The organism is Sinorhizobium sp. 22678 (genome assembly GCF_052044265.1).
Lineage (GTDB): Bacteria > Pseudomonadota > Alphaproteobacteria > Rhizobiales > Rhizobiaceae > Sinorhizobium > Sinorhizobium meliloti_A.
Map to the genome: position 1 here is coordinate 170,317 of NZ_JBQEMS010000010.1, position 55,257 is coordinate 225,573.

Sequence of the window (55,257 nt, forward strand, 5' to 3'; positions counted from 1 at the left end):
TTTGAGCACACCATCTTGAGCGGAACCGAGCCAAGAGTCTGAAAGCCAAGTTCAGGGGGCGGTGCCTCCTGGCGCCAGGTCACGCCGATGTCGGCCTTTCCATCCAATACGAGGCGGCTCACGTCCTCCATCATCGGAAACAGGAGCTCGAGTTCAACATGCGGGAAACAGGCCGCGAACTCCGAGAAAAGCGCACCCAATTCCCGGTCAGGGTAGAGCTCATCGATGGCGGCGACTAGGCGCGTCTCGACATGAGCCTCGAAGCTGCTAGCGACGCCGATCAGGTGTTCTCGACGATCCAGGATCACCTTGGCTTCAAGAAGGAGCCGTTCCCCCGCCGATGTAAGTGAAGGATTCCGTCCCGACCGGTCGAACAGTTCAAGACCAAGATCCTCCTCAAGGTTTGCGACTTGGGTGCTAACGGCTGACTGCGCTTTTCGTAAAGCCCGGCCCGCGGCAGAGAACGAACCGTGTTCAGCGGCTGCAACGAAGGCTTCCAATTGATCCATGGAAACAGACATCTATCTATAATCCAGATACTATCTAACTTGATTCGCCACATCTTGCAGATAGAAGAGGCACGGTCAACGCTTCTCGAAGATGGAACTTTGACGTGCGGATTATGCGTACTTCACGCCGGCCGGGCCTTCATGCTGTGGGCGCGGAATGCGCGCACGGGGCACCGATAAGCGAAGATCCAGGTCCCTGCCGTGCCGGGGCCTGTCACCCGCCGGATCAGACGAATTGCATGGATCGTTTGTTCGGGTCTTGATCCTGCCAATCAGTGGGAGATGGAACATGGACGCGAAGTCCGTAATCGCGAGAGCGTATATCAGACAACAGGTTTTGACCGGCGGACTTGCTCCCGGCTCCCCTAGCCGCCATCGGGATCTTTGGCGGCATCTCGCATTCCTCAACGGATCAGGAGACAGCGCAGCCCTTTGAGGTACTGAAAGGAGGAATGGTGGGATTTCTCATCAACCACTTAGTCTACGAGCAGGTGTGCGAGCAAATCTTTGCTCGCCCTCACTTCATTGTCGGCGGCGTTTCTGCCAAACCGTTAGCCCACGATATCGGAACAAGCATCGTGCCGGTTCGCGAGGCCCTTATCCGCCTCGCCCAGCAAGACGCGCTCGACAGCATCCCTTCGAAGGGATTCTTTATTCCTCCTCTCAAGGCGCGCTACATAGAGGAGGCGTTCAATTTTGCGCGCCAACTCGTTGCCAAGCAGGACAGGCCGACCTCGGACGATGGTAAGGCCGAACTGAAGGATGCCATCGTGCAGAACGTGCTGCTGTCCTGGCATTGGGAGGTTTTTGATTGGGTTGCCGCACCTTCAAGCTATAGTTCACTTGGGAGGGGGCAATACACTGATTTCGATAGAAAGTTCCTTTCGGTAGCGTCGAAGAGCATGGCGGAGGTCGATTGGACGATCGTACGCTACATATGGGGCAGAACCATCCACTATCGATATTACATTTACAGCAACTTTGACCTCTACGCCGCCCCAGAGCCAAGTGTAAGCAGACGGCCCAGCCACCGGGATGAGGTCGCGAGCTTTGTCGATGAGGTCTTCAGACGATATGCAAGCCTCGCCGGAATTATCACGGCATTGGCAGACGCCAACCAGCGGCCTTCGCCTTACATGTGATCGCAAATCGTCGCTGCTCTATACGCATTCAGTCAGGCGTGCCCGATCGCGCAGATCGACGACGTTGTCTTCCTGATGGATTGTGCTCTTCCGGTGGGTAATCGCCAAAACGGTGACTTCGCCTGCGATCCTTCGAATATGGTTCATTATGGCCGCTTCCGTCGCCTCATCGAGAGCGGAACTCGCTTCGTCCAGGAACAAAAATCTCGGTTCGCCGTAGAGCGCCCTGGCGATTGCAATTCGCTGACGTTCGCCACCAGACAGCTTCAGGCCACGCTCTCCGATGACCGTAGAGAACCCGTCGGGAAATTCGTCGATCCGATCGATGATCGCCGCCTTTGCAGCGGCCTCGCGCAGTCGCTGCACGTCGATCGGCCGGCTCAGGGCGATATTGGCCGCTAGCGTATCGTTGAGCAGCATCACCTCCTGCGGAACAACGCCGACCGCCCCATACCAATCCTGGCGGTTGACCTCGCGCAGGTCCACGCCGTCTACACGGATTTCCCCCTTGGAGGGTTCGATTGTTTTCAGCGCCAGCCTGAGGACCGTCGATTTTCCCGAGCCGGTTTCGCCGGTGATGAATGTGATGGCCCCCCGTCTTTCGTTTTGCCAACCTGCTGCAAGCCTCATCGATCGACGGGAAGCGGGGCCGCGGGGACGACGTAGTCAAACGGCTGAGTTACGACCTCACCGGGGCGGTCTCGTTCGGGAAGGTGCCATCGTCCCGACCTAATCCTCCCAAGCGGCGCACTACTTGAAATTTGAACTCGAAAGATGGGCAGGAGGGATAAGCGCCTGCGTCAAATCGACTCACCATGCGCAAGCGTGAGGAAGCGTGATGCTGATGCAGGAGCATTTTCAACCGCCCCCAACTGCCTTCCCCACCGCAGTTGATACAATGGTGATTAGCTATTTTCTTTCAATGTGTTACTTTCCTGCAATAGCGTCATGCACAACCATCCCTCCGGCGACCCGACGCCGTCACGCGCCGACATTGACATGACCAAGCTCATCGCCGAGGCCGCCAAGCCGCTCGGCATTGCGCTTCACGATCACGTCATCATCGGCAAAGACGGCCACGTCAGCCTCAAAGGGCTTCGATTGTTCTGATGGAAAATATGCAGCAGACGCATCCAGAACAGGGCGCTGCGGCATTGCACGTCATCAAACGGTGCGATTGACGATATAGCTGTGCCTGCGCGAAAGATGCCGCATCGCACAACGATTCTCACGCGAGCAGGGGAAGCGTTCATGAACCAGTACGATCTCATCGTTGTCGGCAGTGGTCCGGCCGGGCGCAGGGGCGCCATCCAGGCCGCTAAGCTGGGCAAGAAGGTGCTCGTCATCGAACAGGGAAAACGGGTCGGCGGCGTTTCCGTCCACACCGGTACCATTCCGTCGAAAACGCTGCGTGAAACGGCGCTCAACCTGACCGGCTGGCGCGAGCGCGGCTTCTACGGCCGCTCCTATCGGGTCAAGCAGGAGATCAGCGCCGAAGATCTGCGCCGTCGTCTCATCATAACGCTCAACCACGAGGTGGAGGTGCTCGAACACCAGTTCGCGCGAAACCGCGTGCAGCACATCCGTGGCAGGGCGAGCTTCGTCGGGCCGACGACGCTCGAGATCTCCAAGGATGACGACGAGAGCATGCTCGTTTCCGGCACCAGCATCCTGCTTGCAGTGGGAACGAAGCCCTTTCGGCCTGACTACATGCCTTTCGACGGCAGGACGGTCGTAGACAGTGACGAACTGCTCGACATCCGTGAACTGCCCCGCTCGCTTGTGGTGATCGGCGCCGGCGTCATCGGCATCGAATACGCCACCATCTTCAGCGCCCTCGACATCCAGGTAACGGTCATCGACCCGAAGGACACCATGCTCGATTTCATCGACCGGGAGATCGTCGAGGACTTCACCTATCAGTTGCGCGACCGCGCGATGAAACTGAACTTGGGCCAGAAGGCGGACAAAGTGGAGCGGCTCGACAACGGCAAGGTGCTGCTTAGCCTCGACAACGGCCGCAAGATCACGACGGACATGGTGCTTTTCGCCGCCGGCCGGATGGGCGCGACGGATGCGCTCAATCTTCCTGCGGCAGGTCTCGAGGCCGACGCCCGCGGTCGGCTGACCGTCAATCCGGAAACGTTCCAGACGACCGTTCCGAATATCTACGCCGCCGGCGATGTCGTCGGCTTTCCGAGCCTCGCCTCGACCTCGATGGAACAGGGCCGCATCGCGGTCCGTGTTGCGGTCGGCGCAATCGCCAAGGAGCCGCAGAAATATTTCCCCTACGGCATCTATGCCGTGCCGGAAATATCCACCTGCGGCCTATCCGAGGAAGAAGTCAAAGAGCGCGGAATTCCCTACGAATGCGGTATCGCCCGGTTCCGCGAAACTTCGCGCGGGCACATCATGGGCCTGGATTCGGGACTCTTGAAGATGATCTTCTCGCTCAGGACGAGGCGGCTGCTCGGCGTCCATATCATCGGCGAAGGAGCGACCGAACTCGTCCATATCGGCCAAGCCGTCCTCAACCTGAAGGGCACCGTCGAATATTTCGTCGAGAATACCTTCAACTACCCTACCCTGGCCGAAGCCTACAAGATCGCGGGCCTCGATGCATGGAACCGCATGGGAGAGATCAAGACGGAATGACGGCGGGACTAAGTCCCTTCTTCCCGTCAAAACGGGGAGAAGGGCCGGCAGGCTGGATGAGGGGCGGATACGCCCACGGAATCAGCTGGCGCGGACCACCGCGTCGCCGCGCTCGGCAAGTGCCGCGAGATCGGCCGGCTTCAGCTCCACCGACTCGCCGCAGCCGCAGGCAGAAGTTTGATTAGGATTGTTGAAGGTGAAGCCCGAGCGCAGCGTGGTGGTCTCGAAATCCATCTGCGTGCCCAGAAGGTAAAGCACGGCCTCTGGGGCCACCCAGACCTTCGCCCCCTGGTGCTCGACCAGGTCGTCCTTCGAATTGGGTTCGCTCACGAGATCGACGGCATATTCCATGCCGGCGCAACCGCCCTTCTTGATGCTGACGCGGATGCCTTTGGCCTCGCCTCCGGCATTTTCCACGATCGACCGAACCCGGCTGGCGGCGGCATCGGTCAGGCTCATAACGGCAAAGCCCATAGGCTCCATCTCCTTCGTATCGCCGGGTTAAAGGCCCGGCGCTTCCAGACTGAATGTAATGCCCGCGTGCCGACGGATCAATATCGGCAGGTGCTCAATACCAACCGAGCGCAACCTGCGCCTCTTCCGACATGCGGTCAGGCGTCCACGGCGGATCGAAGGTCATCGACACTTCGACGCCCGAAACGCCCTCGACGGCGCCTACGGCATTTTCGACCCAGCCCGGCATCTCACCGGCAACGGGGCAGCCTGGCGCGGTCAGCGTCATGTCGATCTTCACCATACGGTCGTCTTCGATGTCGATCTTGTAGATGAGGCCGAGTTCGAAGATGTCCGCCGGTATTTCCGGGTCATAGACGGTTTTGAGCGCCGCGATGATGTCATCGCTGAGGCGCGCCAGTTCCTCCGGCGGAATGGCCGAATGAACGATGCCTTCGCGGACGTCGACTTTTTCTTGTGTTTGCTCGAGACCCATGTCCGTCTCCCTAAGCGAAAAACTTGCGTGCGTGTTCCAGGGCGTCCGCCAGCGCATCGACCTCGGCCGGGGTGTTGTAAAGACCGAAGGACGCCCGGCATGTGGAGGTGACGCCGAACCGTTTCAAGAGCGGCTGCGCACAATGCGTTCCGGCGCGCACGGCAATGCCGGCACGATCGATGACCATCGACACGTCATGGGCATGGATGCCGGCGATCTCGAAGGAAAAGATACTCCCCTTGCCGGGTGCGTCGCCGAAAACCCTCAGCGAATTGATCGAGGACAGGCGCTCGCGGGCATAGGCCGTCAGGCTCGCCTCATGAGCCCTGATCGCCTCGCGGCCGACCTTCTCCATGTAATCGAGCGCATAGCCGAGCCCGATCGCCTGGACGATCGGCGGCGTACCGGCCTCGAAGCGATGCGGCGGATCGTTGTAGGTGACGCGGTCCTCGGTCACCTCCTCGATCATCTCGCCGCCGCCCATGAAGGGGCGCATTTCCTTCAACCGTTCGGTCTTGCCATAGAGCACGCCGATGCCGGAAGGACCGTAGAGCTTGTGACCGGTCATCACATACCAGTCGCAATCGATGTCCTGGACGTCGACGGGCATATGCACCGCACCCTGGCTGCCGTCGACAAGCACCGGAATGCCGCGCTCGCGGGCAATGCGGCAGATCTCCTTGACCGGAACCACGGTGCCCAGCGCGTTCGACATGTGCGTGATGGCGATGAGCTTGGTCCGCTCCGTCAGGCATTTGACGAAGTCTTCGATGTGGAACGCGCCGTCGTCGTCGATCGGCGCCCAGACGAGCTTCGCGCCCTGTCGCTCGCGAATAAAGTGCCAGGGAACGATATTGGAGTGATGCTCCATGATCGAGATGACGATCTCATCCCCCTCGCCGAGCTGCGGCATTCCATAACCGTAGGCGACCGTGTTGATCGCCTCCGTCGACGACTTGGTGAAGATGATGTTGTCGACCGAGGGCGCATTCAGGAAACGGCGAACCTTTTCGCGCGCCTGTTCGTAGGCTTCCGTCGCGGCATTCGACAGGAAATGCAGGCCGCGATGGACGTTGGCGTATTCGTTGGAATAGGCATGGGCAACGGCGTCGATAACGAGTTGCGGCTTCTGCGCCGACGCGCCGTTGTCCAGATAGACGAGCGGCTTGCCATAGACCGTCCGTGAAAGGATCGGGAAATCCTTCCTGACCGCTTCGACGTCGTATGCCGCTACCGGCGGCGCAGGATGTTCCATGTCTCTATCCAATCAGGCGTGCTTTTCGAGCCAGGCCGCGACTATGCCTTCCAGCGCCTCGACCAGTGCCTCGTCGTCTTCCAGTTCCTCGACGATCTCGGCGACGAAAGCATTGACGAGCATGGCGCGCGCCTTGTTTTCCGGAATGCCGCGAGCGAGAAGGTAAAAGAGCTGCGTGTGATCAATATCGATGACCGTTGCACCGTGGCCGCACTGCACGTCATCTGCAAAGATTTCGAGTTCCGGCTTCGCAGAGAAATCCGCGTCGTCGGACAAGAGCAGCGTGTTGCACGACATTTTGGCGTCGGTCTTCTGCGCGTCCTGTGCGACCAGGATCTTGCCCTGAAACACGCCCTTCGCCCGATCGAAGACGACGTTGCGGATGATCTCGCTCGACGTCGTGTGCGGCACGTTGTGGCTCAGCGTGAACGTCAGATCCGTGTGGCTGTCCCCGCCGAGCAGGTTGATGCCGCGCAGCGTCAGGTCGGAGCCCTCGCCGCTCGCACGGCCATGCAGTTCCTGACGGACCAGCTTGCCGCCGGCGTTGATGACGAAGAGGTGCAGCTTCGCGTCCTTGCCGAGATCGAAGCGTATCTGGCCGAGATGCGTGTCCGCCGGACCCTGCTGCTGCAGGATGATCCAGATCACGTCGGCGCCGTCTGCGAGCGTCACGTCGCTTACCGAGGAAACGAAGCTCGGCTCCGCATTCGTCGAAAGATGGCGTTCGATTACGGTCGCTTTCGCGCCAGCGCCGAAGGAGACCGGAAAGCGCGTATGCGCCTGACCATGACTCTGAACCACCTGGATTTCGATCGGAGCTTCGATCTGCGCGCCGGCGGCGACGGTGATTTCCAGTCCGCCGCGCACGAGGCCGCCATTGATCCGGCCGATCGCATCATCCGAGCCGAGCACGGAGAGCCCGGCTACCGCCGAGCCATCGAGCAGGCTCTCGGTATAGGAGCGAGTGGTCAGCTCTTCGGGAACGCTCTTGATATCCGCCTGGCCGTTGCGCACGGACAGAACAGACGAGCCCGGGACGACCGGCTCGACGCGCTCGGCAAAGGCGGCCGGATCGGCCGCCGGCACCGCCCGCAGCAGCGTACGCAGGTCGGTATAGTGCCAGGCTTCGACGCGGCGCGTCGGCAGACCTGCCGTCTTCAACTCGTGAACCAGCGTGTCGCGAAGCGACAGCACAGCCCCGTCGCCCGGCAGATCACCGATCTGCGCCGTATAGGCATCGACGAGCGCCGTTTCGGCCGCCGTCATCTTAATGGCCTGTTGCATATTCATTCGAACACTCCTTCGACAGGCGTCAGGCTGCCGCCTCGATGATATCCGCGTAGCCGTTGGCCTCGAGTTCGTGCGCCAGCGTCTTGTCGCCGGACTTGATGACCTGGCCCTTGTAGAGCACATGGACGGTGTCCGGAACGATGTAGTTGAGCAGGCGCTGGTAGTGCGTAATGACGACGACAGCGCGATCAGGCGAGCGCAGTGCGTTGACGCCATCGGCAACGATCTTCAGCGCATCGATGTCGAGGCCGGAGTCGGTCTCGTCGAGAACGCAGAGCTTCGGCTCGAGCAGAGCCATCTGCAGGATTTCCGCGCGCTTCTTCTCGCCGCCCGAGAAGCCGACATTGAGCGGACGGCGCAGCATTTCGGGCGCGATCTTCAGCTCGGCGGCAGCTTCCTTGACGCGGCGCATGAATTCCGGCGTCGTCAGTTCCTCTTCGCCGCGGTATTTGCGCTGTTCGTTCATCGCCACCTTCAGGAACTGCATGGTAGCGACACCCGGGATCTCGACCGGATACTGGAAGGCGAGGAAGATACCCTTGGCGGCTCGCTCCGAAGCGTCGAGCTCCAGGATGCTTTCGCCGTTATAAAGAATGTCGCCTTCGGTCACTTCATAATCTTCGCGCCCCGAGAGGATGTAGGAGAGCGTCGACTTGCCGGAACCGTTCGGCCCCATGATGGCCGCGACTTCGCCGGCCTTCACGGTCAGGTTCAGGCCGCGGATGATCTCTGTGCCGTCCTCGGCGATGCGTGCGTGCAGGTTCTTGATTTCAAGCATGTGTGTTCGTCCTCTTGGGAAACGAAATCTTCTATCGCGCACAAATTCCGTGCGCCGGTTCGGTATTCGGACGGGCCTTAGCCCACGGAGCCTTCGAGCGAGATGCCGATCAGCTTCTGCGCCTCGACGGCGAATTCCATCGGCAATTCCTGGATAACTTCCTTGACGAAGCCGTTGACGATCAGAGCGATCGCCGCCTCTTCCGGAATGCCGCGCTGCAGGCAGTAGAAAAGCTGGTTCTCGGAAATCTTGGACGTCGTCGCCTCGTGCTCGAACTGCGCAGTCGAATTCTTCGCCTCGATATAAGGCACCGTGTGCGCACCGCACCGATCGCCGATCAGAAGCGAATCGCACTGGGTGAAGTTGCGGGCGTTCTCGGCCTTGCGGTGCGCCGAGACCTGACCGCGATAGGTGTTTTCCGAAACGCCGGCTGCAATGCCCTTGGAGATGATGCGGCTCGACGTGTTCTTGCCGAGGTGGATCATCTTCGTGCCCGAGTCGATCTGCTGGTGACCATTGGAAACTGCGATCGAGTAGAACTCGCCACGCGAACCGTCGCCGCGCAGGATGCAGGACGGATATTTCCAGGTGATCGCCGACCCGGTCTCGACCTGGGTCCAGGAGATCTTCGAGTTCTTGCCGCGGCAATCGCCACGCTTGGTCACAAAATTATAGATGCCGCCCTTGCCCTGCTTGTCGCCCGGATACCAGTTCTGCACCGTCGAGTACTTGATTTCGGCATCGTCGAGCGCAATCAGTTCGACCACTGCCGCATGAAGCTGATTCTCGTCGCGTTGCGGCGCCGTGCAGCCTTCGAGATAGGAGACATAGGCGCCTTCGTCGGCGATGATGAGCGTACGCTCGAACTGGCCCGTATTCTTCTCGTTGATGCGGAAATAGGTCGAAAGCTCCATCGGGCACCGAACGCCCTTCGGCACATAGACGAAGGAGCCATCGGTGAAGACCGCGGAGTTCAGCGTCGCATAGAAATTATCCGACTGCGGCACCACCGTACCGAGATACTTCCGCACGAGGTCCGGATGCTCCCGCATCGCCTCGGAGATCGACATGAAGATGACGCCGGCCTTCTTCAGCTCTTCCTTGAAGGTGGTGACGACGGAGACCGAATCGAACACCGCATCGACGGCGATCTTCGACTTCTCGACCCCGGCGAGAATCTCCTGTTCCTTCAGCGGAATGCCGAGCTTCTCGTAGACCTTGAGGAGTTCCGGGTCTACCTCGTCGAGCGACTTCGGCCCGGTCGTGCCCTTCGGCGCCGCGTAATAATGGATGTCGTTGAAGTCGATCTTCGGATAGCGGACGCGCGCCCAGGTCGGCTCCTCCATGGTCTGCCAGCGGCGATAAGCCTCGAGGCGCCATTCGAGCATCCATTCCGGTTCGTTCTTCTTGGACGAGATCAGGCGGATGATGTCCTCGGACAGCCCCTTCGGAGCAAGGTCCATCTCGATCGTCGTCTCGAAGCCGTATTTATACTGGTCCACGTCGATCTGGCGGACCTGATCAATGGTTTCCTGCACGGCAGGCATGTCGTTCTCCAATCTCGCCGGATCCAAGGTCCGGCAGCTTGTCAATACGATGCAAGTATTCGCGCACCGCTTATGTAATGGCTAAAAGGCGCTTTTCACCCCATTTGCCAAGCGGAAAATTGCTTTTCCGCAATTTCATTCAATGCTCTCCGCTTCACGCCGCCTGTCCGGCCGAGCGGCGCCGCGCCGCCACTTTCGCGAATGCTGCCGCGCAGCGCTCGATTTCCGCTTGCGTCGTCGCCTCGCCGATCGAAATCCTGAGCGCACCCTGGCGGGGATCGTAGCCCATGGCGGTCAGGACGTGACTTTGCCCGACCTTTCCGGACGAGCAGGCCGAGCCCGCCGACAAGGCGACGCCCTCGAGATCGAAAGCGATTTGCCCGGTCTCGGCTTTCAGCCCCGGAAGCGTGAAGAAGCAGGTATTTGCCAGGCGGGGCTCGTCGCGCCCGTGGATCACCACATCGGGGGCGCAGGACTGCATTTCCGCCTCGAGGCCGTCGCGCAGCGCGGCTATGGCGGCCATGCGCCCGTCGATATTCCCAGCCGCGGCGCGTGCTGCAGCCGCAAAGCCCGCAAGCGCGGCTGCATTCTCGGTCCCCGAACGATGGCCCCTCTCCTGTCCGCCGCCGCGAATCAGTGGAGAAGGCATCATGATCTCGCCGCGGGCGACGAGTGCGCCCGCCCCCTTTGGGCCGCCGATCTTGTGCGACGACAGGATCAGAAAGTCCGCGCCGAGCGATGAGATCGAAAGCGGCAGCCGGCCGGCCGCCTGGACCGCATCGACGACCAGGATACCGCCATGCGCGCGCACGATCGCCGCAACCTCGGCGGCCGGCTGAATGATGCCCGTTTCGTTATTGGCAAGCATGACGGCCACCATCGGCAGACCGGTCTCACGGTCATGGGCCTGAAGCAGATCGTCGAGCGCTGCGCAGTCGACGATCCCGGCATTTGTCACCGGTATCTCGCAAACATCCTCGCGCGCGAAACGCCCGCCCTCGCGCACGGCCGGATGCTCGATCGCCGAAACATAGAGCTTGCCTGCCTTGAGCGGCGTGCGCCCCATGCGCAACTGCGGCGTCAGCACCATGTTCGCCGCTTCCGTCGCGCCGCTGGTAAAGACGACCGCTGCGGGTTGCGCGCCGCACAGATTGGCAACATCGCGTCGGGCGCTCTCGACAAGGGCGCGCACCGCACGCCCTTCGCCGTGGACCGAAGAGGGATTGCCGAGCTGATCGAGCGCGTACAGGAGCGCCTCGCGCGCTTCCGGCAGAAGCGGCGCCGTGGCGTTCCAGTCCATGTAGATGCGCGATCCCGACATCGATTCCTTCGCTAGGCCTGCTGCGACCGCTTCGAACGGCCCGTTGCATTTTCCTTGAATTTTCCGCGCCGCTTGCCTTAAGAGACGAAGCTTATGCGGAGGTCCGCACCAAAGTTTTGAACGGTTCTAAAGTAGGTTCTAGAAAAGCTGACTGGTTTAGTCAAGACAGATCGGCACCAAGAACGACGGAATTGAACCAAAGCACTCCCGGAGAGCCAATGCCCGAAATCATTTTCAACGGACCGGCCGGTCGCCTTGAGGGCCGCTATCAGCCTTCGAAGCAGAAGAGCGCACCGATTGCGATCATCCTGCATCCGCACCCGCAGTTCGGCGGCACGATGAACAATCAGATCGTGTACCAGCTCTTCTACATGTTCCAGAAGCGCGGCTTCACCACCTTGCGCTTCAATTTTCGGGGCATCGGCCGCAGCCAGGGCGAATTCGACCATGGTGCCGGTGAGCTTTCCGATGCCGCGTCCGCGCTCGACTGGGTACAGAGCCTGCACCCCGATTCCAAGAGCTGCTGGGTCGCCGGCTACTCGTTCGGCGCCTGGATCGGCATGCAGCTGCTGATGCGGCGTCCGGAAATCGAGGGCTTCATGGCGGTGGCACCGCAGCCGAACATCTACGATTTCTCCTTCCTGGCGCCCTGCCCCTCTTCCGGTCTGATCATCAACGGCGATTCCGACAAGGTCGCGCCGGAAAAGGACGTCAATGGGCTCGTCGAGAAGCTCAAGACGCAGAAGGGCATCCTGATCACGCATAAGACGGTACCGGGCGCCAACCACTTCTTCAACGGCCACGTCGAGACCCTCATGGCCGAATGCGAAGACTATCTCGACCGCCGGCTCAACGGCGAACTGGTACCCGAGCCCGCGGCAAAACGCATCCGCTGAACCGCACCATTCCATGAGGCAGCCCGGGAATCCTGCACGTTTCCCGGGCTGTCGCTTGCCGTGCCTCTAGTGCCTGCTGAGATTCATTTTGAGTTTAGGCTGCGAGATGGATAATGGCGTTGAAGCTCGGGTCGGCTTTGTCGGCACGCATGGCAATGCGCTTGAATTCCCTGAGTACCGAGCGTGCGCTTCTCATAAGACGCGCGGCGCTGTAGGAGGCGTATCGGAGGACTGCAATCTCTCCTTTTGCCTCATCCCCTGTGCTCGTCACAGGGATGAGAGCAGCGCCGCGTCTGCGGCGCGGGGAGCGTTCTTTCAGCCCAAAGACTTGGGCTGGCTGGATTCCTGTGACAAGCACAGGAATGAGGGAACGGGGATGTGCGGCTCCTACAACTTTCGCTTGAGAATACGCGGGGGAATCGTCAACCTGTCACGCAATGAAAGGTTACGTCTACATGCTCGCCTCGAAGCGAAGCGGGACGTTATACACGGGCGTGACCGGGACCTGCCGTGTCGCCTCGCTATTTTCACGGTTGAGGGAAACACGCCAAGGGGCCGCACCCTCTCTACCCTCATCCCTGTGCTCGTCACAGGGATCCAGCAGCGCCGCGTCTGCGGCGCGGGAAGCGTTCTTTCAGCCCAAGGACTTGGTCTGGCTGAATTCCTGTGACAAGCACAGGAATGGGGAAATCAAACAAGCGGCGGCGGGCGGCCCGAATCTCAACAGGCCTTAGTCGTAAGCAGTGGCGGTCTAATGCCTGATCCACTGGGACACAGCGGGGGTCACGACACGCGCGGACGGCTCTGCGGATTCGACACGGTTGCGCCCCGCGGCTTTGGCGGCGTACAGCGCCTTATCCGCCCTCTGTAGCGCCGTTTCCAGCGGCTCTCCCGGTTCGATCGCCGCCACACCGAAGCTTGCGGTGATCGTCGCCGTCTCCGGGAGCCCGGGGATAGGCGTTGAGGCGGTGGCGGCACGCATTCCCTGAGCAACGACACGCGCATCGCTCAGGCCCACGCCGGGAAGAAATACCGCAAACTCCTCGCCCCCCAGGCGTGCCGCCGCAGCACGGCTGGGCATGAGTTCGAGAAGCACACGCGCGAACTGGCGGATTACCTCGTCGCCCGTGTGGTGGCCATAGGTGTCGTTGACGCCCTTGAACCGGTCGAGATCCGTAAGGATCAGCGCGCCCGGACCCTCGGCGTTGCGGGTCGGCAGCAAAGGGGCGACGCGCTCGATGAAGCCGCGCCGGTTCAGGAGACCCGAAAGGGCGTCGGTCTCGGAGCTGGCGCGTGCCTTGTCGACGATGTCCTTGACCATGACGCCCAACATCGCGACGCCGGTCCCGACGATCAGCGCGGCGCCGAACGCCTGCGAAATCAAGGCGAAGGGGCTCTGAAGATAGTCCGAAGCCGTGGCGCCCGCCCCCGCGGCGACGGCCGCATAGATCTTGACGAGGAAATGGAGCGCATTCATCGCGAGGAAGCCAATTAGGATCCAGTCCGCGTAGGAGCGGCGCCGGGAACGGATAACCGCGGCTGCGGTCCAGGCCTGGATGAGGAAGAACGGCGCCTGGTAGAAGAAGGCGTGCCGCAACGTTCCGCGCGGAAGATCGTAGATAAACAGATCGAGGATTACCGAAGCGGCGAAGAAAGCCGCAAGGGCCCACGGCTTTGACGGTACGCCATAAAAGAGCCCGAGGCCGAAACGCAGGAGACAAAAGCCGGCAAGGACACTTGCGAAAGCCCCGACGGCGAAGAGCTTGGGTACAGGCGTAAACGGCAGAACGGCTTCACAAATCGCAGCCAGAGAGGCTATGGCAAATCCAGCGGCGCACCAGGCTGCCGGCCGCCCCGGACGTCGTTTCGCGGCGATGACGAGAAAAGCCGCCGCGAATATCTGGGCAATGACGAAATTCACCGCCAGAAGTGAAAGTGCACCACCCATCGAAGTTCCGAAAGTCCTTCCGCGGTCAACGAGCCCACGGCTCTCCGCTGTCGTGGCGTAGGTTAGCGAAGGCGCGCGAAGAAATCATTAAGCCGACTCGGCTTGTGCGGGTTTTGCGGCCTGCCGACCTCCGCTTACCGGGCGGCTGACGCCGGTCGTCCCCGGATAGGTCAAAGGCAATCCGTACCGCGATCTCACGGCGAGGTAGGCCCAGGCCTCCGCTTCCATCGAATCCCCGTTGAGACCCGCCGCTTCCGCGGCAAGCACGCGCGCGCCCTCCGCTTCCGCAAGCGCGCGAAGGTCTCTCATGATTACGGAATTCAGGCGGCCGCCGCCGCAGACAACGTAGGTTGCCGGACTTGCCGGAAGATGGCGTGCGGACCGGACGATGCCGGCAGCCGTCACATGAGCGAGGGTACGCGCGCCATCCTCGAGGCTGGCATCGCTTGCCGCCGGAGGCGCGAAGTCGTTACGGTCGAGCGAGCGGCGTTTCTCAGCACTGAAGAACGGGTGAGAAAGATAACGGTCGGCGAGTTCCGGCAGGACGCCGCCCTCGCTCGCGATCATGCCGCCCTGATCGTAGGGAATGCCGGCGTGAGCCTCTACCCACTGATCGATCAGCGTATTGCCGGGTCCGCTGTCATAAGCGACGATTTCTTCGCCTGCGCCTATGTAGGTGAGATTGGAAATGCCGCCGATATTGACGAAGACGACGGGAGTGGCGAACGCCCCGATCTCGGAGAGACCGCGCGCCAGGGCGGCGTGATAGGCGGGAATGAGTGGCGCGCCCTGGCCTCCATTGGCCATGTCATTGGCCCGCATGTCATAGACCACGTCGAGCCCGGTCTCCCGCGCCAGCAGATCGCCATCGCCAAGCTGTACCGTCAAGGCTTGGTCAGGGCGATGCAGGACGGTTTGACCGTGAAAACCTATTACATCAACATTATCGGGTAAAATATTGTTTTCATGCAGAAACATCCGGACGGCCAGTGCGTGCCGCAACGTCAGGTCGCGCTCAAGGTCTGCGAGAGTACCCGGCCGCTCTTCTCGTTTGACAATCGACCGGGCATCTTCGAGGCCCTGTTTCAGGCGTTCCCGGAACTGCGGATCATAGGCATATCCGGCGGACGGGCCGCGATCGACGATGGTGTCACCGTCCGTTCGCACGACTGCGATATCTATGCCGTCCATGCTCGTGCCGCTCATCAGGCCGATCGCCGCCAATACCTTGCCCATGCATTATCCTCCGCCGAACGCGCGCCGCTTCCTACCCGCGTCTGCGTTCATAGCAAAACACCCGCCAAGCAAAAACGTGCACTTTCGAAGAAACAGTGATAAAGGCCCGGCGCACACGTTCTACCCAGCCGAAAGAGACAGGTTATGTCCGAGTTCAAGTCCGATTTCCTTCATACTCTCAGCGAACGCGGTTTCATCCATCAGACATCGGATGATGCCGGCCTCGACCAGCTGTTCCGGACGGAAACCGTGACCGCCTATATCGGCTTCGACCCCACGGCTGCGAGCCTGCACGCCGGCGGGCTCATTCAGATCATGATGCTGCACTGGCTGCAGGCGACCGGACACCGTCCTATTTCGCTGATGGGCGGCGGCACGGGCATGGTCGGCGACCCGTCCTTCAAGGACGAGGCGCGGCAACTGATGACGCCCGAAACGATTGCCGCCAACATAGCGAGCATCAAGACGGTCTTTTCGAACTACCTGAGATACGGCGACGGCCCCAGGGACGCGCTGATGATCAACAATGCCGACTGGCTGCTCGGCATCAACTACCTCGAATTTCTGCGCGACGTCGGCCGGCATTTCTCTGTGAACCGCATGCTGTCTTTCGACAGCGTCAAGATGCGGCTCGAGCGCGAGCAGTCGCTGTCCTTCCTTGAATTCAACTACATGATCCTGCAGGCCTACGACTTCGTCGAGCTTTACGAGCGCACCGGATGCCGGCTCCAGATGGGCGGTTCGGATCAGTGGGGCAACATCGTCAATGGCATCGATCTCGGCCACCGGATGGGAACGCCGCAGCTCTACGCCCTCACCTCGCCGCTGCTGACCACGGCCTCCGGCGCGAAAATGGGCAAGTCCTTGAGCGGTGCCGTGTGGCTCAATCCGGATATGCTCGGACCCTACGAGTTCTGGCAGTACTGGCGAAACACCGAGGACGCCGACGTCGCCCGCTTCCTCAAACTCTACACGACGCTGCCGATGGCTGAAATCGACCGGCTGTCGAAGCTCGGCGGTTCCGAGATCAACGAGGTCAAAAAGGTTCTGGCAACCGAGGTCACCGCCATGCTGCATGGGCGGGCGGCGGCGGAGCAGGCCGCCGAGACGGCGCGCAAGACCTTCGAGGAAGGTGCGCTTGCCGAGAACCTGCCCTCGGTCGAGGTCCCGGCTCCCGAACTCGAATCGGGGCTTGGCCTGCTGACGCTTCTGGTCCGCGCCGGTCTGGCCGCTTCGAACGGCGAGGCGCGCCGCCATGTTCAGGGCGGCGCCGTCCGGATCAATGACGATCAGGTCAGCGACGAACGCCGCATCATCGGAAGCGGCGACGTGACCGGCGACGGCGTCATCAAGCTCTCGCTCGGCAAGAAGAAGCACCTGCTCGTTCGGCCCGTGTGAGCGGGTGACAAGGCAATGGGAACCTGAGGCCGGCCGCAGCGCCGGCCTTTTTATTGAAACTCGAAAATGTTGCGGAAGACGCCCGGCGCTATGATCGACAGCGGGTTGATCGTCAGATTCGGCTGGCTGAACGGACCGGTGAGTTTGAACGTGATGCCGAGCAGACCGCGGTCACGGCCATTTCCGAGCAGGACACCGATCAGCGGCAGCTCACCGAAGAGCCGGTTCAATCCATAGGCCGGCATGAACGTTCCCGTCATGTCCATGCGGCCGTTGGAGTCGCGGACGGTACCCTGGAACGTCGCGCCGACGTCGACGCCGCGGACGACCCCACTGCCGACGCGGATCGCGCCCTGATCCAGCAGGAGTTGCGCGTAACCACGCTCGAACTGAGCCGTACTCACATCGATATCGCGCCGGACCGCCTCATTGAGGCTGCGCCCGTCCTGCCCCGCCCGTGTCGAGACCATCGATTGCAGCCTCTGCTCCCCGACGAGCGAGAACTTGCGGATATCCACGGTCCCACGCCAGGAATTTGCCCCGCGATCACGCAGTCGCAGATTGAGGAGGCCGCCGCGCATATTGCGATAGATATCGATGAAGCGCGCGAAAGCCCCGGCATCGCTTGTCGTCAGTTCCAGTGTGTTGTCCGCCCCGGCCTTCACCAGTCTGGCGACGACGGCCTGACCGCTTGCAGTCAATGCAGAAAGATCGACATCGTCGATCTGCTGGCCGCGGCTCGAATAGGCCAGGTTTACATTCGAGAGCACTTCGCCATTAAAGCCGGTAACCCGATCGAGCCGCGCATTGATCTTCACATTGCCCGACCCTTTCGACCCCGATCCGCTCTTCACGCGGGCGAGCGCCGGCCGGATGTCAGCCGCAGTGCCGGTCAGGTCCACCGAATAGCCTCCATTGCTGCGCCCGACCGTGACGGCGAAATCGTCTCCGCTTGCGAGGCGCACGCCGCGCAGCCGCGCCGCCGCAAGACCCGATTCGTCGACGCGCAATTCGCCGGTGCCGCCAAAACCCTCACCGGTGAGCCGGAGGTCGTTTATTTCCGTGATGCTGCCGACGGGCCGGATTGTGAACGCCGCCTGTGCGGCGATGCCCGCCCCCTTGCTCCAGCCGATCCAGGGAAGCGACAGGACGGCCTTGCCGAGGTCGGCCTTCACCGTCTGACTGCCGTCTTCCGCAAGCGATACGTCGATGCCGACGGGCCCCTTGACGATGCCGGACAGCGCCGGGGCGATTTTCGCCCGCGCGGCATCGTCGAGCGTCCCCGAGATTTCTCGCGTTCTCGTCACACCCGCCGAGCCGTCCACCGGTTCGGTGAGCGCGACACGCATCTTCGCACCGTCGATGAGGGCATTCGCCTGAAGCACCGCACGCTCGTTGTCGATCCGCATCTTACCGTCGAGATTGGCGATCGATCGTCCCGCTATGGGCCGCTTTATCGTGACGTCCTCAAGCTGCATTTCCACCTGCCACAGCGGTGGCGGCGGCATCTGGTCGGATATGAGGCCAAACCGCGCGCCCACCAGCGCCGTCATAGGTCCGGCGAAATCCTCCGGCGCGAAAGGCGTCTTCTGAAGGGCCTGGATGGGCTTGTAGCGAACGAGCTCCGCTATCGCGTCCGCCTGTCCGGCGACCTCGATCTTCATTTCCGCCATCAGCGGCTTCTCATAGACGTCGGCGATAACGAAATCCCCGCCGTTCAAGGCAACGGACCGCCCGGACGGGAAAAAGGCGGCACCCTTCCGGACCGCAACGGACATGCGCTCGCCGCTCAGGCTGAAGTGCCCGGCCGTGTCGCGCAGCGGCGGGATCTCACCGGCGATGTTGATGCGCGTCTCGTCGATGGCGAAGTTGATGTTGAGCTCCTTTTCGTCGAGCCTCAACTCACCGCCGCTGCTGGCGATGCGCCCCTCTGGTATCGAGACCTCGATGCGTGCATCGCTCACCGTCCCGCCGAAGAGATTGCCGATCGCCCAGCGGCGAGCCCCCTTCGCGAGCCACCATGGCCACAGCTGCTTCACCGCCCGGGCATGCAGCCTGTCGCTGAGTGCGGCGAAACTGATCCTTGGCGACGTCTTGCCGAAGGCGACCGAGAGCGAGCCCGCCATGGAACCGAGCGGGCTCGATATTGCCAGCTGATCGAAGATCAGCCGGTGCGCGTCGGACTCGAATCGGCCGCTCGCCTTGGCGTCAAAGGCAAGCGGCCGCTCCTGAATGTCTTCGGGATCGGAACTGGCGTTCTTGAGCAGAAGATCGACCGCAAAGCCCTTGCGATCGGCGCCGGCGATCTTGTCGAGGTCGATCAGGGCGCCGGTAAAAGGGAAGCTCGAACGGCCGATCCTGATCATCGACGATAGAATTTCGACGGAGGCCCGCTCGAAATCGTAGGAGAGGTTCAGGTCAGAGGAATTGAGAGTCGAGACGAGACCGCCGGCGTGGAATGAACCCTTGGAAGTCTTGACGGTTGCCGTAAGTGCAGGCTTCCTGCCGTCCGTCGCGCGAGACGCGTTGAGCGTCACATCGGCGGTGGTCTCGATGCCGAAGGCCTCCTCCCTGGCCGATTTCCCGTGATAGAGGAACGGCGAGAGCGAGAGCGCGTCGAGGCGGGCCTCGAAGGCAGCAATGCGCCCATTGTTGCCGAGAGCCTTTGCCGTCAGCAGCGACTCTGTCCCATCGACTGCGATCGTACCGGCAACGCGCATCGAACTGTCCGGATCGTGGCTGAATTCCAGCGTCTTGATCTCGACGGGAACAACGCGCCCCCGGACGCCGCTGACTTTCAGGCTGAAATCCGAGAGCACGACGGTCTGCGTCGCCCGCCCCGCGGTCAACCGTGACATCCGGTCGCCCTGCGCGAACAGCTCCTCAAGCGCGTTACCCACATCTGCGATGCGGATGGCGGTGAGATCGATCGGCTCGCCGCGCGGCAAGAGGCCGGTGTCGAGTTCGCCTCCTTCCGCTTCGAGCCTTGTGACGTCGATGCGGCCGGTCGCCAGCGCGAAGGGATCGAGGGCGATCGAGATCGCACCGAGCTTGGCGAGGTGCCGGCCCGAACCGCTCTCCTTCAGAGTCACGCCGCGCGCCTTGAGCGCAATTGCGCCGCCGCCTGTCAAGCGGATGACCGTGCTTTCGACATCGGCGCGGTAACCCTGGCCGAGCGCGGCGTTGAGCGCGTTGCGTGCCCGGGCATTCAACGGTCCGTCGACGACCCCGCTTTCTATGATGGCGACGAGCGAAGCAACGGCGATGAAGACAAGGAGGGAACAGCACAGGAAAAGCCGTGCGCAGAAGCGCCACGCCCCGCCCGGGCGGGGCGTGTGCACAATGACCGGGTCGTGCGCCTGGGCCGAGGGCAACGCGTGCAGCGCGACGATGTCCTCTCTGCGAAAGTCGACTTTTTCGCCGCGGATTTCAGTCATCGGCCCGAGCGTCCGACCTGATCGCCCCATTGCGTGTTTCCCATCGGGCCGCTGCCACGTGAGCGATGGCCGGGTCTTTCATTCGCCCCATTTAGATCGATACTCGTCCAACCAAATCAACATGCTTCGTCTCTCGCGGGAGCGAGAGGACTAGTCATTTCCCCTTTCGCGCAAGATCGCTTGTGGCATTGAGCCAGCACGATTTCACCTCCACTCGAATCCGAGTTAAAGGATCATACAGTAGCTACGAAGCCGTCCGGCACCTGTCAAATCTATCACAACTCTTCTGGACGGACTTCGGCGATCTCCGATATGCCTCAAGCGCACTGCATTCGATCCCGAAGACGCTGCACGATTTTGGGACATGCATTAACCGCGGAATGCCCACAAAACGTGACGTAAGAAAGGTTTGATCATGGCAGGATTGGGACAAGGCGATATCGCCCCGGAGTTCGAACTTCCTCGTGATGGCGGCGGTTCGATCTCGCTCGCTGCGCTGCGCGGAAAGCCGATCGTTCTGTTCTTCTACCCGAAGGACGATACCAAAGCCTGCACGGAGGAGGCTATCGCCTTCTCGGCTCGGCAGAAGGAATTCCAGGAAGCGGGGATTGCGCTCGTCGGCATATCGCCCGATTCGGCCAAGAGCCACGATCGTTTCACCAAGAAACACGACCTTACGGTCGCCCTTGGCGCCGACGAGGACAAGGCTGTGGCAAACGCCTACGGCGTCTGGGTCGAGAAGAGCATGTACGGCCGCAAATACATGGGCGTCGAGCGGACCACCTTCCTGATCGATCGGCAGGGCGTGATCAGCCGCGTCTGGGAAAAGGTCAAAGTCCCCGGCCACGCCGACGAGGTTCTGGCCGCCGCAAAGGCGCTTTGAGCAGATACGGCAAGACCATGACGCGACTTCCGCAATTCCACAGCCTGCGCGGCGCCGCCGTCGAAGCGATCCGTGCCGCCGATCTTGCCGTCAAGACCGAACTTGCGCAGGAGGCGGCGCGGCGCTGGCAGGCGCGAACGCTGTCCCTGCGCTCGCCTTTGGACCGCGCCGTGCCCGAACGGCCCGGCCGCCCGGAAAGACCCGTTCTGACGCCACCGACCCAGGTCAAGCGGCGCTCGCTCGGCTCGCTGAAAGGGCGCATCGCTCTGCTGCACGCCATCGCCCACATCGAACTGAACGCGGTCGATCTGGCCCTCGACATCATCGCCCGCTTTGCATCCGAGCCGGTGCCGAATTCCTTCTTCGACGGTTGGATGCAGGTTGCCTTCGAAGAGGCCAAGCATTTTCGCATGGTACGGCAAAGGCTGAACGACCTCGGCGCAGATTATGGCGACCTTCCCGCCCATGACGGCCTCTGGCAGGCGGCGCACGACACGCGCAACGACCTCACCGCCCGCCTGGCCGTCGTTCCGCTGATTCTCGAAGCCCGCGGCCTTGATGTGACTCCGGCACTGCGTGCGAAGATGCGGGAGACCGGCGACGATGAGAGCGCTGCCGTCCTCGACGTCATCTACGAAGACGAGAAGGGCCACGTCGCGGTCGGAGCGAAATGGTTCCGCTTTCTCTGCGCCCGGCAGAAGAAGGACCCCGCCGCCACCTTTCAAACGCTCGTGCGGGCGAATTTCCGGGGACCGCTCAAACCCCCGTTCAACGACATTGCCCGGGCGGAGGCGGGATTGACCCCCTCCTTCTACCGATCGATGACCGCCTCCACCAACATCTGAGATAGCGTCTCGCACACACGCTTTATTAACCCTAACAAAGTGTAATTGCCGTCGAGCAACGCGAACTACGGCGCAGCGCGTCTACTGACGCGCAACTGGGGCGCATCGGCGGGGGTGATGTGGTGTCTGTTGGTTCGGTAAACGCCTTCGGCAAACGCAGGCAAAGTCACGTCCTGATCCTGGCGAGCGGCGACAGGGTCCGGCACATGACTGTCCGCCCATGGATGACGACCCTGGCCATCTGTTTCCTGGGAATGTTCGGCACAGGATATCTCGCCGCAACCACGTATCTGGTGCTTCGCGACGACCTGATCGGCGGAACGATCGCACGGCAGGCGCGCATGCAGCATGAATACGAGGACCGGATCGCTGCACTGCGAGCGCAGGTGGACCGTGTCACGAGCCGGCAATTGCTGGATCAGCAGGTTGTCGAGCAGAAGGTCGAGAAGCTTCTGCAGCGGCAGCTGGCACTGACCTTGAGAAGCGGCCAGTTCGGCGCACTCCCGGAAAACGGTACGGCCCTTGATCATGCCGGACAGCAAAACCCTCTGCCGGCGACGGAACCGCTGGCCTATGACGGGCGCGCAGAAGCTCGGAGCGGCGTCAAGGCCATCGAGACGATCATGGGTATTGCCGGCAAGGATGATGACCGGCCTCCCCGCTCCGCCGTACTCGGCTATGCACCCGTCTCCTCCGGGAATGTGGATGGCGAAAGCGCTTCCGACCGGGCCGACCGGGTGTTTTCCAATGTTACGCTTTCGCTTAAGGGCGTGGAGCGCGAACAGATGGCGCATCTCCGGCAGATGACGGACAGCGCACTAAGGACGTCCGCGACGATCAGGGCGATCGTGGAGGATACCGGTTTCACGCTTCCCGCAGCCGACGAAGCGCTCGCCACGGATACGGTCGCGGAAGCCGGTGTCGGCGGTCCCTTCGTCGAACCGCAGGACGGAGACGTATTCGATCGGTTCCTGGTCGGTCTCGATACTGCTCTCCTGGAGCTCGAGCAGACCCGTGACGCAGCAAAAAGACTTCCTCTCGCCAGCCCGGCACCGGCAGCCGATGTCTCCAGCGGCTTCGGAAATCGCTTGGATCCGTTTCTCGGCCGTCCGGCGCTGCACGCGGGGACGGACTTTCGCGCACCGACCGGCACGCGAGTCCGCGCGACCGCCGATGGCACCGTAACGGCCGCGGGGTCTGCGGGCGGCTATGGAAACATGATCGAAATCGATCACGGCAACGGCGTGTCGACCCGCTATGCACATCTGTCGGCAATTCTGGTCGATGTCGGCGATGTGGTGAAGGCAGACGCGGTCATTGCCAAGTCGGGAAGTACCGGACGGTCGACGGGACCGCATCTTCATTACGAGGTTCGCCTGAACGGGCACGCCGTCGATCCGGCGCGCTTCCTGAGGGCCGGAACGGAGCTCGCCGGCTATCTCGATTGACAATGGGCGTGCGGGCCGCTACCTCTCCCGCGCCTGACGCGAAAAGCATGAGAATCGGGCGGATTCAACTTCCAGTGTTTCAACGTGCTGGATTTCTTGACTTTCGGCGCCTTTGGTCGTATGAGCGCCGCCACATGCTGCTGCATTTTCCAACGATCGATCAGAGTTCATCAGAACCGGAACGGAAACAGTTTCCCCTTTGACCAATTTCGCTGACCTTGGCCTGAGCCAGAAAGTTCTCTCCGCAGTTACCGATGCGGGCTACACGATACCGACACCGATTCAGGTTGGTGCCATCCCGCCGGCGCTTCAGCGCCGCGACATTCTCGGCATCGCCCAGACCGGAACCGGCAAGACCGCATCCTTCGTGCTGCCGATGCTGACCCTTCTGGAAAAGGGACGCGCACGCGCACGCATGCCGCGTACTCTGATCCTCGAGCCGACGCGCGAACTCGCTGCGCAGGTTGCCGAGAACTTCGACAAATACGGCAAGAATCACAAGCTCAACATCGCGCTTCTGATCGGTGGAGTTTCCTTCGACGAGCAGGACCGCAAGCTCGAGCGTGGCGCCGATGTGCTGATCTGCACGCCCGGCCGCCTGCTCGACCATTGCGAGCGCGGCAAGCTCCTGATGACCGGAGTCGAGATCCTCGTCATCGACGAAGCCGACCGCATGCTCGACATGGGCTTCATTCCCGACATCGAGCGAATCGCGAAGCTCATTCCCTTCACGCGCCAGACCTTGTTCTTCTCCGCGACCATGCCGCCCGAAATCCAGAAGCTTGCGGATCGCTTCCTGCAGAATCCGGAGCGGCTCGAGGTGGCGCGCCGGTCCTCGACGGCCATAACCGTTACGCAGCGTTTCGTAGCCGCACACGGCAAGGACTACGAGAAGCGCGCGGTGCTTCGTGAACTCATTCGGTCCCAGGAGGATTTGAAGAACGCGATCATCTTCTGCAATCGCAAGAAGGATGTCGCCGAACTCTTCCGCTCGCTCGATCGCCATGGCTTTTCGGTCGGCGCGCTGCACGGCGACATGGATCAGCGTTCACGCATGGCCATGCTCGCCAATTTCAAGGACGGCAACATCAAGCTGCTGGTCGCCTCCGACGTCGCGGCGCGAGGGCTCGACATTCCCGACGTCAGCCATGTCTTCAATTTCGACGTGCCGATCCACGCTGAAGACTATGTCCACCGCATCGGCCGAACGGGCCGTGCTGGCCGCTCCGGCGCCGCTTTCACGATCATCACGAAGCGCGAGACGAAGTTTTCCGATGCCATCGAGAAACTGATCGGCCAGAAGGTCGAATGGTTCAACGGCGACCTTTCGGAATTGCCCGAGCCGATGGAGAGCCACGACAGCCGTCGCGACCGCGGCAGCGACGGGCGCAAGGATCGGAAGAGGGAGCGTCCCGGCAAGGTTCACGCCGATCGCAAACCTGTCACGGCTTCAGGCAATAATACAGAAGAACTCGAAACAGTCCCGGAAAGGGTCGACGCGGTGAAGATCGAACGCAATGCCGACAGCAAGGATCGTCATAACGGCCGTAGCGACCGTCCCGGCCGCGCGCAGAATGCAGCCAATGACGACAATCGCGACCGTCGCCAGCGCAACCGCCGCGATCATGACGACGGTCCGACGCCGGTCGGTTTCGGTGACGACATTCCGGCCTTCATGCTGATCATGGGCAAGGCCTGATTCTCCGCTGATGGCACTGCCCGGTATCGATTTCCCCGGTCTCGGCTGCGGTCTGGCAATCCTGCGGGATGGAAAGATCCTCCTTTGCCGACGCCTGAAGGCGCCGGAAGCCGGTCACTGGAGCATCGTCGGCGGTAAAGTCGATCATATGGAGCTCGCGCAGGATGCGGCCCGACGCGAGGCGGAGGAGGAAAGTGGCCTTTCCATCCATTCGACCCGCTTTCTATGCATCAGCGAACAGATGATCGAAGCCGATCGGCAACATTGGATCTCGCTGATCTATGTGACGGAAAATTTTTCCGGCGAGCCGCGTCTCACCGAGCCGGACAAGCTCTCCGACATCCGCTGGTTCGACCTGACCGCCCTGCCCCAGCCTCTCTCCCGATTTGCGGCTGATGCGGTGCGGGCGCTCGCCTGAACCCCGCCACTCACCCTACTTTTTCGCCCTGAGCGCGGCCGCATAGGCAAGTCCAACCCAGCGCGCCATTTCATCCGGGTCGTCCCAAGCCGGCTCGGGGATGCTCCAATAGGGCATTTTCACCGGCTTGCCCTTGCCTTCATAGGTCCACTGCCGCGCGCCTGCTTCCTCGAGCGCCGGCGCCGATTCGGCATCGCCCTTCAAAAGAATTTCGCCGTTCACTTCCAACGCAAGAATGATGCCGTCGAAATAGATGCCCTTGCCGCCGAACATGCGGCGAATCTTGACCGGGCCGAGTGTTTCGAAAATCTCCTCGATTGCCGCATTGTCCATCGCTCAATCCCTCAATAGCCCGCCGGCAGCCACTATCGCCTCCGGCGTGTCGAGATCAAGACGCGCCGCAGCACCGAGTTCGACGTCGATCACCGGCAAGCCGCAGCGCTCGACGATGTGCCTCGCCCCGACGTCGCCGACGAGCTGACGGACGGCATGGAAGGTCTCCTTCGGCAGAATGACCGGGTTGCCGCGCTGCCCGTCGGCGACGGCACGCACCACGGCACGGCCGGATTCGGATTCAAAGGCAGCGATCAACTTCGCCAGGTGTGCCGAAGTGATGCCCGGCATGTCGGCAAGCATGACGAGCATGCCGCCGGCGTCGGCATCGAGGGCGGAGAGACCCGCAATCAGCGAAGCCGCCATCCCGCTCGGGTAATCGGGGTTCGAGACGAATGTGGCCTGCAGCCCCGCGAGTGCCGCCCGGATCTCCGCCTCCCGATGCCCTGTTACCACGATCACTCTGCCCGGAGCCGCGGCGATGGCGGTTTCCACCGACCGGCGCACGAGCGGCATGCCCTCGAACTCCGCAAGCAGCTTGTGGCGGCCATCCGGCCCCATCCGGCTCGCCTGGCCGGCTGCGAGCACCACGATCCAGACGGGACCCGGCCGCTTGCCGCCGGTGCCTTCCCGAGGCTGCGGACGCGTCGGGATTTCCTTGAGCAATCCGCCGACGCCGAGCCCGGTAATGTCGGCATTGCTCGGCCACTCGCCCGCGATCAATCGATCGAGAATCCAGTCGAAGCCGTTTTCTCGCGGGCTTCGTGCACATCCGGGAGCACCCAGGACCGGAATATCCCCTAGCCGCCCGAGCACGAGCAGATTGCCCGGGTCGACCGGCATTCCGACGTGTTCTACGACGCCGCCCGCGCGCCGGATGGCGGCAGGGATCACATCGTCCGGATCAGCCACGGCCGAAGCGCCGAAGACGATGATCAGGTCGTGCGAAACGGCAGCGTCCGAGATCGCGGCGGCGACCGCTTCGGTGGTGTGGGCCACGCGTTGCTCGCTATGGAGGCGGCTGCCGGATTGCAGGAGCCTTGCGGTGAGAACGGCGCGCGTCTTGTCCATCACCTGGCCCTTCAACGAAGGCAGCTCGGTCGCCACCAGGGCCGCGCGCCGCGGCGTGAACGGCTTGACTTCGAAGGCCAGATCCGCCCGAAGCAGTGCCTGCGCTCGCTCCACGAGCGCTTGCTGCACGGCCAGCGGGATGATCTTGATCGTAGCCACCATGTCGCCCGCGTCGACGGCAACATGATCGGCAAGGCAGGCGAGCGTGATCGCCGGATCTATACGGTTCAGCTGATCGACGACGGCGCGATTGGCAACGAAAAGACCGGCAACGGTAGCATAGACGTTGACCCGGCCCGTGGCAGCCCGCGAGAATCGCAGATGATCCGGGGCGATTGCCGCAGCTATGCGCGCCGCGGCTTCGTCCTCCGCCAGGTCGTCCGGCTCGAGCCTCGCGACAATGACTTCCGTAAGATCCGCTTCGGCAAGTGCCGCGACATCTTCGGCGCTCAGGCGATGCCCCTTCGCCAGTTTCATGGTGCCGATCTTTACCGAATGGCCCAGGAGAGCGCCTTCGGCATCGGCGAGCCGCACGGGTCCGAACCTCACTTGGCCCCCTCCACCGGCAGGTTCACGTCGCGACGCCGCAGCGCCCCGATGATTTCCGCCAGCACGGCAACCGCAATCTCGGCCGGGCTCGCGGCACCTATATCGAGGCCGATCGGGGCGTTGATACGTGCGATCGCCTCCCCCTGCACCCCTTGCGCCTGCAGGCGTTCGGTCCGAGCCGCATGGGTTTTGCGGCTGCCAAGCGCGCCGACATAGAAGCATCCCGCTTCCAGCGCCGCGCTGATCGGATAGTCATCGATCTTCGGATCATGCGTGAGAGCGGCGAGTGCCGTATAGCGGTCGAGCGGTCGAGCGGGCAGAACGTCTTCGGGCCAGTCTGCAAGAAGCTCGACGCCATGGAAACGCTCGGCCGTTGCAAAGGCGGTACGCGGATCGATGACCGCCATGTCGAAACCTGCGACCGGCGCCAGACGCGCCAATGCCTGCGAAATGTGAACCGCGCCGATCGCGACGATACGTGGGGGCGGCAGATGAACGTTGATGAAAAACGCCCTTTCCTCGACCTTCAGAAGACGGGGCCGGCCCGAGTGCAGCGCTTCGGAGACGGACGCGACCCATTCGGGCGGAATGCGATCGCCTTCGACAAAAGCCTGACTGCTGCCGTCCGAAAGATCGCCGACGACGACGGCGGCGCGCCGCGACGCACGGGCGAGATTAAGTGTCTGCAGTGTGCTCAGTTCCATCGTTCAGCCGTCAATTCGTTCGACATAGACGCGGATCCGGCCACCGCAGGAAAGGCCGACGCGCCAAGCCGTCTCATCGGCCACTCCGAATTCGAGAACCCGCGGCGTACCGGACGCAATCACCTCGGCCGCCTCCGCAATAACCGCGCCCTCGACGCAGCCGCCGGAAACGGAACCCTGAAAATTGCCTTCGCCGTCGATCACCAGATGGCTGCCGACGGGACGGGGCGCCGAACCCCAGGTTTCGATCACGGTCGCGAGAGCCACGGAGCGACCTTGGCCGTGCCAGGTCTCGGCCACCTCCAGAGGATCGAGGATGTTCGGCTCGTTCTGCATGCTGCAACTCCGAAAATTGCACTCAGGCGATGATCCTGCATCGGATCAAGTCACATCACTGTGACGCATTCGCCGGCGCGCGGTCAACGGCCGGCCGTCCATGGTTCAGGAAGCGCCGCGGATCGGCATCGCGCGCTCCGCGCCCGGACAGCGATTTCACCAGATCGGCGACGGATTCGAGGTTGTGGATCGGGCGGAACTCGTCGACATGCGGAAGCATGGCCCTGACGCCTCGGGCGCGCGCCTCGAAACCATCGAAACGCAGCAGCGGATTGAGCCAGACGAGACGGCGGCAGGAGCGATGCAGGCGATCGATCTCGATCTCCAGTTCGGCCGTATCGTCGCGCTCGAGCCCGTCGGTCATCAAGAGGACAACGGCCCCCTGCCCGAGCACCCGGCGCGACCAACGGCGGTTGAATTCGTGAAGCGTCTCTCCGATACGCGTGCCGCCCGACCAGTCCTTGACTGCCGCTATGCAGTCGTCCAGCGCCTCGTCGGGGTCGCGGTTGCGCATCTGCCTCGTGACATTCGTCAACCGCGTCCCGAAAAGGAAAGTATGGACGCGATGGCGCTGTTCGGTCAGGGCGTGCAGAAAATGCAGGAATATCCGGGTATACTTGCTCATCGATCCGGAAATGTCCGCAAGCACGACCAATGGCGGATGGACGAGCCGGGGCTCGCGAAAGCGCGGCAGGATGAAGTCCCCGCCGAACCGCATGGCATCTCGCATGGTGGAGCGCGGATCGATCCGCACCGGGCGGTGGGACCGTCGATAGCGGCGCGTGCGTACCCGGTCGAGCGGCAGCAGGATTGCGGACAATGCCTTTCTTGCCTCCGCGATCTCCGCGGCCGTCATCTGGCCGAAATCCGCCTTGCGGAAGAGTTCGCGGCCCGAGACCGTGTAGCGTGCGTCGACCTCCACCTCCGGCGCTTCGCTTGGCTGCTGCGCGCCGTCCCGGCCGGCAAGAAGCGCATCACGGACGCGTTCTTCGCCGGCGCGCCGACGCCGATCCTCCCCGGAACGGGGCATGGCAATGGGGGACATGAGCGCGATCATCTTGTTCACCAGATCCGGCGAGCGCCAGAACAGCCGGAAAGCCTCGTCGAATACGGCCTGGTCTTCATGCCGCTTGACGAAGGTGCATTGGAGCGCTGCATAGAATTCGCCGCGGGAGCCGATGCCGATCAGCTTCACGGCACCGATCGCATCGGCGATGGCGGCCGGACCGATCCGCAGTCCCGCCCGCCTGAGGGCACGGGCGAAGAAGACGATATTATCGGCGAGCCTTCCATCATTCGCATGGGCTCCGGCGGTCATCCTGCTCAGCCCTGCGCCAGCAATTCGGCCTTCACCTCGGCAAGCAGGCGGCGGCCTTCGGCACCTTCGATCCGGGCGATGTCGTCCTGATATTTGAGAAGCGTCCCGAGCGTATCGGCGACTGTTTCGGGATCGAGAGCCAGCGCGTCGAGCTCCGTGAGTGCCGTGGCCCAGTCGATCGTTTCCGCGACGCCGGGGTTCTTGAAGAGGTCGAGCGCCCTCAACCTCTGAACATAGGCAACGATCTCGCGCGAAAGCGCCGCGTTGCAGCCCGGGACCTTGCGGCGGATGATCTCCAGTTCCTGCGTCGCCCTGGGGTAGTCGACCCAGTGATAGAGACAGCGCCTCTTCAAGGCGTCGTGGATTTCGCGGGTCCGGTTGGTGGTGATGATGACGATCGGCGGCTCGTCGGCCCTGATCGTCCCAAGCTCGGGGATTGTGACCTGGAAATCGGAAAGCACCTCCAGGAGAAAAGCCTCGAAAGCTTCGTCGGTGCGGTCGAGCTCGTCGATCAGGAACACCGGCGCCCGCCCGGCCGTCGTCGATATCGCCTGCAGCACCGGCCGTCTTATGAGGAACCGCTCGGAAAAGATGTCGCTTTCCACTCTCTGGCGGTCGACGGTGCCCGCCGCTTCCGACAGGCGGATTTCCAGCATTTGGGCGGGATAGTTCCATTCGTAGACGGCCGAGGCGACGTCAAGTCCCTCGTAGCACTGAAGCCGGATAAGGGGCCGGTCGAGGGCGCGCGCCAGCACCTTGGCGATCTCGGTCTTGCCGACGCCGGCCTCGCCTTCGAGGAATAGCGGGCGCTTCATCCTGAGGGCCAGGAAGAGAACGGTCGCAAGCGCGGTTCCGGCGAGATAATCCTGCGCCTCCAGCATCGCCCTCGTCTCGTCGATGGACTGAGGCAGCTTTCCTGTCACCTGTCTCGCCATGCTTCCTCCCGCGTGGACGAAAACCTATAGCGTGTGATATCCGCGGTCCACATAAATGAGCGGTGGCTGCTTCGGGCCGAGCTGCACATCCACGACCTCGCCGATAAGGATGAGATGTGTGGCCACTTCCTTGACTTCGATCAGGCGGCAGTCGAAGGCAGCGATCGCCTCGACGAGGATGGGTGCACCGGTCGTGCGCTGCGTCCACCGGCCGAGGGCAAAACGTCGTTCCATGTCGAGCTGGTCGCGGCCAGAAAAGGCGTGAGCCAGGGCGTGATGCTGGGAGCCGAGCAGGTTCAGCGCGAAACTGCCGCCACGCGAGAAGATGTCGTTGCGCCGGTTGGCTGCGTTGAGGCAAGCGAGCACTGTCGGCGGATCGTCCGACACCGAACAGGACGCGGTAATCGTGACGCCACGCCGCTCCTTGCCATCGGCCGCCGTAATCAGCTGCACATGCGACGACATGCGGCTCATCGCATCACGGTAGGTTATCGGGTCCAGCCGGGTCTTCTCCAACACATCTCGCTCCGGAACGATATCTCGCACATACATAGACTCTCGCGGAAAATATGAAACCCGGCGATGCGAGAATCTTGCGGATCAGCGGCGCTTGCAATCGATGCGGCGACAAAGCCTCGTTATGCCTCGATCTTTTCCTTTGACGGGCGCGCCCACATCCTTAAAACATGGCGGTCGATAGCGGGAAATGACATGCCTAGATCAATCGCCACCAGCCTCTTTGTCGCTGCACTTGCGCTGACCGGTCCTGCTTTCGCTGCCGGCGTTAAGGTCGCGGTCGTGGCTCCCGAGGAAGGGCCTTTCGCCTCCCTCGGCAGGCAGATTTCTGCCGGGGCAGCATTCCAGACCGGCGACCGCGGAAGCCAGGTGATCCCGATCAACGAAACCTGCGATCCTGCCGGTGGCGAGGCGCTGACGAAGGCCCTGCTTGCAAGCGGCGCTGAAGCGGCGATCGGCTTTCTGTGCACCGAGAGCCTTGAGGCCGCGCTGCCGGCCCTGGCCGAAGCCGGCATTCCGGCGATCACCGTCAGCGTCCGTTCCGACATCCTCATGGAGGACGCACTCAAGAAGGAATGGCCGTTCTATCGCCTGGCGCCGGGCGGCAACGCTGAAGCGGCGGCGATCACCGATGCCATCGTCGCGAACTGGAAAGGCAGGCCGCTCGCTCTGATCGACGACGGGACGATCCACAGCCGCGAGCTTGTCGAAAGCGTGCGCAACGGGTTGGCCGAGATCGGCATAACGCCGGTTTTCACCGACACCTACCGCCCCTCGCAGGAGCAGCAGGTGAGCCTCGTGCGGCGACTGGCGAAGAGCGGTGCAACGCATGTCTTCACCGGAGGCGATCGCAACGATACGGCGGTGATTGCGCGTGACGCGAAAGCGGAAAACGTCCCGATAACCCTTTTTGGCGGCGACACGCTGAACGCTGCCGATCTCGACGTGCCGCTCGAGAACGGCGTCCTTGCCATGACGATACCCGACCCCGCACGATCGTCGGAGGCTGCGGCGGTGGCAAAGGCCATGCGCGCCGCCGAGATCGAGCCCGAGGGATATGTTTTGCCCGCCTTTGCCGCAGTGTCGCTCCTCGAGCAGGCAAAGGACCAGGCGGCAAAAGACGGCAGCTCGCTTGCGGATGCCCTGACGAAAGGACCCTATCCGACGGTGCTCGGGCCGATCGGGTTCAACAATGCGCACGAGCTTGCCGAAACCCCTTACAGGCTGATGCGATGGCAGGACGGGCGTTTCGTCGATGCAACCGTTACGGACAATATGGAATGATGCGGAAAGGGGCCAGAAATCTCATCACGGACGTGCCAGGATTGCTGGTCGGCAATGCTGAGGATGTCAGGCTGAAATCCGGGGTTACGGCCGTGCTTTGCGATCCGCCGGCGACGGCCGCCGTTCAGGTTCTCGGTGGCGCTCCCGGTACGCGCGAGACCGAGCTGCTTGCGCCCCACAATACGGTCCAGGTGGTCGACGCGATCGTGCTCTCCGGTGGCTCGGCCTTCGGCCTCGATGCCGCCTCGGGCGTTCAGGCGGCGCTGCGCGAGATGGGGCGCGGTTTCGCCGTCGGCCCGCATCGTGTGCCGATCGTGCCCGCGGCGATCCTCTTCGATCTGGCAAATGGCGGCGACAAGGATTGGGGACGCTACGCTCCCTATCGCGATCTCGGCTACGAAGCGGCGCGAGCGGTATCGGCGGACTTCGGCACCGGCAGCACCGGCGCAGGCACGGGCGCGCTTACGGCGACCTTCAAGGGCGGTCTCGGCTCCGCGTCGACGGTGCTGGCCAATGGGATCACTGTCGGCGCCCTCGTGGCCGTGAATGCCGTCGGCTCCGCGACCGTCGGCGACACACCTCATTTCTGGGCTGCACCCTTCGAGATAGACGACGAGTTCGGCGGGCTGGGCCAGCCCACGCCCTGGCCGCAGGACGCCGCTACCCCGCGCTTCAAATTTCGGGAGCGGCAAGCGTCGGGGACGAACACGACCATCGCAGTCATAGCCACCGATGCGCTGCTCACCAAGGCGGAGACCAAGCGTCTGGCGATCGCGGCCCATGACGGCTTTTCGCGTGCCCTGTGGCCCTCTCATACGCCTCTTGACGGCGATCTGGTCTTCGCGCTTTCGACGGGCACGGCCGGAAAGACGCCGCTGCTTCAGGATTTCATCGATCTCAGCGCCGCGGCAGCCGCCACGATGGCCCGTGCGATCGCGCGCGGCGTCCATGATGCACGAGATGCCGGAGACGATCTGACACCTGCCTGGTCCTCACGCTCCTGATCTTCGCGCCGGTTGTTCGGGAGGCCCGAGAATGCTATGGCGCGGGAAAGAGCCGGAGCCCGATGATGACCCACCCAATTCGCATTGCCCCGTCGATCCTGGCGGCCGACTTCTCCAAACTCGGCCAGGAGGTTCGCGACGTCGCCGAGGCCGGCGCAGACTGGATCCATCTCGATGTCATGGATGGACATTTCGTACCGAACATCACCTTCGGGCCCGACGTCATCAAGTCGCTGCGCCCGCACACCCGGGCAACCTTCGACTGCCACCTGATGATCGCGCCGGCCGATCCCTTCCTCGAAGCCTTCGCGAAGGCCGGTTGCGACATCATAACTGTCCATGCCGAAGCAGGCCCGCATTTGCACCGCTCACTGCAGACTGTGAAGTCGCTCGGAAAGAAAGCCGGCGTCTCCATCAATCCGGCGACGCCGGAAAGCGCCATCGAATATGTCCTCGACACCGTCGATCTCGTTCTCGTGATGACGGTCAATCCTGGCTTCGGCGGCCAGAAGTTCATCGGCGCGACGGAGGAGAAGATCCGGCGGATCAAGGCAATGATCGGCAGTCGCCCGATCGAGATCGAGGTGGATGGCGGTATCGCGCCGGATACGGCCGGCGTCGCAGCGAAAGCGGGCGCCAATGTGCTGGTCGCCGGCTCCGCCATCTTCAAGGGCGATTCCGTCGATGCGTATCGAAGCGCCATCGAATTGCTCCGCACACAGGCGGAGAAGGCACGCGGATGAAGGCGCGCGCAGCAACTGCCGGCATCATGGTGGCGATGCTTGCCGCGGCCGGTGCCGCGGCCGGTGACTATGCCGCCTTCCAACCGATCGGCTTTTCATCGGATGGCGATGTCTTCGCCTTCGAGGAATACGGTATCCAGGACGGCTCCGGCTTTCCCTATTCGACGATCTACGTTCTCGACACCAATACCGACGCCTTCCTGCCAGGCGCGCCCGTGCGCGCCGTTGCGGAAGAGGACGGAGCCGATCTGCACACGGCGCGCGGTGAAGCGCACAGGCGCTCTGCGCCGCTCATCGATGCCTATCGTCTCCACCACACGCCGGGAGTGCTCGCCGCCTATAATCCTGTGACCGAGCTCGATGCAGAGCCGCGCACACTGACCTATTCCTCATTTCCCGCCGATGCATCGTTCCGCAAGGTTTATACGCTCAAGCTCGAAGAGAAGGTCTTCGAACCGGAAGGGATTTGCGAGGGCTTTCTGAAAGAGGTCAAAGGCTTCCGTCTGACGATGACCGAGAAGGCCGGAAAACCCGCAGCGGAAATACTCGAAGACGATCAGCGGATCCCACTGAGCCGGCGTTGCCCGACGAGCTACCGCATCGACGGCGTCGTGACCCATGTCAAGGCCGATGGCTCCGAGGTCCATGCAGTGATGATCCTGGTCGAGTCGCTCGGCTTCGAGGGCACCACCGACGGCCGCTGGATCGCGGTACCGGTGCGGATTCCCGGTTGATGGAGGGGAAGGCCGCGGTCCGGGCAAAGGTGCTCGTCGCAGCCCCGGACCGGCCGAAGCGCTTCCGTCTCGCGCATTCGGTTCCGAGCCTGCGGGAAGCGATCCTGGGCGCGCTCTGCTGGGGCTTCGCGATGGCGCTCTCGGCGTGGCTTGCACTTTGGTGGCGGGAAAATGACGCCACCTTCCACCTGAAAAGCATCCTCGCGCTTTACGCATGGGGCGGCCTCATCGCATGGCCGCTCTCGCTATTTGCCGCCCGTTGCCTGTCGCAGAACCGACCGGTCGAGACACGCTTTTCGGCCTTTTTCCTGTGTCTCACCGCCGGCACGATCGGAACGACGGCATTCCTGTTCGCGCTCGACTACCGCGCTTTCTATGCGCAGTGGCATGCGACGACCGGGACTCCCACCTGGATGTTCCAGTTCGCGTTCACGTCGCTGGCCGCCTTCTACCAGTTTCTGGTCCTCGGCGTCCGCCTTTATCTGCCGCTCGGTGCCGTCGCGCTCGTGGCAACGAGTCTGCTGCTCGCGCGATCGGACGCGCGGCAACGGCGTTGAGCTTCACCGCCATCTTTGATAGAGGCACAGCCATCCTCCACTCTCGACGAAAGCTTGAAGCCCATGATCTCCCGTTACTCCCGGCCGGAAATGGTGGCCATCTGGTCGCCGGAAACCAAGTTCCGCATCTGGTTCGAGATCGAGGCGCATGCCTGCGACGCCTTGGCCGAAATCGGCGTGATCCCCAAGGAAGCTGCAAAGACCATATGGGAAAAGGGCGGCGCGGCAACCTTCGACGTCGCCCGCATCGATGAGATCGAAGCCGTCACCAAGCACGATGTCATCGCCTTCCTCACCCATCTTGCGGAATTCGTCGGCCCCGACAGCCGCTTCATCCATCAGGGCATGACCTCTTCCGACGTGCTGGACACCTGCTTCAACGTTCAGCTCGTCCGCGCGACCGATCTCCTGCTCGCCGATCTCGACAAGCTGCTCGAGGCGCTGAAACGGCGTGCCTTCGAGCACAAGGACACGGTGACCATCGGCCGTTCGCACGGCATTCACGCCGAGCCGACGACCTTCGGCGTCAAGCTCGCGCTTGCCTATGCGGAGTTCGACCGCTGCAAGCAGCGCCTTCTCGCTGCACGCGAAGAGATCGCGACCTGCGCCATTTCCGGAGCGGTCGGCACCTTCGCCAATATCGATCCCCGCGTCGAGGAACATGTAGCAGAAGCACTCGGCCTCAAGGCTGAACCCGTCTCGACTCAGGTGATCCCGCGCGATCGCCACGCGATGTATTTCGCAACGCTCGGCGTCGTCGCCTCCTCCATCGAGCGTCTTGCAACCGAGATCCGGCATTTGCAGCGCACCGAGGTTCTGGAGGCGGAGGAATATTTCTCGCCGGGCCAGAAGGGCTCTTCCGCCATGCCTCACAAGCGCAATCCGGTGCTCACGGAGAACCTGACGGGACTCTCCCGCATGGTCCGCGCCTTCGTCGTTCCGGCCATGGAAAACGTCGCCCTGTGGCACGAACGCGATATCTCGCATTCGTCGGTCGAGCGCATGATCGGTCCGGATGCGACGGTCACGCTCGATTTCGCGCTGGCCCGGCTGACCGGCGTCATCGACAAGCTTCTCGTCTACCCGGACAATATGTTGAAGAATATGAACAAGTTCCGCGGACTTGTTCACTCGCAGCGTGTTCTTCTCGCCCTCACCCAGGCCGGTGTTTCGCGCGAGGATGCCTACCGGCTCGTACAGCGGAATGCCATGAAGGTCTGGGAACAGGGCAAGGACTTCCTCGAAGAACTGCTCGCTGACACGGAAGTCCGTGCAGCTCTTTCCGAAGAGGACATCCGGGAGAAATTCGACCTCGGCTATCATACCAAGCACGTCGACACGATCTTCCGGCGGGTTTTCGGTTCCGTCTAGGTAGAACGGAAACCGCTGATCCCGGAATGGCGCACGTTTTCCATGGCCCGCATTTGACGTCCTTCGTTCAAATGCGGGCGAAGTCTTTAGCGGTCCTTTAGGTGCTCCATGTGAAGCTTGCAGCTGTCGCAATCAGGTTTCGAGAAAACCATGGTTTACAAGGACAGCCTTCAGCGCGCCTCTTCGCGCGAAAAGACGAAGATAACCGGGACCGTCACTTGCAAGACAGGTTCGACCAACGGGATTGTGGTCGATCTTTCCGACGAAGGCATCTGCTTCAGGCTGTTCTTCGATATCGGCGCGCGGACCGGTCAGGAAGTGACGATCCGGAGCGAGGAGCTCGGCTTTCTCTCCGGCATGGTGCGCTGGGTCCGCGGCGACAGGTTCGGCATCAAGCTGAACCTGTCCTCGAACACGGCAGCCCAGATCTCATCCTATTACAAGTTCTTTCGCTGATCAGTGGCGATCCGAGCGGGATGTTGAGGCGGTCGCTCCCAACTCCCCGCTCGAGCGGGAGACCTATCGCGCCGGACCGGCCGGTTCCACCAGCTTGCGGTAGAGATGCCACGTCGCGTGGCCGAAGATCGGCATGATGACGGCAAGGCCGACGAAGACCGGGATGGAGCCGATCACCAGTCCGGCGGCGATGATCAAGCCCCATAGGGCCACCGGCACCGGATTGGCGAGCGTCGCTCTGACCGATGTTTCCATCGCCGTCAGCGCACCGACGTCGCGATCTAGGAGCAGCGGGAAGGTGACGACGCTTATCGACAGCACGACGACGGCAAAGACGAAGCCGACAAGATTGCCGACCAGGATCAGGTTCCACCCCTGCTCGGTGGTGGTCACACTGGTCCAGAACTCCGAGATCGAAGCCGGAGGCGTCGAACCGAAGATCGTTAGATAAAGACCCTGGGCGACCAGAAGCCAGACGACGAAGATGACGAAGAGGACAGCGGCAACCGCGAGGATCGACGGGATTGCCGGATGGCGATGCAGCCGCATTGCGTGCGGCCACCGCGCGTCCATGCCGAGTTCGCGACGCCTGCTGACCTCGTAGAGGGCGATGGCAGCAACAGGCCCGATGAGGGCAAAGCCGGAAGCGAGCGGATAGAGCAGCGGCAACATGTTCGCTCCCGCACTCCACGTCATCAGCACGACGCCGGCGATTGGATATATGAGGCACAGAAAAACATAATGCGACGGCTTTTCCCGGAAGTCATCCAGCCCGAGACGCAACGCGTCGAACACATCCGCAATGCCAATCTTTCGTATGCCGGGATGCGCGACGGTCGGATCTGCCCCCGACAGAACATGGAAGGTTGTCATGGCTCACACTCCTCAACGAACCAGAGCAGCCACGGACCCGCGACAGTGGTGTTAAAAGATGGGCCGCTGTCGAACCGCGACTGTGAGTGTGATTATACAGAAAATGCCGCCTCTGTCGCCTCCGCCTTGACTTCGGCCTTTTTCGACTTCAAATCGCGACGATCATGAAGGTTTCCGAAACACATATCCTCATCGTTCCCGGCTACACCAACTCGGGCCCGAACCATTGGCAGACCCGATGGGAGCGTAAACTGTCGACCGCGCGCCGCGTCGAGCAGGCAGAATGGTCGAAGCCGGTGCGGGAGGATTGGGTGGCGCGCATGATCGAGGAGGTCAATGCCGCAGAGAAGCCGGTCGTCATTGTCGCGCATTCGCTCGGCGTTGCCACGGCGATCCACGCACTGCCTCACTGCACGCGGCAGATTGCCGGCGCATTCCTGGTTGCGCCGCCGGACGTCGCCAACCCGAATATCCGGCCGAAGCACCTGATGACCTTCGGCCCCTATCCGCGCGATCCCCTGCCCTTCCCGTCGATCATGGTGGCCAGCCGCAACGATTCCTTCGGCTCCTACGAGCACGCCGGCGACATCGCCAACGCCTGGGGATCGCTGCTCGTCGATGCCGGCGACGCCGGCCACATCAATACGGAGTCCGGCCACGGCCCCTGGCCGGAAGGTTCGATGGTCTTCGCCCAGTTCCTGAGCCGCCTGCGGGCGTAGGACACGTCAGCGTTGGACGCCGCAACTCACGCCTGGCGGAGACCCGCTGCCGCCACACGCAGGTATTCGAGAAAGGTCTTCTGAAGCCTGCTCGGCAACCAGTTCTCCCGAACGGTGACACCGATCGTGCGCGTCCGGAGCCGGCTGCGCACCTCATCGGCGACCGGAATGCAGCCAAGGAGATTTTCTCTTTCCTCGATGGCGATCTGGCGGCGAGAGAGCATCGACAGCCGGTCGCTTTCCAGAATGATGCCACGCGTGAGAACGAGCGAGCTCGTCTCGATACTCGCCCTTGGCGCGTCCCCGCAACCAGCAAAAAGCGCATCGAAGGCGGCGCGTATAGGCGTGCCGGGACGCTGGGCGACCCATTGCTGGGCGGCGAGCTGGTCAAGTGATGCACCCTTTCCGCTGCTGTTGAGAAGCGGGTGCCCGAATCGTCCGACCACCGCGTAGGGGTCCTCGAAAAGGGGCTCCGCCCGCAACCCCTCGAGGTCGCTGCCCGAACGCAGCGCTCCGATCAGAATGTCGCTCGCGCCGGTGCGCAACTGCTGCGACAGAGCCTCGTAGGAGCCATCCATGACTTCCACCCGGGCATTCGGGTGCTCCGCCATAAGGGGGTTGACGGCGCGCGCAATCAACAGGGTGCGCGCAAGCGGAAGACTTGCAATCTTGATCCGCCCCTCCATTCGCCCTTCGATTTCGCGGATTTCATCCAGCGCCTGCTCCAGTTCGGTGAGGGCCACCTGCCAGCGCATCGCGAGGCGGCGGCCTAGTGTATTCGGCGCAACGCCGGCCGGGCTGCGCATGAGGATGGCCCTGCCGATATTGGTCTGCAGGTCATGCAATGCCCGGTGCAGCGCCGCCGGCGAGCCGCCGCCGCTGCGCGCCGCCTCGGTGATGGAACCGTTGCCGGAAAGGGCGATCAGCGCCTCGATCTGCCGAAAGGTTATTCGCGCGATACATTTGGCGACCAGCGTCGGATCGCGCTGCGAACTCATGCCGAAGAGCTCGGCCAGCGCCAATGCGATCTGGTTCTCCATGCGGCGTATCCGCGTCAAGAGAACCTCGCCGGCCGCCGTCGGCTGACTGCCGGCAGCATAGCGCGACAGGAGTTTCGCGCCGAAGCGGCGCTCGATCCCCGCGAGCGCCACCGAGACGGCGGGTTGTGAAATGTGCAGCTCGGCGGCCGCGCGGTTGAGGCTGCCCGTCTCGCAGACCTGCATGAAGACCCGCAGATGCCGGATGTTGATATCCATTGCGATCATCTGTGCTCCGGAGGCAGATTCGAAAAAAACTATAGCTCGGCTCGGCTTTCGTATTAGCACTCGGGCCCTGTCGGATGCCAGTGTCCACTCCGAAGAATGAAGGAGCATGGATATGCATCAAAAGACCGGACTCGTCGTCAGCGCTCATTCGGCCGACTTCGTCTGGAGGGCTGGCGGCGCGATCGCCGCCCACGCAAGACAGGGTTATGCAGTCACAGTCGTTTGCCTGTCCTTCGGCGAGCGCGGCGAGTCGGCGAAGCTCTGGAAGAAGTCGGGAATGACTCTCGAGGCCGTGAAGGCGGACCGTCGGCGCGAGGCGGAAAACGCCGCGAAGGCGCTCGGCGTTCGCGATATCCTGTTCTACGATCTCGGCGACTACCCCATGCAGGTGACGCCGGAAGCCTTCGATCGGCTGGTGGACCTCTACCGCGAAATACGCCCGGAGTTCATGCTGACGCACTCGCGGCAGGACCCTTATAACTTCGATCACCCGATGGCGACCGACTTTGCGCAGCATGCGCGTGTCATAGCCCAGGCGCATGGGCACAAGCCCGGCACGCCTGTACTCGGCGCCCCGCCTGTCTATCTCTTCGAGCCGCACCAGCCGGAACAATGCAATTGGAAGCCAAACTTGCTGCTCGACATCACCGATGTCTGGGAGAAGAAACTGGCGGCGATCAAGTGCATGGAGGGACAAGAGCATCTCTGGGAATATTATACCCGTGTCGCCCTCCAGCGAGGCGTCCAGGCCTCGCGCAATTCCGACTACAAGATCACCTATGGAGAGGCCTACGAGGCCGTCTTTCCGCATGTCACCGGTACACTAGGACATGGAGCGCTGGCATGAGCGTCGTTCACCGAAATATCGAGCGGACCGGTCAGAGCCTTGTCGATGCCCTGGCGGAGTGCGGCGTCGCGACGGTCCACGAGGCGATGGGCCGCACCGGCCTGATGCAGTCCTATATGCGCCCCGTCTGGCGCGGGGCGCGCGTGGCGGGTACGGCGGTGACGGTCTCGATACCGCCTGCCGACAACTGGATGATCCATGTGGCGGTCGAGCAGTGCCGCGAAGGCGACATTCTCGTGGTCGCACCGACCTCGCTGTGCGACGCCGGCTATTTCGGCGAATTGCTTGCAACCTCCCTTATGGTGCGTGGCGTGCGCGGTCTGATCATCGAGGCCGGGGTCCGGGACGTCAGCGAATTGGAGGAAATCGGCTTTCCCGTCTGGTCACGGTTCGTCTCGGCACAGGGAACGGTGAAGGCGACGCTTGGTTCGGTCAACGTGCCGATCGTCTGCGCAGGCGCCACCGTGGCCCCCGGCGATGTCGTCATCGCCGACGACGACGGGGTCATGGTCGTGCCGAAAGCGCAGGCAGAACAAGCCGTCGCGGCCTCGCGCGCGAGGCTTGAGAAGGAGCGCAAGACGCGTGAGCGGCTGGCCGCCGGCGAACTGGGACTGGACATCTACGACATGCGCGGCGCACTCGCAGCCAAAGGACTGAAATACATCGATTGAAGCGGGAGATGGCGCAGGAGCCATTTCCGCAGGGAGGACGAATGACCACGATTGCATTCATCGGCTTCGGCGAGGCTGCGCAGTCCATCGCCGGTGGGCTTGGCGGCCGGAACGCCGCACGGCTCGCCGCTTACGATTTGCGCTTCAACGACCCGGCTGCTTCCGACGCCCTGCGGGCAAGAGCGGCGGAACTCGGTGTCGAACCGCTCGACGACGTGGCCGGCATTGCTTCCGCGGATGTCGTCCTGTCGCTCGTCGTCGGTGCCGCGACGAAGGCCGTCGCCGCCTCGGCGGCGCCGCATCTTTCCGGCGAGGCGGTCTTCATCGACCTCAACTCCGTCGGGCCGGACACCAAGGCCCTCGCAGCCGGCGCGATCGCTACCGGGAAGGGCAGCTTCGTGGAAGGCGCCGTCATGGCGCGCGTGCCACCCTATGCCGAGAAGGTTCCGATCCTCGTCGCGGGCAAGCGTGCCGTCGAGGTGGCGGGGCGCCTGAACGCGCTCGGCATGAACCTCGAAGCGGTCGGCGATACCCCGGGCCAGGCTTCGTCGCTGAAGATGATCCGTTCGGTGATGATCAAAGGTGTCGAGGCCCTGCTGATCGAAGCTCTGTCCTCGGCGGAGCGGGCCGGCGTTACCGAGCGCATTCTTGATTCGGTCCAGGAGACCTTTCCCGGCCTCGACTGGCGGAATGTGGCCGACTATTACCTGTCCCGAACCTTCGAGCACGGCGCCCGTCGCGTGACAGAGATGACCGAAGCAGCCGAGACGATCGAATCGCTCGGACTGAACGCCCCCATGTCGCGGGCTGCCTGCGAGACGATCGCTGCCGCTCATGCGGCGATGAAGGATCAGGGGCTCTCCGTAAATGACGGCTATCGCGGTTTCGTGCCGGTGCTCGCACGCCGCCTGGCGAAGGACAGTTGAGATGGACGGTATCTTACAGTCGCTCGGCGTCATCTTCAGCCTTTCCGGCGTTGCCGTACTCGTCACCGGGGCCCTGCTCGGGATCGTCATCGGCGCCCTGCCCGGACTTGGTCCGTCGATCGGATTGAGCCTGCTCATCCCGTTCACCTACAATCTCGGCCCCGAGCTCAGCATGCTGCTGATGATCTCGCTCTATACCTCAGCCGAATACGGCGGCTCTATCAGCGCTATCCTCCTGTCGACCCCGGGCACGGCCGCCGCTGCGGCGACCGCGATCGACGGCTATTCCATGGCTCGACAGGGCAAGGCGAACGAGGCGATCTCGATTTCGCTGACTGCCTCCACCGTCGGCGGGGTTCTCGGCGGGCTTGCGCTGCTGCTGCTGGCCATGCCGCTCGCCTCGCTGGCGTTGAAGTTCGGACCGGCCGGGTACTTCGCCGTCGGCGTGTTCGGCCTGAGCTCGGTCGCGGCACTGTCCGGTGGTTCGCTGGTGAAGGGTCTTGCCTGTGCCGCCTTCGGTCTTGCGCTGGCGACGGTGGGCATAGATCCGATCGCCGGCACGCCGCGCTTCACCTTCGGACTTTTCCAGCTCTATGAGGGCGTACCGTTTCTGGCGGCACTCATCGGCCTCTTCGCCGTGTCGGAAGCGCTCGCGATGGTCGAGAGCCGCGTGGTGTCTGCGCCGTCCATCAAGGACAAGGTCGGCCACGTGTTCATGTCAGCGGCCCTGTGGAAGGAAACCTGGCGCTCCATGCTCTCCGGTTCGGTCATCGGCACCCTGCTCGGAATTCTTCCCGGTGTCGGCGGCAACATCGCCTGCTGGGTCGCCCGCGATTATGCCCGCGCCCGGGACTGCCATCCCGAAGAGTTCGGCAATGGCTCCGCAAACGGCATCGCGGCACCTGAAGCCGCCAACAACGCCACGGTCGGCGGCGCACTCGTGCCCCTCCTTGCGCTCGGTGTCCCCGGTTCCCCGACGACCGCGATCATGGTCGGCGCACTCATTATGCACGGCCTACATCCCGGTCCGCAGCTCTTCAACGAGGCGCCGTCGCTGGTCTATGCGATCCTTTTCGGGACAATCATCGCGTCGCTGGTGCAATATGCCGCGGGCTCTCTTTTCCTGCCGCTCATGGCCCGGGTAATGCGGTTGCCCGACGCGGTGATCGCCGTCGGCATCATGGCCTTTGCCGTTCTCGGCGCCTTCGCCATCCGCAACCTGATGTTCGACGTCTACCTGATGCTCGGGTTCGGAGTCGTCGGCTATCTGATGAAGAAGCTCCGCTTCCCGGTCGCCCCCGTCATTCTGGCTATGGTACTCGGCTATCTGGTGGAGTCGAACTATCGTACCGCGCTCGTGTCCTCGCAAGGCGACTACACGATCTTCGTCACCGATCCGATCAGCCTGATCTTCCTCATCCTGAGCCTCGTCAGCCTGCTGACGCCGCTTTGGCGACGGATCCAGGCGCGCCGCGCCAGTGCGCGGACCGAAGAAACGGCGGACTGCACTGTCCGTTGAAAGCATCCAACTGGAGGAGAAGACATGAGTATTACAAGAAGAACGTTCGGCGCGCGCATGGCAGGCGCGGCTGTGGGGCTGGCCCTCGTCCTGTCGGGATTTGCAGCACCGGCGAACTCCCTCGCCGCGGAATTTCCGGAAAAGCCGGTGACGCTGGTGGTTTGGGCGGGTGCCGGGGGAGCGCTCGACACTTACGGCCGCAAGCTCGCCGAGCTCCTGGAAAAGGAGGCAGGGTGGACGGTGAAAGTGGACAACAGGCCGGGCGGCAGCGGCGCCGTCGGCGTCTCGCAGATCATGACGCAGCCGGCCGACGGCTACAACATCCTCGTCCTCACCGGGACACTGACCTTCGGCATCGCCCAAGGCCTCATTCCCTTCGAACTCGAGGATTTCCGCCTGCTTCGGGCCATGCAGTCGGAGCCGTCTTCGCTTGCAGTGCTTTCCGACAGCCAATTCAAGACCGTCGACGATTTCATCGGATACATGAAGGGCAATCCGAACGGCCTGAAAGTCGGCGGCCATGCGCCCGGAGGCTTTCATCAGTACATGCTGTACCAGCTCATGAAGAAGGGCGGCTTCGAAAGCGGCTGGATCCCGCATGACGCGTCGGGCAAGGTGACGCTCGGCCTCCTCGGAAAGCACCTCGATGCTGCCATGATGACGCCATCGACCGGCCTTGCGCAGGTCAAAAGCGGCGAAATCAAGCTGCTTGGCGTTTCGACCGACGAGCGTAGCGCATTCCTGCCCGACGTACCGACGTTCAAAGAGCAGGGCTACGACATCGAGGGGGCGGTCTGGCGCGGTATCGCGGTAAAGGCGGGAACACCCGACGACGCCGTCGGCGCCATCCAGGCTGCAGTGGACAAAGTGACTGCATCCGAGGACTGGAAGAAGTTCCAGACCGAGCAGTTCCAGGATAGCCCCGACTGGAAGGAAGAGGATTTCACCAAACGGGCGCAGAGCGATCTCACCAACCAGCTCGAATTCCTCAAGGCCAACGGATACGTCGAATGAGCGGTCACGCATCGGGTGCTCCGGAACATGATCTCTCCGCCGGCCACGGCGGGGAGGCACCTCACGGGCACTATTGGCAAAACCTCGTCGCGGCTCTTGTGTGCATCGGCTGGAATGCGGGCTTCCTGCTGTTGAGCCTCGGGCTGCCGGCTGGACATTCACGAGGCGATGTCGGGCCGGGTTCGCTGCCCATTCAGGTTGCTGTCTTCGGTACGGCGGTGTCGGCTGTCTATCTCGTTCAGGTCCTGAGGGGCGTCGATCTCGGCGGAACGCACGGCAGGGTCGACATTGCGCGCGTCAGCGGCCTGATGGCCCTCTTCGTCGCCGTGTGTCTCGGCGCGAACTGGATCGGGCTGGCCCTTTGCCTCGGAATCGGCGCGGGCGTGGCGACGCTGCTCTTTCCGGGCGAGAAGCCGCTCGTCCGAGCCGCAGCAACCGGGGCCGGCTTCTGGGCGATCGCCTATCTGGTATTCGGCAAGCTGCTCGCGCTTCCTCTTCCTTGAAACGACCTGACAGGAGTGAACACATGACGCCAGACGGCATCGCGTGCATGATGATGAGAGGCGGCACGTCGAAAGGCGCCTATTTTCTCGCGGACGATCTTCCGACCGACGCTGGGGAGCGCAACCGGCTCCTGCTGCGCATCATGGGGTCGCCCGACCAGCGTCAGATCGACGGCATTGGAGGGGCCGATCCGCTGACAAGCAAAGTGGCCGTAGTCCGCGCCTCGGCTCGGCCCGGTTTCGACGTAGATTTTCTCTTTCTCCAGGTCTTCGTCGATCAGGCACTGGTAAGCGACAGCCAGAATTGCGGCAATATCCTTGCCGGTGTCGGCGCTTTTGCCGTCGAGCGCGGGCTGGTCGAAGCCGCGGAAGGCGAAACCGCCATCCGCATCTACATGGAGAACACGTCCCAGTCTGCTATCGCGCGCATCCGCACCGCGAAAGGCCGACCCGTCTATACGGGCGACGCGTCGATCGACGGGGTGCCGACTCCCGCCGCACCCGTCTATCTGACCTTCACGGACGCCGCCGGCTCAAGCTGCGGCGCATTGCTGCCCACCGGCTCGGCCGCAAACGAGATCGAGGGTGTTGCCTGCACGCTGATCGACAACGGAATGCCGGTCGTGGTCATGCGGGCGGCGGATTTCGGCCTGACGGGATATGAGAGCCGCGAAGAGCTCGAGGCGAACGAGTCTGTCAAGGCGCGTATCGAGCGCATCCGCCTCGCCGCAGGACCGCTGATGAATTTGGGTGACGTCACGAAAAAGTCGGTCCCCAAGATGACCTTGGTCGCCCTTCCGGTGAATGGCGGCGCCATCATGACCCGCAGCCTCATTCCCCACCGCGTGCATGCTTCGATCGGCGTCTTTGGCGCGCTCAGCGTGGCCACGGCGTGCCTGCTGCCAAACAGTCCCGCAGCGTCCCTCGCCACCTTGCCGGAGGGCGAGGAAAAAACCCTGGCCGTCGAGCACCCGACCGGCCGCATGGAAATCCTGCTTCGGCTCGACGACGCCGGCAGCGTGGAGGAATGCTCGTTTCTACGAACCGCGCGAAAACTCTTCGATGGTCGCGTCTTCGCATGACAGCGGGGGCGCCGCTCAAAGAAACGCCGCCCGGTCTCTGCCGGGCGGCGGCATGCAGGTGTCGTTTAGTTTTTCTGTAGCTGTGCAACCGCTTCCGAGAGCAATTCAATCATGCGGACGCGAATGTCGTCCTCGGATATGGCAACGCCAGCCGCGTCGAAATCGGCCTTGATCTTGCGCACGACGTCCTCGTGCCCGGCCTCTTCGAAATCCGCGGCGACGATCTCGCTCGCATAGGCTTCCGGGTCGGACTTGGCGAGAAGACCGGCGGCCCAAAGGCCAAGCAGTTTGTTGCGGCGGGCGGTGGCCTTGAACCTCAATTCCTCGTCCAACGCGAACTTCGCCTCGAAAGCCTTCTCGCGGTCCTGCATCGTCGTCATCAATCGATCTCCCTGAAAAATATGCTGCCCGAAGCACCATCGCCATAAACCAAAAGGCTCTCGAAAGTGCAATGCGCCTTTTCGCCTTCGGCGACTTTCATGATAGCCTAATCTAATCCGGGGATGGAAAGACACGCCGATTGTTAATTGTCTTCTTTTCGGATATGGACCCGCTGAGAAAATTCCCAATGCGCCTCCCAAGAGCGCCAACAACCACAGAGACAGATCCATGAATCGTCGCCGCCGTATCTACGAGGGCAAGGCCAAGATCCTTTACGAGGGTCCGGAACCGGGCACGCTGATCCAGTTCTTCAAGGACGACGCCACCGCCTTCAACAAGAAGAAACATGACGTCATCGACGGCAAGGGCGTACTCAACAACCGGATTTCCGAGTACATCTTCACGCATCTGAACAAGATCGGCATCCCGACCCATTTCATCCGCCGCCTCAACATGCGCGAGCAGTTGATCAAGGAAGTGGAGATCATCCCGCTGGAGATCGTGGTGCGCAATGTTGCCGCCGGCTCTCTCGCCAAGCGCCTCGGTATCGAGGAAGGCACCGTCCTGCCGCGCTCGATCATCGAATTCTATTACAAGGCCGACGCCCTCGACGACCCGATGGTCTCCGAGGAACACATCACGGCTTTCGGCTGGGCGAGCCCGCAGGAACTCGACGACATCATGGCGCTCGCCATCCGCATCAACGATTTCCTTTCCGGCCTCTTTCTCGGCGTCGGCATCCAGCTGGTCGACTTCAAGGTCGAATGCGGCCGCCTCTATGAGGGCGACATGATGCGCATCGTCCTGGCCGACGAGATCTCCCCCGACAGCTGCCGTCTCTGGGACATAGAGACGAAGGAAAAGATGGACAAGGACCGGTTCCGCCGCGATATGGGCGGACTTGTCGAAGCCTATCAGGAAGTGGCCCGCCGCCTCGGCATCATCAATGAAAACGAGCCGCCGCGCGGTTCGGGTCCGGTGCTGGTCAAGTAATCTCGGGGATAAGCAAAAGTGATCAAGGCACGCGTAACCGTGACGCTGAAGAACGGTGTTCTCGACCCGCAGGGCAAGGCTATCGAAGGCGCTCTCGGCGCTCTCGGCTTTGACGGCATCGGCCAGGTGCGACAGGGCAAGGTCTTCGATCTGCAGCTCGAAACCGCCGACAAGGCCAAGGCTGAAGCCGACCTCAAGGCCATGTGCGAAAAGCTGCTCGCCAACACCGTTATCGAAAACTACAGCATCTCCCTCGCCTGACGGCGGGGGCGGCCATTGCACTGCGTTGAAACAGCCCCGGAAATCCTTATATGCCGGGGGCAAAGGCAAGATAGGTACGTCATGAAGTCCGCCGTCGTTCAGCTTCCTGGTCTCAATCGCGACCGCGACATGATCGCGGCGCTGACGAAGATTTCCGGCAAGGCGCCTGTCACCGTCTGGCAGACCGAGACCGAAATCCCGGATGTGGATCTGATCGTCATTCCCGGCGGCTTTTCCTATGGGGACTATCTGCGCTGCGGCGCGATCGCTGCACGCATGCCGGTGATGCAGGCGATCAAGGCCAAGGCGGAGCAAGGCGTGCGCGTCCTCGGCGTCTGCAACGGTTTCCAGATCCTCGTCGAAGCGGGCCTCCTGCCCGGCGCGCTGATGCGCAACGCCTCGCTGAAGTTCGTCTGCCGCGAGGTGAAGCTGGAAGTCGTCAACGCCGACACCGCTTTCACCCGCGCCTACGCCAAGGGTCAGGTAATCCGCAGCCCCGTCGCCCACCATGACGGCAACTATTTCGCCGATGCGGAAACGTTGAAGGCAATCGAAGGCAGCGGCCAGGTCGTGTTCCGCTATGCCGAAGGCACCAATCCGAACGGCTCCGTCAACGACATCGCCGGCGTCCTGAACGCGAAGGGCAATGTGCTCGGCATGATGCCGCATCCGGAAAATCTGATCGAGTCCGCCCATGGCGGCGCGGACGGCCGAGGACTCTTCGCCTCGGCGCTGGACGTAATTGCTGCTTAAGTTTTGTCATGTAGCACTACGGGCGGAAAATCGCTTCGTACTTATGAAATTGCTCCGGTCGCCGCTGGAAGGCGGCATTCGCCACCAGTTCCCGTGAGACCTCCTATGTCATCCATTGTTAACGGACGTTCCCTTGCGCTCGCCTGCGTTGCCGCCAGCCTGACGCTTGTCGCCGGTTGCCAGTCGGGGCGTCCCGCAGCACCGGCCGCGAGTTCCGCCGCGCTGCCGACCATGGAACGCATCGCTCTCGGCGCGAATGGCTGTTGGTTCAAGTCGGGCGATGCGGCGTTCAAAGCCTATCGCCTCGCCCCCGAACTCAACTCCTTCTCCGGACGCCCGCGCATCCTGATTGTCCCGCGCAAATCACCGGAATCGCGCCCGCTTGCCGTGGTCGAGGCCGAGGGTCAACCAGCCCGCCTGCAGGCCTTCGGCCCGCTGATGAGCGAGCCCGTAGGGACGCGCATCGCCGCGGACGTGCGCCGTTGGGCGGCAGGCGGCAAAGGCTGCAGCTGATCCGACCATCTTCGGCAACGCGCCCTTCCGCGCGGCGATGCTCTCGCGGAGGAGTCCAGCCAATCCATGGGCTGGAAAGACTCTTCCGCGCCGCAGACGCGGCGCTGCTGGATCCCTGTGACGAGCACAGGGATGAGGGAGGAAGGGGTGCGGTCCCTCGAAGCACTTCCCATAGGCCGTGCGGATAGGGGAGCGAAGATTGCCGTAACACCCGTGCCCGCCTCCCTCGTATCTGCATGTTAGAAATTTCGTGCGATGCCGCACATCCCCGGACCCTCATTCCTGTGCTTGTCACAGGAATCCAGCCAGGCCAAGTCATTGAACTGGAAAGACTCTTCCGTGCCGCAGACGCGGCGCTGCTAGATCCCTGTGACGAGCACAGGGATGAGGGAGGAAGGGGTGCGGCCCTCGGCGCGTTTCATAAACCGTGAAGATAGTGAGAGATATCTTCCCATTCCGGGTTTAATTCTTCTATCAACTTAAGCTTCCACTTCCTCGGCCACTTCTTCATCGTCTTCTCCCGCATGATGGCGGAAGTCAGCAGGTCGAACTCCTCGAACCACACCAAGGTCTTCACGCCGTATCTGGACGTGAATCCAGGCGTCAGATCGTTCTGGTGCTCCAGGAGGCGGCGCGGCAGGTCCCGGGTTACGCCCGTGTACAGCGTCCCGTTTCGCTTCGATGCGAGAATGTAGACGTAACCCTTCATTGCGTGAAAGGTTGACCATTCCCTCGCATATTCGCAATCGGACGCTGTAGAGACCAAACCTCCCCGGCCCTCATTCCAGTGCTTGTCACAGGAATCCAGCCAAACCAAGTCATTGGACTGGAAGGACTCTTCCGCGCCGCAGACGCGGCGCCGCTCTCATCCCGTGTGACGGGATAGGGAGGAAAGCAATCGCCGGACACCTACCGCCAGAAAGGGACGGCCGACTCACGCCGCGCCTCTTTTTCACTCACACCGATATCGTCGAGCAGATGCGTGCTCAGTTCGTCGAGCGCCAGACGGCTGCGCCTCTTGGACGCCAGTTTGCAATAAAGCTGCCAAAGCCGCGACAACAGGTTTCCCGCGCCACTTCGTGAATCAATGCCGAAGCTGGCCGGTGGCCGCGCATTGCACTCCCGGGGCTGAATTGCATCAATTGCACCCATTGTCATCACCATTGCTCGCATTGCATCTGCTGCCATAGAGATAATTGACATGAAATGTCGCGCAATATAGAGAATTGTCACTATGACAACTTGGCTTCCCGACATTGAAGAAGGTCACGGGCCGCTTTACGCGCGCATCGCCGACCAGATCGAAGAGGCGATCGGCAACGGCACCCTGCCCGCGGGTACGAAGCTGCCGCCCCAGCGCAATCTCGCCTTCGATGTAGGGGTCACGATCGGCACGATCGGGCGCGCCTACGGCATTGTCCGCGAACGTGGCCTGGTCAGCGGCGAGGTCGGCCGCGGCACCTACGTTCTCGATCATCCGGAAAGCCGGCCGCCGGAGCAGTCGGATCCGCTGACGACGTCGCTTTCAGGGACGCGCCCGCTCATAGCTCCCGCCGGCAAGCTCCGGTTCGACAGCACCGCCGCTCCTGATATCGGACAGGGCGATATCCTGGCGCAATTGCTCGGAGACATCAGCCGCGAGCATCACGGGGACATTGCGAGCTATGCCCGCAACTTTCCGGATCATTGGTTCGAGGCTGGATCTCAATGGCTGGCACGCGGCAATTTCCGGCCCGGGCCGGAAACGGTCGTCCCGACGCTTGGGGCTCATGCCGCAGTCGTCGGGGTGATCTCGGCCGTCACCTCCCCGGGCGACCGCATCGCCTTCGAGACGCTGACCTATTCCCAGATCAGCCGCAGCGCGGGCCTCATCGGCCGCCGGGTCGCGCTGGTGGAAAGCGACGAATTCGGGATGCGGCCGGAAGATTTCGAGCGTGTCTGTGCCCAGCAGCACCCGAAACTCGCCTTTCTGATGCCCGGCGCGCAGAACCCGACGGTGGCGGTCATGCCGCTCGACCGGCGCCAGGCAATCGCCGACATCGCGCGCAAATACGGCGTCTGGCTGGTCGAGGACAATCTCTACGGTTCCATGACCGGCGACCCGCTGCCATTGCTGATGGAGCTTGCGCCCGAGCGAACCTTCCTCGTCGGCGGTCTTTCGAAGTCCGTTGCTGCCGGCGTACGCGGCGGCTGGGTCGCCTGCCCGCCGCATTTCAGCCAGCGCATCCGCGTAGCCCACAAGATGGTGAGCGGCGGCCTGCCTTTCATTCTCGCGGAGCTTTGCGCCCGTCTGGTCCTGTCCGGATCGGCGTCGGTATTGCGCAATCGCGGGGTCGAGGAAATAGGCGCACGCGAAGCTCTGGCGCGCGAGATCTTCACGGGCTTCGATTTCAACTCGCATCCGAAGATTCCGTTTTTCTGGCTGAAGCTGCCCGAGCCCTGGCTTTCCGGAACCTTCAAGCAGGCCGCCCTGCAGGAGGGCGTGCTTATCGACGACGAGGATGAATTCAAGGCCGGACGCTCCGACCGGGTTTTTCACCGTATCCGCGTCGGTTTCTCCTCGCCCATCGAACGATCCGAGGTGCGAAGAGGCTTCGAAATACTGCGCCGTCTCCTCGATAGCGGGCGCGCCGGATACGACAGTTTCGATTGATTACTTTTTAGAGGTGACTTTCGCACAAGCCTCGGCAATCTATTCTTGCTTTTGATCCCGCAGAATTGATTCGCACTGGAAGGTTTGAGCATGAAGGATTTCCGCTCGTTTGCAGGTCGGGGACCGTTTACATTCGTTGCAGCAGCCCTGACGCTTTCGAGCGCACTCATCGGTTCTCAGGCCGGTGCAGCAGAAGGTGTCTTCGATGAATTGCGGTTCGGCGCTACGACCTCGATCGGCGACGGCTCAAATCAGGAAGACGGGGTCTTCCCCTCCGCTACATTGTTCTTCGATCCGCTCGGCGCCGGCAGCGCAAGCGGTCTTGTCGAGAAAATCCTGCGGCCGCGGATCCATGCCGGCGCGTCCGTCGCGACCTCGTCCAGCGGCGTAAACGAAATCTACGCCGGCTTGAGTTGGAATGCCGACATTACCGAGCGCTTCTTCATCGAGCTCGGCGCCGGCGGCACGGTGCATGACGGCGATCTCAATGACGATGGATCGGATGGACCGAAACTCGGCTGCAGACTGCTGTTTCGCGAATATGCAGCCGCGGGCTACCGTTTCGACGATCACTGGAATCTCTCGGCCACGGTCGAGCATGCGTCCAATGCCAACCTCTGCGACGGCCCGAACGACGGGCTCACGCGTGCGGGGCTGATGCTCGGCTACCAGTTCTAGAGTCCCGGTCCGACGGGCTGAAATCCGGGCTGCCGCCCTGTTGATCGACCGTATTTTTCTGTCGCGCCGCGCCGCAGCATAGGCTAAAGAAGCCGCAAAGCGCCCCTGTTACGTTGCGGTACGCACGCGCCTTCCCTTTGAAGCCAGGGTTGCGCGCCGCCCGAAGGATTTGACGGTCGACGATGACGATTTCCAACACCCGCCCCATCACCCCGGACCTGATCGCCTCGCACGGGCTCAAGCCCGACGAATACGAACGCATCCTGAACCTGATCGGGCGCGAGCCGACCTTTACGGAGCTTGGCATCTTCTCCGCCATGTGGAACGAGCATTGCTCGTACAAATCCTCGAAGAAATGGCTTCGCACGCTCCCGACCAAAGGGCCTCGCGTCATCCAGGGCCCGGGCGAGAACGCCGGCGTGGTCGATATCGACGACGGTGACTGCGTCGTCTTCAAGATGGAGAGCCACAACCACCCCTCCTACATCGAGCCCTACCAGGGAGCGGCAACGGGCGTCGGCGGCATCCTGCGTGATGTCTTCACGATGGGTGCGCGTCCGGTAGCGGCGATGAACGCGCTGCGCTTCGGTTCACCGGATCACCCGAAGACCCGCCACCTCGTCTCGGGCGTCGTCGCAGGCGTCGGCGGCTACGGCAATTCCTTCGGCGTGCCGACGGTCGGCGGCGAAGTCGAGTTCGACGCGCGCTACAATGGCAACATCCTCGTCAATGCCTTCGCTGCGGGGCTCGCCAAGACCGACGCGATCTTCTACTCGAAGGCGGAAGGCGTCGGCCTCCCGGTCGTCTATCTCGGCGCCAAGACCGGACGCGACGGTGTCGGCGGGGCGACGATGGCGTCGGCCGAGTTCGACGAGTCGATCGAGGAGAAGCGCCCGACCGTTCAGGTTGGCGATCCCTTCACCGAGAAGTGCCTGCTCGAAGCCTGCCTGGAGCTGATGCAGACCGGTGCGGTCATTGCGATCCAGGACATGGGCGCTGCCGGCCTCACCTGCTCGGCCGTCGAAATGGGCGCCAAGGGCGATCTCGGCATCGAACTCGATCTCAACAAGGTGCCGGTGCGCGAAGAGCGCATGACAGCCTATGAGATGATGCTTTCGGAAAGCCAGGAGCGCATGCTGATGGTGCTGCGCCCGGAAAAGGAAGAGGAAGCCAAGGCCATCTTCGTCAAATGGGGCCTCGATTTCGCGATCGTCGGCAAGACCACCGACGACCTGCGTTTCCGCATCCTGCACCAGGGCGAAGAAGTCGCGAACCTGCCGATCAAGGAACTTGGAGACGAGGCGCCGGAATACGACCGCCCCTGGACGCCGGCAAGGACACCCTCGCCGCTCGCCACCAACGACATTCCGCAGGCTGATGTGTCCGATGCGCTTCTGAAGCTTGTCGGTTCCGCCAACAATTCCTCGCGCCGCTGGGTCTATGAGCAGTATGACACGCTGATCCAGGGTAATTCGCTGCAGCTTCCGGGCGGCGACGCCGGCGTAATCCGCGTCGAGGGTCATGAGACCAAGGCACTTGCCTTTTCTTCGGACGTTACGCCGCGCTACGTCGAAGCCGATCCGTTCGAGGGCGGCAAGCAGGCGGTCGCCGAGTGCTGGCGCAACCTGACTGCGACCGGCGCGCTGCCACTCGCCGCCACAGATAATTTGAACTTCGGCAATCCCGAACGGCCGGAGATCATGAGCCAGCTCGTCCATGCGATCAAAGGTATCGGCGAAGCCTGCCAGGCACTCGACTTCCCGATCGTCTCCGGCAACGTCTCGCTCTACAACGAGACCAACGGCCAGGCGATCCTGCCGACCCCTACCATCGGAGGCGTCGGCCTCGTCCGCGACTGGTCGAAGATGGCGCGGATTCGCTTTGCTGCGGCGAACGAGACCATCCTCCTCGCCGGTGCTCCGCAGAGCTGGGGAACGCATATCGGCCAGTCGGTCTACATGCGCGACATCCATGGCCGCACCGACGGTCCCGCGCCGCATGTCGACCTCGGCCATGAACGCAAGGTCGGCGATTTCGTTCG

General features: G+C 62.5%; 55 protein-coding genes and 1 pseudogene (2 of these 56 cut by a window edge). 32 read left to right on the forward strand and 24 right to left on the reverse strand.

Annotated features, from left to right (window positions below; all coding sequences use genetic code 11):
- Positions 1–521, reverse strand: the 5' portion of a protein-coding gene (locus ACTJKL_RS16995) for a LysR family transcriptional regulator (RefSeq protein ID WP_440853373.1). The gene continues 370 nt to the left of window position 1, outside the view; only the first 521 of its 891 coding nucleotides appear in the window; the start codon lies at positions 519–521; its stop codon lies off the left edge, out of view.
- Between the two features lie 443 nt (positions 522–964).
- Here ACTJKL_RS16995 and ACTJKL_RS17000 point away from each other — a divergent pair, with 443 nt between their 5' ends.
- Complete coding sequence (locus tag ACTJKL_RS17000) at positions 965–1,651, forward strand: GntR family transcriptional regulator (RefSeq protein ID WP_440853374.1); 687 nt, start codon at positions 965–967, stop codon at positions 1,649–1,651.
- An 18-nt stretch (positions 1,652–1,669) separates the two neighbouring features.
- Here ACTJKL_RS17000 and ACTJKL_RS17005 read toward each other — a convergent pair whose 3' ends face one another.
- Positions 1,670–2,281, reverse strand: coding sequence for an ATP-binding cassette domain-containing protein (locus ACTJKL_RS17005; RefSeq protein WP_440853375.1), 612 nt, complete (start codon positions 2,279–2,281; stop codon positions 1,670–1,672).
- 315 nt (positions 2,282–2,596) lie between these two features.
- Between ACTJKL_RS17005 and ACTJKL_RS17010 the strand changes: the two are divergent.
- Both ACTJKL_RS17010 and sthA read left to right on the forward strand, forming a co-directional pair.
- A pseudogene (locus ACTJKL_RS17010) lies at positions 2,597–2,761 on the forward strand (JAB domain-containing protein); the annotation flags it as partial.
- A 141-nt stretch (positions 2,762–2,902) separates the two neighbouring features.
- Complete coding sequence (sthA, locus tag ACTJKL_RS17015) at positions 2,903–4,306, forward strand: Si-specific NAD(P)(+) transhydrogenase (protein WP_440853376.1); 1,404 nt, start codon at positions 2,903–2,905, stop codon at positions 4,304–4,306.
- 81 nt (positions 4,307–4,387) lie between these two features.
- Here sthA and sufA read toward each other — a convergent pair whose 3' ends face one another.
- From sufA to ACTJKL_RS17050, 7 genes are all read right to left on the reverse strand, one after another.
- Positions 4,388–4,780 (reverse strand): Fe-S cluster assembly scaffold SufA, encoded by a 393-nt coding sequence (sufA, locus tag ACTJKL_RS17020; protein WP_018095040.1) that lies wholly within the window; start codon positions 4,778–4,780, stop codon positions 4,388–4,390.
- A 94-nt stretch (positions 4,781–4,874) separates the two neighbouring features.
- Positions 4,875–5,255: an SUF system Fe-S cluster assembly protein gene (locus ACTJKL_RS17025; protein ID WP_018095041.1), complete on the reverse strand. Its 381-nt coding sequence runs from the start codon at positions 5,253–5,255 to the stop codon at positions 4,875–4,877.
- A 10-nt stretch (positions 5,256–5,265) separates the two neighbouring features.
- On the reverse strand, positions 5,266–6,510 hold the full coding sequence (locus ACTJKL_RS17030; RefSeq protein ID WP_338282945.1) for a cysteine desulfurase: 1,245 nt from the start codon (positions 6,508–6,510) through the stop codon (positions 5,266–5,268).
- Positions 6,511–6,522: 12 nt separating this feature from the next.
- Positions 6,523–7,800: a Fe-S cluster assembly protein SufD gene (gene sufD, locus ACTJKL_RS17035; RefSeq protein WP_100673174.1), complete on the reverse strand. Its 1,278-nt coding sequence runs from the start codon at positions 7,798–7,800 to the stop codon at positions 6,523–6,525.
- Positions 7,801–7,822: 22 nt separating this feature from the next.
- Positions 7,823–8,578 carry a Fe-S cluster assembly ATPase SufC gene (sufC, locus tag ACTJKL_RS17040; RefSeq protein WP_003531483.1) on the reverse strand — a complete coding sequence of 252 codons (756 nt, stop codon included), beginning with the start codon at positions 8,576–8,578 and terminating at the stop codon, positions 7,823–7,825.
- Between the two features lie 77 nt (positions 8,579–8,655).
- Positions 8,656–10,125 carry a Fe-S cluster assembly protein SufB gene (gene sufB, locus ACTJKL_RS17045; protein ID WP_440853377.1) on the reverse strand — a complete coding sequence of 490 codons (1,470 nt, stop codon included), beginning with the start codon at positions 10,123–10,125 and terminating at the stop codon, positions 8,656–8,658.
- Between the two features lie 154 nt (positions 10,126–10,279).
- The gene (locus ACTJKL_RS17050; protein ID WP_440853378.1) at positions 10,280–11,446 is read right to left on the reverse strand and encodes a cysteine desulfurase family protein; all 1,167 of its coding nucleotides are present in this window, start codon (positions 11,444–11,446) and stop codon (positions 10,280–10,282) included.
- Between the two features lie 218 nt (positions 11,447–11,664).
- Between ACTJKL_RS17050 and ACTJKL_RS17055 the strand changes: the two genes are divergently transcribed.
- The gene (locus ACTJKL_RS17055) at positions 11,665–12,342 is read left to right on the forward strand and encodes an alpha/beta hydrolase (RefSeq protein ID WP_440853379.1); all 678 of its coding nucleotides are present in this window, start codon (positions 11,665–11,667) and stop codon (positions 12,340–12,342) included.
- A gap of 751 nt (positions 12,343–13,093) precedes the next feature.
- Here the strand turns inward: ACTJKL_RS17055 and ACTJKL_RS17060 are convergent.
- Both ACTJKL_RS17060 and ACTJKL_RS17065 read right to left on the reverse strand, forming a co-directional pair.
- A complete protein-coding gene (locus tag ACTJKL_RS17060) occupies positions 13,094–14,290 on the reverse strand; it encodes a GGDEF domain-containing protein (protein ID WP_127709999.1) in 1,197 nt (398 codons plus the stop codon).
- Between the two features lie 87 nt (positions 14,291–14,377).
- A complete protein-coding gene (locus tag ACTJKL_RS17065; protein WP_440853380.1) occupies positions 14,378–15,526 on the reverse strand; it encodes an anhydro-N-acetylmuramic acid kinase in 1,149 nt (382 codons plus the stop codon).
- A gap of 144 nt (positions 15,527–15,670) precedes the next feature.
- Between ACTJKL_RS17065 and tyrS the strand changes: the two genes are divergently transcribed.
- A complete protein-coding gene (tyrS, locus tag ACTJKL_RS17070; protein ID WP_275597870.1) occupies positions 15,671–16,924 on the forward strand; it encodes a tyrosine--tRNA ligase in 1,254 nt (417 codons plus the stop codon).
- Between the two features lie 50 nt (positions 16,925–16,974).
- On the opposite strand, the gene ACTJKL_RS17075 is transcribed toward tyrS, so the two are convergent.
- Positions 16,975–20,391 carry a YhdP family protein gene (locus tag ACTJKL_RS17075; protein ID WP_440853381.1) on the reverse strand — a complete coding sequence of 1,139 codons (3,417 nt, stop codon included), beginning with the start codon at positions 20,389–20,391 and terminating at the stop codon, positions 16,975–16,977.
- A 385-nt stretch (positions 20,392–20,776) separates the two neighbouring features.
- Here ACTJKL_RS17075 and ACTJKL_RS17080 point away from each other — a divergent pair, with 385 nt between their 5' ends.
- The 5 genes from ACTJKL_RS17080 (at position 20,777) to ACTJKL_RS17100 (ending at position 25,654) form a co-directional block, all read left to right on the forward strand.
- Positions 20,777–21,244: a peroxiredoxin gene (locus ACTJKL_RS17080; RefSeq protein WP_379941209.1), complete on the forward strand. Its 468-nt coding sequence runs from the start codon at positions 20,777–20,779 to the stop codon at positions 21,242–21,244.
- A 17-nt stretch (positions 21,245–21,261) separates the two neighbouring features.
- Complete coding sequence (locus tag ACTJKL_RS17085; protein WP_026168604.1) at positions 21,262–22,089, forward strand: ferritin-like domain-containing protein; 828 nt, start codon at positions 21,262–21,264, stop codon at positions 22,087–22,089.
- A 122-nt stretch (positions 22,090–22,211) separates the two neighbouring features.
- A complete protein-coding gene (locus tag ACTJKL_RS17090; RefSeq protein WP_440853382.1) occupies positions 22,212–23,537 on the forward strand; it encodes a M23 family metallopeptidase in 1,326 nt (441 codons plus the stop codon).
- Between the two features lie 199 nt (positions 23,538–23,736).
- Complete coding sequence (locus ACTJKL_RS17095; protein ID WP_100673166.1) at positions 23,737–25,236, forward strand: DEAD/DEAH box helicase; 1,500 nt, start codon at positions 23,737–23,739, stop codon at positions 25,234–25,236.
- Positions 25,237–25,246: 10 nt separating this feature from the next.
- A complete protein-coding gene (locus ACTJKL_RS17100) occupies positions 25,247–25,654 on the forward strand; it encodes an NUDIX hydrolase (RefSeq protein ID WP_100673165.1) in 408 nt (135 codons plus the stop codon).
- A 15-nt stretch (positions 25,655–25,669) separates the two neighbouring features.
- Here ACTJKL_RS17100 and ACTJKL_RS17105 read toward each other — a convergent pair whose 3' ends face one another.
- Genes ACTJKL_RS17105 through ACTJKL_RS17135 form a run of 7 tightly spaced genes read right to left on the reverse strand, consistent with a single transcriptional unit; the run spans position 25,670 to position 31,452 of the window.
- On the reverse strand, positions 25,670–25,987 hold the full coding sequence (locus ACTJKL_RS17105; protein WP_100673164.1) for a TfoX/Sxy family protein: 318 nt from the start codon (positions 25,985–25,987) through the stop codon (positions 25,670–25,672).
- A gap of 3 nt (positions 25,988–25,990) precedes the next feature.
- On the reverse strand, positions 25,991–27,607 hold the full coding sequence (locus tag ACTJKL_RS17110; protein WP_440853383.1) for an NTP transferase domain-containing protein: 1,617 nt from the start codon (positions 27,605–27,607) through the stop codon (positions 25,991–25,993).
- Positions 27,604–28,311, reverse strand: a complete 708-nt coding sequence (locus tag ACTJKL_RS17115) for an XdhC family protein (protein ID WP_440853384.1) — start codon at positions 28,309–28,311, stop codon at positions 27,604–27,606. The genes ACTJKL_RS17110 and ACTJKL_RS17115 overlap by 4 nt, the downstream gene beginning before the upstream one ends.
- 3 nt (positions 28,312–28,314) lie before the next feature.
- The gene (locus tag ACTJKL_RS17120) at positions 28,315–28,647 is read right to left on the reverse strand and encodes an XdhC family protein (RefSeq protein ID WP_018095058.1); all 333 of its coding nucleotides are present in this window, start codon (positions 28,645–28,647) and stop codon (positions 28,315–28,317) included.
- Between the two features lie 55 nt (positions 28,648–28,702).
- Entirely contained in the window at positions 28,703–29,965 is a 1,263-nt protein-coding gene (locus ACTJKL_RS17125; protein WP_100673161.1) for a vWA domain-containing protein, read from the reverse strand.
- A 5-nt stretch (positions 29,966–29,970) separates the two neighbouring features.
- Positions 29,971–30,900 carry an AAA family ATPase gene (locus ACTJKL_RS17130; RefSeq protein ID WP_440853385.1) on the reverse strand — a complete coding sequence of 310 codons (930 nt, stop codon included), beginning with the start codon at positions 30,898–30,900 and terminating at the stop codon, positions 29,971–29,973.
- Between the two features lie 24 nt (positions 30,901–30,924).
- Complete coding sequence (locus ACTJKL_RS17135; protein WP_018095061.1) at positions 30,925–31,452, reverse strand: flavin reductase family protein; 528 nt, start codon at positions 31,450–31,452, stop codon at positions 30,925–30,927.
- Positions 31,453–31,611: 159 nt separating this feature from the next.
- Here ACTJKL_RS17135 and ACTJKL_RS17140 point away from each other — a divergent pair, with 159 nt between their 5' ends.
- The 7 genes from ACTJKL_RS17140 to ACTJKL_RS17170 all read left to right on the forward strand — a co-directional run bounded on the left by ACTJKL_RS17140 (position 31,612) and on the right by ACTJKL_RS17170 (position 37,565).
- Positions 31,612–32,700 carry a branched-chain amino acid ABC transporter substrate-binding protein gene (locus ACTJKL_RS17140; RefSeq protein WP_440853386.1) on the forward strand — a complete coding sequence of 363 codons (1,089 nt, stop codon included), beginning with the start codon at positions 31,612–31,614 and terminating at the stop codon, positions 32,698–32,700.
- The gene (locus ACTJKL_RS17145; protein ID WP_440853387.1) at positions 32,697–33,704 is read left to right on the forward strand and encodes a P1 family peptidase; all 1,008 of its coding nucleotides are present in this window, start codon (positions 32,697–32,699) and stop codon (positions 33,702–33,704) included. Before ACTJKL_RS17140 ends, ACTJKL_RS17145 begins: the two co-directional genes overlap by 4 nt.
- Before the next feature lie 62 nt (positions 33,705–33,766).
- Positions 33,767–34,447 (forward strand): ribulose-phosphate 3-epimerase, encoded by a 681-nt coding sequence (gene rpe, locus ACTJKL_RS17150; RefSeq protein WP_275597864.1) that lies wholly within the window; start codon positions 33,767–33,769, stop codon positions 34,445–34,447.
- On the forward strand, positions 34,444–35,181 hold the full coding sequence (locus ACTJKL_RS17155; RefSeq protein ID WP_440853388.1) for a DUF2259 domain-containing protein: 738 nt from the start codon (positions 34,444–34,446) through the stop codon (positions 35,179–35,181). The genes rpe and ACTJKL_RS17155 overlap by 4 nt, the downstream gene beginning before the upstream one ends.
- The gene (locus ACTJKL_RS17160; RefSeq protein ID WP_100673157.1) at positions 35,181–35,738 is read left to right on the forward strand and encodes a hypothetical protein; all 558 of its coding nucleotides are present in this window, start codon (positions 35,181–35,183) and stop codon (positions 35,736–35,738) included. Before ACTJKL_RS17155 ends, ACTJKL_RS17160 begins: the two co-directional genes overlap by 1 nt.
- 63 nt (positions 35,739–35,801) lie before the next feature.
- On the forward strand, positions 35,802–37,109 hold the full coding sequence (gene purB / locus ACTJKL_RS17165) for an adenylosuccinate lyase (protein ID WP_018095067.1): 1,308 nt from the start codon (positions 35,802–35,804) through the stop codon (positions 37,107–37,109).
- A 150-nt stretch (positions 37,110–37,259) separates the two neighbouring features.
- A complete protein-coding gene (locus tag ACTJKL_RS17170) occupies positions 37,260–37,565 on the forward strand; it encodes a PilZ domain-containing protein (protein WP_440853389.1) in 306 nt (101 codons plus the stop codon).
- 63 nt (positions 37,566–37,628) lie between these two features.
- Here the strand turns inward: ACTJKL_RS17170 and ACTJKL_RS17175 are convergent, their stop codons facing one another.
- Positions 37,629–38,438, reverse strand: coding sequence for a DUF2189 domain-containing protein (locus tag ACTJKL_RS17175; protein WP_100673154.1), 810 nt, complete (start codon positions 38,436–38,438; stop codon positions 37,629–37,631).
- Between the two features lie 164 nt (positions 38,439–38,602).
- Between ACTJKL_RS17175 and ACTJKL_RS17180 the strand changes: the two genes are divergently transcribed.
- Positions 38,603–39,157 carry an RBBP9/YdeN family alpha/beta hydrolase gene (locus ACTJKL_RS17180; protein WP_100673153.1) on the forward strand — a complete coding sequence of 185 codons (555 nt, stop codon included), beginning with the start codon at positions 38,603–38,605 and terminating at the stop codon, positions 39,155–39,157.
- A gap of 26 nt (positions 39,158–39,183) precedes the next feature.
- On the opposite strand, the gene ACTJKL_RS17185 is transcribed toward ACTJKL_RS17180, so the two are convergent.
- Positions 39,184–40,422 (reverse strand): LysR substrate-binding domain-containing protein, encoded by a 1,239-nt coding sequence (locus ACTJKL_RS17185; protein ID WP_440853390.1) that lies wholly within the window; start codon positions 40,420–40,422, stop codon positions 39,184–39,186.
- A 112-nt stretch (positions 40,423–40,534) separates the two neighbouring features.
- Between ACTJKL_RS17185 and ACTJKL_RS17190 the strand changes: the two genes are divergently transcribed.
- The 7 genes from ACTJKL_RS17190 to ACTJKL_RS17220 are packed head-to-tail and all read left to right on the forward strand — an operon-like array spanning position 40,535 to position 46,984.
- A complete protein-coding gene (locus ACTJKL_RS17190; protein WP_100673241.1) occupies positions 40,535–41,269 on the forward strand; it encodes a PIG-L deacetylase family protein in 735 nt (244 codons plus the stop codon).
- Positions 41,266–41,940, forward strand: a complete 675-nt coding sequence (locus tag ACTJKL_RS17195; protein ID WP_100673151.1) for a 4-carboxy-4-hydroxy-2-oxoadipate aldolase/oxaloacetate decarboxylase — start codon at positions 41,266–41,268, stop codon at positions 41,938–41,940. Before ACTJKL_RS17190 ends, ACTJKL_RS17195 begins: the two co-directional genes overlap by 4 nt.
- 41 nt (positions 41,941–41,981) lie before the next feature.
- Positions 41,982–42,866, forward strand: coding sequence for an NAD(P)-dependent oxidoreductase (locus tag ACTJKL_RS17200; RefSeq protein ID WP_275597858.1), 885 nt, complete (start codon positions 41,982–41,984; stop codon positions 42,864–42,866).
- A 1-nt stretch (position 42,867) separates the two neighbouring features.
- Complete coding sequence (locus ACTJKL_RS17205) at positions 42,868–44,385, forward strand: tripartite tricarboxylate transporter permease (protein WP_440853391.1); 1,518 nt, start codon at positions 42,868–42,870, stop codon at positions 44,383–44,385.
- Positions 44,386–44,409: 24 nt separating this feature from the next.
- On the forward strand, positions 44,410–45,399 hold the full coding sequence (locus ACTJKL_RS17210) for a tripartite tricarboxylate transporter substrate binding protein (RefSeq protein ID WP_379941221.1): 990 nt from the start codon (positions 44,410–44,412) through the stop codon (positions 45,397–45,399).
- Positions 45,396–45,902 (forward strand): tripartite tricarboxylate transporter TctB family protein, encoded by a 507-nt coding sequence (locus ACTJKL_RS17215; RefSeq protein ID WP_127710039.1) that lies wholly within the window; start codon positions 45,396–45,398, stop codon positions 45,900–45,902. Before ACTJKL_RS17210 ends, ACTJKL_RS17215 begins: the two co-directional genes overlap by 4 nt.
- Positions 45,903–45,925: 23 nt before the next feature.
- Positions 45,926–46,984 carry a 4-oxalomesaconate tautomerase gene (locus ACTJKL_RS17220; RefSeq protein ID WP_440853392.1) on the forward strand — a complete coding sequence of 353 codons (1,059 nt, stop codon included), beginning with the start codon at positions 45,926–45,928 and terminating at the stop codon, positions 46,982–46,984.
- A gap of 65 nt (positions 46,985–47,049) precedes the next feature.
- Here the strand turns inward: ACTJKL_RS17220 and ACTJKL_RS17225 are convergent, their stop codons facing one another.
- Positions 47,050–47,364 (reverse strand): DUF1476 domain-containing protein, encoded by a 315-nt coding sequence (locus ACTJKL_RS17225; RefSeq protein ID WP_018095079.1) that lies wholly within the window; start codon positions 47,362–47,364, stop codon positions 47,050–47,052.
- Between the two features lie 229 nt (positions 47,365–47,593).
- Between ACTJKL_RS17225 and purC the strand changes: the two genes are divergently transcribed.
- The 4 genes from purC (at position 47,594) to ACTJKL_RS17245 (ending at position 49,885) form a co-directional block, all read left to right on the forward strand.
- Positions 47,594–48,358 carry a phosphoribosylaminoimidazolesuccinocarboxamide synthase gene (gene purC, locus ACTJKL_RS17230; protein ID WP_003531407.1) on the forward strand — a complete coding sequence of 255 codons (765 nt, stop codon included), beginning with the start codon at positions 47,594–47,596 and terminating at the stop codon, positions 48,356–48,358.
- A gap of 18 nt (positions 48,359–48,376) precedes the next feature.
- Positions 48,377–48,619, forward strand: coding sequence for a phosphoribosylformylglycinamidine synthase subunit PurS (purS, locus tag ACTJKL_RS17235; protein ID WP_003531405.1), 243 nt, complete (start codon positions 48,377–48,379; stop codon positions 48,617–48,619).
- Positions 48,620–48,700: 81 nt separating this feature from the next.
- Positions 48,701–49,372: a phosphoribosylformylglycinamidine synthase subunit PurQ gene (purQ, locus tag ACTJKL_RS17240; RefSeq protein ID WP_018095081.1), complete on the forward strand. Its 672-nt coding sequence runs from the start codon at positions 48,701–48,703 to the stop codon at positions 49,370–49,372.
- 105 nt (positions 49,373–49,477) lie between these two features.
- Positions 49,478–49,885: a hypothetical protein gene (locus ACTJKL_RS17245; RefSeq protein ID WP_018095082.1), complete on the forward strand. Its 408-nt coding sequence runs from the start codon at positions 49,478–49,480 to the stop codon at positions 49,883–49,885.
- Between the two features lie 418 nt (positions 49,886–50,303).
- Here the strand turns inward: ACTJKL_RS17245 and ACTJKL_RS17250 are convergent, their stop codons facing one another.
- Together ACTJKL_RS17250 and ACTJKL_RS17255 are read right to left on the reverse strand one after the other, a co-directional pair.
- Complete coding sequence (locus tag ACTJKL_RS17250; RefSeq protein WP_100673929.1) at positions 50,304–50,594, reverse strand: GIY-YIG nuclease family protein; 291 nt, start codon at positions 50,592–50,594, stop codon at positions 50,304–50,306.
- Positions 50,595–50,794: 200 nt separating this feature from the next.
- The gene (locus ACTJKL_RS17255) at positions 50,795–51,037 is read right to left on the reverse strand and encodes a DUF1127 domain-containing protein (protein WP_440853393.1); all 243 of its coding nucleotides are present in this window, start codon (positions 51,035–51,037) and stop codon (positions 50,795–50,797) included.
- 82 nt (positions 51,038–51,119) lie between these two features.
- Between ACTJKL_RS17255 and ACTJKL_RS17260 the strand changes: the two genes are divergently transcribed.
- From ACTJKL_RS17260 to purL, 3 genes are all read left to right on the forward strand, one after another.
- Complete coding sequence (locus tag ACTJKL_RS17260) at positions 51,120–52,538, forward strand: aminotransferase-like domain-containing protein (protein ID WP_440853394.1); 1,419 nt, start codon at positions 51,120–51,122, stop codon at positions 52,536–52,538.
- A 90-nt stretch (positions 52,539–52,628) separates the two neighbouring features.
- Entirely contained in the window at positions 52,629–53,216 is a 588-nt protein-coding gene (locus tag ACTJKL_RS17265) for an acyloxyacyl hydrolase (RefSeq protein ID WP_440853395.1), read from the forward strand.
- 182 nt (positions 53,217–53,398) lie between these two features.
- Positions 53,399–55,257, forward strand: partial view of a phosphoribosylformylglycinamidine synthase subunit PurL gene (gene purL / locus ACTJKL_RS17270; protein WP_440853396.1) — the 5' portion only. It continues 373 nt past the right edge of the window; the window shows 1,859 of its 2,232 coding nt (coding positions 1–1,859); it begins with the start codon at positions 53,399–53,401; the stop codon falls past the right edge of the window.

What these genes read in the sequence shown, in the direction of transcription:
- ACTJKL_RS17005 (WP_440853375.1), bottom strand. Translation starts at nt 2,281, where the DNA reads ATGAGGCTTGCAGCAGGTTGGCAAAACGAAAGACGGGGGGCCATCACA.
- ACTJKL_RS17120 (WP_018095058.1), bottom strand. Translation starts at nt 28,647, where the DNA reads ATGCAGAACGAGCCGAACATCCTCGATCCTCTGGAGGTGGCCGAGACC.
- ACTJKL_RS17080 (WP_379941209.1), top strand. Translation starts at nt 20,777, where the DNA reads ATGGCAGGATTGGGACAAGGCGATATCGCCCCGGAGTTCGAACTTCCT.
- ACTJKL_RS17055 (WP_440853379.1), top strand. Translation starts at nt 11,665, where the DNA reads ATGCCCGAAATCATTTTCAACGGACCGGCCGGTCGCCTTGAGGGCCGC.
- ACTJKL_RS17075 (WP_440853381.1), bottom strand. Translation starts at nt 20,391, where the DNA reads ATGGGGCGATCAGGTCGGACGCTCGGGCCGATGACTGAAATCCGCGGC.
- ACTJKL_RS17155 (WP_440853388.1), top strand. Translation starts at nt 34,444, where the DNA reads ATGAAGGCGCGCGCAGCAACTGCCGGCATCATGGTGGCGATGCTTGCC.
- sufB (WP_440853377.1), bottom strand. Translation starts at nt 10,125, where the DNA reads ATGCCTGCCGTGCAGGAAACCATTGATCAGGTCCGCCAGATCGACGTG.
- ACTJKL_RS17200 (WP_275597858.1), top strand. Translation starts at nt 41,982, where the DNA reads ATGACCACGATTGCATTCATCGGCTTCGGCGAGGCTGCGCAGTCCATC.
- ACTJKL_RS17135 (WP_018095061.1), bottom strand. Translation starts at nt 31,452, where the DNA reads ATGTATGTGCGAGATATCGTTCCGGAGCGAGATGTGTTGGAGAAGACC.
- tyrS (WP_275597870.1), top strand. Translation starts at nt 15,671, where the DNA reads ATGTCCGAGTTCAAGTCCGATTTCCTTCATACTCTCAGCGAACGCGGT.
- ACTJKL_RS17065 (WP_440853380.1), bottom strand. Translation starts at nt 15,526, where the DNA reads ATGGGCAAGGTATTGGCGGCGATCGGCCTGATGAGCGGCACGAGCATG.
- ACTJKL_RS17025 (WP_018095041.1), bottom strand. Translation starts at nt 5,255, where the DNA reads ATGGGTCTCGAGCAAACACAAGAAAAAGTCGACGTCCGCGAAGGCATC.
- ACTJKL_RS17245 (WP_018095082.1), top strand. Translation starts at nt 49,478, where the DNA reads ATGTCATCCATTGTTAACGGACGTTCCCTTGCGCTCGCCTGCGTTGCC.
- ACTJKL_RS17160 (WP_100673157.1), top strand. Translation starts at nt 35,181, where the DNA reads ATGGAGGGGAAGGCCGCGGTCCGGGCAAAGGTGCTCGTCGCAGCCCCG.
- ACTJKL_RS17105 (WP_100673164.1), bottom strand. Translation starts at nt 25,987, where the DNA reads ATGGACAATGCGGCAATCGAGGAGATTTTCGAAACACTCGGCCCGGTC.
- ACTJKL_RS17205 (WP_440853391.1), top strand. Translation starts at nt 42,868, where the DNA reads ATGGACGGTATCTTACAGTCGCTCGGCGTCATCTTCAGCCTTTCCGGC.
- ACTJKL_RS17145 (WP_440853387.1), top strand. Translation starts at nt 32,697, where the DNA reads ATGATGCGGAAAGGGGCCAGAAATCTCATCACGGACGTGCCAGGATTG.
- rpe (WP_275597864.1), top strand. Translation starts at nt 33,767, where the DNA reads ATGATGACCCACCCAATTCGCATTGCCCCGTCGATCCTGGCGGCCGAC.
- purC (WP_003531407.1), top strand. Translation starts at nt 47,594, where the DNA reads ATGAATCGTCGCCGCCGTATCTACGAGGGCAAGGCCAAGATCCTTTAC.
- ACTJKL_RS17030 (WP_338282945.1), bottom strand. Translation starts at nt 6,510, where the DNA reads ATGGAACATCCTGCGCCGCCGGTAGCGGCATACGACGTCGAAGCGGTC.
- ACTJKL_RS17170 (WP_440853389.1), top strand. Translation starts at nt 37,260, where the DNA reads ATGGTTTACAAGGACAGCCTTCAGCGCGCCTCTTCGCGCGAAAAGACG.
- ACTJKL_RS17195 (WP_100673151.1), top strand. Translation starts at nt 41,266, where the DNA reads ATGAGCGTCGTTCACCGAAATATCGAGCGGACCGGTCAGAGCCTTGTC.
- ACTJKL_RS17130 (WP_440853385.1), bottom strand. Translation starts at nt 30,900, where the DNA reads ATGGCGAGACAGGTGACAGGAAAGCTGCCTCAGTCCATCGACGAGACG.
- ACTJKL_RS17215 (WP_127710039.1), top strand. Translation starts at nt 45,396, where the DNA reads ATGAGCGGTCACGCATCGGGTGCTCCGGAACATGATCTCTCCGCCGGC.
- ACTJKL_RS17185 (WP_440853390.1), bottom strand. Translation starts at nt 40,422, where the DNA reads ATGATCGCAATGGATATCAACATCCGGCATCTGCGGGTCTTCATGCAG.
- ACTJKL_RS17175 (WP_100673154.1), bottom strand. Translation starts at nt 38,438, where the DNA reads ATGACAACCTTCCATGTTCTGTCGGGGGCAGATCCGACCGTCGCGCAT.
- ACTJKL_RS17115 (WP_440853384.1), bottom strand. Translation starts at nt 28,311, where the DNA reads ATGGAACTGAGCACACTGCAGACACTTAATCTCGCCCGTGCGTCGCGG.
- ACTJKL_RS17190 (WP_100673241.1), top strand. Translation starts at nt 40,535, where the DNA reads ATGCATCAAAAGACCGGACTCGTCGTCAGCGCTCATTCGGCCGACTTC.
- sufD (WP_100673174.1), bottom strand. Translation starts at nt 7,800, where the DNA reads ATGAATATGCAACAGGCCATTAAGATGACGGCGGCCGAAACGGCGCTC.
- ACTJKL_RS17050 (WP_440853378.1), bottom strand. Translation starts at nt 11,446, where the DNA reads ATGTCGGGATCGCGCATCTACATGGACTGGAACGCCACGGCGCCGCTT.
- ACTJKL_RS17220 (WP_440853392.1), top strand. Translation starts at nt 45,926, where the DNA reads ATGACGCCAGACGGCATCGCGTGCATGATGATGAGAGGCGGCACGTCG.
- sufC (WP_003531483.1), bottom strand. Translation starts at nt 8,578, where the DNA reads ATGCTTGAAATCAAGAACCTGCACGCACGCATCGCCGAGGACGGCACA.
- ACTJKL_RS17125 (WP_100673161.1), bottom strand. Translation starts at nt 29,965, where the DNA reads ATGACCGCCGGAGCCCATGCGAATGATGGAAGGCTCGCCGATAATATC.
- sthA (WP_440853376.1), top strand. Translation starts at nt 2,903, where the DNA reads ATGAACCAGTACGATCTCATCGTTGTCGGCAGTGGTCCGGCCGGGCGC.
- ACTJKL_RS17265 (WP_440853395.1), top strand. Translation starts at nt 52,629, where the DNA reads ATGAAGGATTTCCGCTCGTTTGCAGGTCGGGGACCGTTTACATTCGTT.
- ACTJKL_RS17060 (WP_127709999.1), bottom strand. Translation starts at nt 14,290, where the DNA reads ATGGGTGGTGCACTTTCACTTCTGGCGGTGAATTTCGTCATTGCCCAG.
- ACTJKL_RS17085 (WP_026168604.1), top strand. Translation starts at nt 21,262, where the DNA reads ATGACGCGACTTCCGCAATTCCACAGCCTGCGCGGCGCCGCCGTCGAA.
- sufA (WP_018095040.1), bottom strand. Translation starts at nt 4,780, where the DNA reads ATGGGCTTTGCCGTTATGAGCCTGACCGATGCCGCCGCCAGCCGGGTT.
- ACTJKL_RS17260 (WP_440853394.1), top strand. Translation starts at nt 51,120, where the DNA reads ATGACAACTTGGCTTCCCGACATTGAAGAAGGTCACGGGCCGCTTTAC.
- ACTJKL_RS17250 (WP_100673929.1), bottom strand. Translation starts at nt 50,594, where the DNA reads ATGAAGGGTTACGTCTACATTCTCGCATCGAAGCGAAACGGGACGCTG.
- purB (WP_018095067.1), top strand. Translation starts at nt 35,802, where the DNA reads ATGATCTCCCGTTACTCCCGGCCGGAAATGGTGGCCATCTGGTCGCCG.
- ACTJKL_RS17255 (WP_440853393.1), bottom strand. Translation starts at nt 51,037, where the DNA reads ATGGGTGCAATTGATGCAATTCAGCCCCGGGAGTGCAATGCGCGGCCA.
- ACTJKL_RS17100 (WP_100673165.1), top strand. Translation starts at nt 25,247, where the DNA reads ATGGCACTGCCCGGTATCGATTTCCCCGGTCTCGGCTGCGGTCTGGCA.
- purQ (WP_018095081.1), top strand. Translation starts at nt 48,701, where the DNA reads ATGAAGTCCGCCGTCGTTCAGCTTCCTGGTCTCAATCGCGACCGCGAC.
- ACTJKL_RS17180 (WP_100673153.1), top strand. Translation starts at nt 38,603, where the DNA reads ATGAAGGTTTCCGAAACACATATCCTCATCGTTCCCGGCTACACCAAC.
- ACTJKL_RS17210 (WP_379941221.1), top strand. Translation starts at nt 44,410, where the DNA reads ATGAGTATTACAAGAAGAACGTTCGGCGCGCGCATGGCAGGCGCGGCT.
- ACTJKL_RS17225 (WP_018095079.1), bottom strand. Translation starts at nt 47,364, where the DNA reads ATGACGACGATGCAGGACCGCGAGAAGGCTTTCGAGGCGAAGTTCGCG.
- ACTJKL_RS17140 (WP_440853386.1), top strand. Translation starts at nt 31,612, where the DNA reads ATGCCTAGATCAATCGCCACCAGCCTCTTTGTCGCTGCACTTGCGCTG.